Genomic DNA, 46,122 nt, shown 5'->3' with positions numbered 1-46,122 from the left:
CCCAAACTTACCCGAACTGCCAGCATCAAGCAAATCGGCGTTTCCGCGATTCACTGCTCAACAAGGGTCCCCACCCATCCACAGCACGCTAATCAGCACGCCATCTCCAGGCCGTTTATCAGAGGGGGTCGGTCGCTATCTTTCCGCATCAGCGGCGGCGACCCGATCTACTCTACACACCCCCAAGACCCCACGCAAATCACGCCTCAGGCGAGCAAGAACCGCGGTAATCCGGGACAAAACGGCGGTTTCCGCGCAAAAAGAAGCCGCCGGCGTCGTAATTCAACACTGTGTCCTGCACCACTTAATCGCGAAGCCACAAGACCGCCGCCTTAAACGCAAGAAGGGCCGGCAACCAAGCGGTTGCCGGCCCTTCTAGTGCTTCTGGATTACCAGGAAGACTTGGTGATGCCCGGGAGCTCACCGCGGTGAGCCATGTCGCGGAAGCGAACACGGGAGATACCGAACTTCTGGAAGGTACCGCGCGGGCGGCCGTCGATGATGTCGCGGTTACGCAGACGGATCGGGGAGGCGTTGCGGGGCAGCTTCTGCAGGCCGAGGCGAGCCTCTTCGCGTGCTTCGTCAGTCGCGTTGGCGTCAACCAGGGTCTTCTTCAGTTCGAGACGCTTGGCAGCGTAACGCTCAACGATGACCTTGCGCTGCTCGTTGCGAGCAATCTTGGACTTCTTAGCCATGTTTAGCGCTCCTCTCGGAATTCGACGTGCTGGCGGATCTTGGGGTCGTACTTCTTCAGGACCAGACGGTCCGGGTCGTTACGACGGTTCTTGCGGGTTACGTAGGTGTAACCGGTTCCCGCAGTGGACTTCAGCTTGATGATCGGACGTACGTCCTTGTCTTTTGCCACTAGAGCTTCACCCCACGAGCCAGAACTTCGGCGACGACTGCGTCGATGCCGCGAACGTCGATGGTCTTGATGCCCTTGGCCGACAGGGTCAGCGTGACATTACGGCGCAGGGACGGAACCCAGTAGCGCTTCTTCTGGATGTTGGGGTCGAACCGACGCTTGTTGCGGCGGTGCGAGTGCGAAATGCTGTGTCCAAAGCCCGGCTCGGCTCCGGTCACCTGGCAGTTTGCTGCCATGACGACTCTCCTAAAAAATAAAATGAAACGGCCAGCAGAGTTCCTGCTTCCCGTGCAATAGGCGACGTCCGCAGCCAGTCCACACCGTTTTCGGTAGTTCCCGCAGCTCGTATCGCTCGACTGAAACCAGCCAATGATCACCGCTGCGGCGAAGGTAGTGGGTCCGGACAACAGGCCGGAATACTGGGCGAATACTGGAATGCACGCAACTTGAGCCCCTAACTACCGGCCCGCGGATCTCCTGTTGTTGCCAACAGTCACCGCCAACCGGAGCAATTGCACACGCTCCGCGCCACCTAGCGCCTAATAAGTCTAGGGGCTGGGGGAAATTAAGACCAATCGGGTGTATAAGAACCAGGCCACAAGTCATAAGCGGGGGCTAGCCCCTTCACAGGAGAACGAAAGGTTGAGCATTCAATCTTGAGGCATGAACTCACAACTCCTCGCCTCCCCGGGCCAACGCGTGGATACACCGCCAGGCCGTCGTCCTCAAACGTCACCGCGTCGCAATCCCGCTAAGGGACGGTTCGCGGCGCAACATCGCCGGCGCATGCGCCGGGCGGACATGCTCACGGTCGCGCTTTGGGCATCCCTTGCGGCGGCGCTGGCGTTGTGGCTCGCCGACGGCGGAGTGTCGACCGTCGGCAACCTCACCCAGGCGGTCACCGCCGTCGGGATCGTGGCCGGACTCGCCGGCATGGACCTGGTCATTCTGATGCTTCTGCTCGCGGCACGCCTCCCTTTCGTGGACGGCGCAGTCGGGCATGACAGGGCACTGGAATTCCACCGAAAGCTAGGCAAGCCGGCGCTGTACTTGCTGTTGGCACATGGACTTCTCCTTGCCACCGGCTACGGCATGGCCGAGGGCCTGAATCCCGTCAGCGAGGCCGTTTCCCTGTGGGTCTTGGTACCCGATATGTGGCTGGCGTTCGTCTCCATGGCGTTGTTCATTGCCGTGGTGGTCACTTCGCTGGTGGCTGTGCGGCGCCGTTTTCCCTACGAATTCTGGTATTTCGTTCATCTGCTCACCTACCTTGCGGTAGCGACGGCAATCCCGCACCAATTCAGCGTGGGCGGCCTGTTCGCCGAAGGCACTTGGCAGCGCTGGTACTGGCTCCTGCTTTGCACAGGAACGGGCGCGGCGCTGGTTTGGTACCGCATTGCCCAACCGGTAATAGCCACCTACCGGCACCAACTGACGGTGCGCCGCGTAGTGCGGGTGTCCCCCGACGTCGTGAGCATCGAAATGACCGGGCTGCGATTGAACGAATTGTCGGGTAGCGGTGGCCGGTTCTTCGTATGGCGCTTCCTCGCTCCCGGCATGTGGTGGCAGGCGCATCCGTTCAGCTTGTCGGCAGAACCGCAAACCGGAAAGTCATCGAGGCAGCCGATGTTGCGGATCACTGTTCGGAACCTGGGGACCGGTTCGGCCCGCCTCGGCTCCCTCAAGCCGGGGACGAAAGTAGCGATCGAAGGACCATACGGGGTTTTCAGCACGGCAGCGCGAAGCAGGGACCGCGTCGTGATGATCGGTGCGGGAATCGGGATTACGCCCCTCCGGGCGCTCTTGGAATCAACTCCCTTCGCGCCAGGCCAGGCGACAGTCCTGCTGCGCGGCAGTAGCGCGGAGGAACTGTTCCTCGGAGACGAGATCATGGAACTGTGCCGGAAGCGTGGCGCGACCCTGTTCCACCTGACGGGTCCGCGGTCCGGCCATCCCCACAGCGCCTGGCTGCCTGCCTCTGCCGGCTCCTCGAGTCTGCGGGACTTTGTGCCGGACATAGCGGACGCTGATGTTTACGTTTGCGGCCCGACGGCATGGGCCGGCGAGGTACTAGCCGAAGCAAAAAGCTCCGGCGTCCGGGAGGAACAACTCCACTACGAAAGGTTTGACTGGTGAGACTCAGGGCAGGAATTTCAGCAGTGCTGGCATCGGCCGCAATCCTCGTGGTCGGCTGGCAGGCGGGCACACAGGTGACGGCATCCAACGCCTCCACCGTCACGACGTCCGCGGCGGGAACCACCGGTGGGACCGCTTCAGGTACGGGCTCGACGGCGAATGGAACCACCGGGAGCAGCACGCCCGGGTCCTCGGGAACCGGGGCCGGCACCGGTTCCACTACGGGCTCCAGTTCCACTTCCACCCTGGGAGCCTCGGCCAAAGCGGGCGGCACCTACGCAGGCACGGCGGTGGAGACCCGTTTCGGAACAGTCCAGGTCCAGGTAACCATCAAGGCCGGCGTGATCACCGATGTCACAGCCCTGCATCTGACCGACCAGGAGCAACGATCCGTCCAGATCAGCGCCAGGGCAGCACCCCTGCTCCGCTCCGAAGTCCTGAGCGCCCAGTCCGCGAACGTGCAGACCATCGGCGGGGCCACTTATACCAGCGAGGCATATTTGACATCCCTCCAGGCGGCCCTCGATGCAGCCCACTTCTAAGCCAAGCGAGCCCGGACTGGGCAGCGCGGAACCCCGCCTTCGTTCCCGTACGTTCACCAGCATGGGCACCGTGGTGAGCCTGGCCATCCCCGCCGCTCCAGGGACGGCTCCCCAAGCTTCGGTGGAAGAGCTCGAGGCGGCCACCGCCGTCGTCGAGCAGTTGTTCAAAAGGCTGGATCGGACATTTAGTCTCTACCGCCCCGACTCGGAGGCGAGCGCGTTGGCGCGGGGCGAGCTGGCCCTGAGGGACGCCGCCCCGGACATGCGCCGTCTGTACGTCGAGGCGAGCGAATGGCGCACCCTCACCGATGGCGCGTTCACGGCGGAACGGCCCGACGGCGTCGTGGACTTGTCCGGGATCGTCAAGGCACACGCCATACGGGAAGCTGGAACGTCGCTGCTCGCGCTCGGCTTGAAGGATTGGTGCCTCAACGCGGGCGGGGACGTCCTGGTGGACGGTTCGCCGACGCCGGGCAGTGCGCGGCCGTGGCTGGCGGGGATTATCGACCCGGAGAACCGGTCGACGCTCCTGACCGCGTTTCCGCTCGGCAACGCCGGCAAGCACGCGCTGGCGACCTCGGGAACGAGCGAACGCGGCCACCACATTTGGTCCGCGGGCCTCCAAGCGGCGCCGAACGAGGGGTTCCGCCAGGTTTCCGTGGCAGCCGCAGACATCATCACGGCCGACGTCCTGGCCACCGCCATCATGGCGGGCGGCGCCGCAACCCTGGCGCTGGCCACCTCACACTGGGACGTGGACGTGCTCGCGGTGAAGAACGACGGCGGGTTGCTCGCCACCCCGGGTTTCCGGAACCTCGCTACGGCCGGGTGAGCTGCGGGTACTTCGGGCTCAGGCCATCACCTGACGACTTGCCCGTAACGCGGCGGACGACCCACGGGGCGGCATGTTCACGGGCCCAACGCGCGTTGGCCCGCAACGCTTCCACCCGCGCGAGCTGGGGTTGCGGGACCGGCGGCGGGACCTCGAGGGAACCTTCGTGCTCCAAGACGGCCAGCACCCGGTTGGCCATGTTGATGTGACCGGCAGTGGACATGTGCATCCGGTCCTGCGCCCACATGTGCCAGTCGTGATACTCGCTGAAGCGCCAATAATCCACCACCAGCGCCCCGTGGTTTTCCGCGATTTCCCGCAGCAGTTCGTTGTAAATCGCGGTGCGTCCGCGCATGGTGCCGAAAACCTTGGAACTGCGGGCATCGAAGCCGGTGAAGAGAAGCAACGTAGCGCCGGTGGCACTGAGCTTCCCGATGCCGGCCTCGTAGTCCTCCATCAGCCTGTCGATATCGACTTTGGGGCGGAAGATGTCGTTCGCTCCCGCATACAGGGTCACCAGCGTCGGTTGAAGCGCGACGGCGGCATCCACCTGCTCTGTCATGACTTGCCGGAGCTTCTTGCCCCGGATGGCCAGGTTGGCGTAGCCGAAATCGTCGTTGCTTTGGGCCAATTGGTGGGCGACGAGGTCCGCCCATCCCCTGACTCCGTTGGGGCGCGAGGGGTCGGCGTCGCCAAGTCCTTCGGTGAACGAGTCACCCAATGCCACATACCGGGCAGAAAAATCCATGGCGCCAGTCTTTCATCAGTGCGGGGCGGCCGTCACGCTCAGCAGCCGCGGTCGCTGGTCCCGCCAGCCGCGGCTTAGCGTTCGCGCAGGATCCAGTGATCGTCGTCCAACCTGGCCACGATTTTCTCTGCGATCCGCGCGAGGTCCGCAACGTCGTCGTCGGTCATGGCGTCCAACATCAAGGCGCGGACCGCGTCCACATGACCCGGGGCGAGGGACACGATGGTGTCCATCCCGGACTCGGTCAGGTGCGCCACGGTGACACGGGCGTCGCCCGGATGGGCCTCGCGTTCCACCCAACCGCGTCTTTGGAGCTTGGTCACGACGTGCGACAACCTCGACAGGGAAGCGCTGGTGCGGGCGGCAAGCTCACTCATCGGCAGGAAACGCCCATCCGCTTCGGACAGCATCGCAAGCACGTTGTAGTCGAACAGCGACAATTTGCCGGCCGCTTGCAGTTGTGTATCCAAAGCTGCGGGCAGAAGGGTGTTGATGCTCAGGAGGGCCAGCCAGGCACGGCGTTCGTCGGCATTGAGCCAGCGCGGTTCGGTCATGGATTCATCTTAGAAGGAAATAAATACTTGACACTTCAACTCAAGCTCATTATTGTTTTAGTTGAAGCTTCAAGTAAATGAATCCGCAGGACTCACGCGAAGGAAAAGATAATGACTGACATCACCATCATCGGCACGGGCAACATGGCGTCCGGCATCGCGGCCCGCGCTGCCACAGCAGGCAAGAGCGTCCAGATCCTCAGCCGCAACGCCGGCTCCGCTGCCGCGCTTGCGGCGACGGTCAACGGAACCTCCGGCATCACGGGATCTCCGGTGGAAGGCAGCATCGTGGTGCTGGCTACGCCGTTCGGGGCCTCCAAAGAAGTCCTTTCTTCCTACGGCTCAGCGCTCAACGGCAAGACGATCGTGGACATCTCCAACCCCGTGAACTTCGAGACCTTCGATTCCCTCACCGTTCCCGCCGGAACTTCGGCCGCCGAAGAACTACAGGCCTTGGTGCCCGGCGCCTCGGTCGTCAAGGCATTCAACACCGTCTTCGCCGCCACGCTCGCGGAGGGCGAAGTGGACGGCCAGACCCTCGACGTACTCGTGGCGGGCGACGACGCCGAGGCGACGGGCGCCGTCGTCGACTTCGTCAAAGGCGCCGGGCTGCGTCCGGTGAACGTCGGACCGCTGCGCCGCTCGCGTGAGCTCGAAGCCTTCCAGCTGCTCGTCATGACCCTGCAGATCAGCGAAGCCCACCCCGACTACAACTGGAACTCCGCAGTCAAGCTCCTGCCGTAGTTCATTTTCGGAGGGCGGCCCCTTGTGGCCGTCCTCCGCGTTGTAGGCTGGGCGGCATGTTCGTCGTCTCTCTGACCTACAAAGTTCCCGACGAGATCGTCGATTTCCACCGCCCGGCACACATGGATTGGGTCAAAGAAGCGTTCGACGCCGGCACGTTCCTCGCGTCCGGTCGTCGTGTTCCAGCCATCGGGGGCGTGCTGCTGTCCAACGTCGATCGCACAACGCTGGACGCTTCGCTGGCGACGGATCCGTTCTACGTCAACGGGGTAGCGGACTTCGAAATCATCGAATTCACGGTGACCTCCGCATCCGCAGGGTTCGAAAACCTGCTGGACTAGATGCCCGTCCGCAGCCAAAGTTGTCAGGCGTGACGCTTGACCATTTCAAAGCCTGACTGATTGACGGGACGTCCCCAGTCGCTCCGGCAAGACAACGGGCATCAGGGCCGGCCAGCGGGCGCTCAGATGATCCCCGCTCGAAACTCCCCTGAAGCGACGCGAAAGCCAGGGTGCGACATCGCGCCTGAGCCACGCGGCGTCGTCGGCCATGATCCCGGCGCGGCTCCGCGGTTGCAGCGGCCCGAGTACCGGTGACTCGAGCGAGTGCGTGGCGCCCAGGACTTCCAGGACTTTCTTGGCCATGTAGCGGTGTCCTATACCGGACATATGCAGCCTGTCCGGAGCCCACATACGGCGGTCCTGATAGTTTTCGAAGCACCAATGGTCCACCAGAAGCGTTCCGTAGGCTGCCGAAATGCGCCGGATGTGCTTGTTGAAAACGGCCGTGCGCAGCTTAAGCGGCTCCAGAACGGGCGAGAGCGGCACGTTGTATTCGGTGAACAGCACGACCCGGGCACCACTTTGCGCGATCCTGGCAACGGCGGCCTCGAAACCACGGACCAGTAGGCGCATGTCCAGCCGTGCACCGAGGAGATCGTTGCCGCCGGCATGGAAGCTGACCAAAGTGGGAGCCATCGCGAGCGCCGGCTCAAGTTGTTCAACCACGATCGGCGTGAGCCGCCGGCCGCGGAGGGCAAGGTTGGCGTACTGTGCCTGCGGCTGGTGCCTGGCCAGTTCCTCTGCCACGCGATCGGCCCAGCCCCGGCAATCGTTGGGAAGGCGAAGGTCTACGTCGCCGACGCCTTCGGTGAAGGAATCTCCGACGGCGACGAATCGAAGCGGCGTATGCGTAGCCATGGTCATGTCCCCCCGTTGTGGGCTCTTCCTGTTGCCTGGCTTCCAGAGTCGGTGGCCGCCGCTGCGGCTTGGCGCTCCGCGACCTTCCGCAGCCCGGCCTTCCTCGGCACCTTCACGGGCTCCGGCCAGCGCGGGCCAAGGCTGTCCCCAAGCGTGACGCCGCGAAGCTTCCGGCCGAACAAGGGCAGGACCCAATCGTTCACCCAGCGACGTTGTCGGCGTTCCCAATCGCGCAGCTTGAGGCGCTGTGGTGGCTCCCAGTCCTTGGGAGAGAACTTGTGCGGGACGCCGAGGTGATCCAGGACCTGCGACGCCATGTATTTGTGTCCGGCTTTCGACATGTGGAGACGGTCCGAGGCCCACATCCGGCGGTCGTGGTAGGCGTCAAGGCACCAATAATCCACCAGCACGGCCCCGTACTTGGCGGCCAGTTCGCGGACGCGTTCGTTGTAGAGGGCGTTCCGCTTCTTGAACGGTTCCAGCACGGCCGAGACCTTGACGTCGTACCCCGTGAACAGGACCAACGTTGCTCCCGTGGCTGCAAGGCGCGCCACGAGCCTTTCGTACTCGGCCATGAGGATGTCCATGTCGGTGCCGAAATCCAGGATGTCGTTGCCGCCCGCGTAAAGCGTGATGAGCGTGGGTTCCATGGCCAAGGCGCGGTCCAGTTGCTCGTCGACAATATGGCGGAGGCGCTTGCTCCGCACGGCAAGATTCGCATACTCCCAGCCAGGTTCGGCCTTGGCCAGCTTCTCGGCAACGCGGTCGGCCCAGCCCCGGACGCCGTTCGGCAGGCCCTCGTTCCGGTCCCCCACGCCTTCGGTGAAGGAATCGCCCAAGGCAACAAACCGCCGTCGTCCGTTCTGGTCAGCATCAAGCACGTTCCCAGCCACCCCGCCAGCGTAGCCCCGCCTGGTTGCCCGCCGGCAAAGCCCAGGTTAATTCGACGCCCGCTCACCTATGGGGCATTTTGACCGAACGCCCGCTCACATGAGGTGAGCGGGCGTTCCGGCTTTTGGCCGTATACGTGAGCGAGCGTCAGGGAAAGTGACGATATATGTGAGCGGGCGTCGCCAGGGGCGGGCTAGAGTTCGGCTTTCCCCTTGCGCCAGTAGCCCATGAATGCCACCTGTTTCCGGTCGATCCCCACATCCCGGACGAGATACCGGCGGAGCTCCTTGATGACCCCTGCCTCGCCTGCGATCCAGGCATAGAACGGCGAGGCGCCGGCGGGAAGGCCCGGGTTGCGGCTCGCTTCGATCGCGGCCGTGTCCATGCGCAGCGGGGTCTCCCACAAGATGTCCTGGTCCACATTGACGTCTTCGGGCTCGGGCCCTGCGGCGCCATCGAGCGGGACGATGCCCACCCAACCGGGGACGGGTACGGCTCCGCGGACGGCGCTCTTCAGCAACTCGCCATGGGGGCGTGCACGGCCGAGCGCCGCGCCGCGCGCGAGCCATGTGATTTCGATGTCGGCGTCGGTGTCGAGGTCTTGGAAATCCCCTGCCTCTGGTACTTCGAGGAAGGCATGCCCTGTGATTCCCGCGGGCAAGGATTCCAGGATCGCGCTGATGGCAGGGACCGCCGTTTCGTCGCCGCCAAGGAGGACCCGCTGTGCCAAGCCGGGACGCCATTCAATGCCGGAGTAAGTTTCCGCCGTGATGCAGTGGGCTGCCCGATTGTTGGGGCCGATGATCGTGATCGCATCCCCCGGTTTCGCGGCGAGCGCCCAATTAGCCGCGGGCCCGCCCGTCGGGTGAGTCGAACCGCCGTCGACGTCGGACCCCGCCACGCCGCCGCGCGGCCAGCCGCGGGTGCCGCCGCAGTCATGGAAGTGCATCACGAAGTCGACGTCGATCTCCGGGTAGACGGCGTCAATCCTCTCGTTCCGCACAGTGTAGGTGCGCATCGAACCGCGCACGGTGGGGTCCATCGCCAACCATTCCCGGTACCAACCGGCGTCGCCCGTATTGAAGGCAGGCAGGGGCAGGGGGCGGCCGACGCCGTCGAGCGAGGGAATCATGAGCTTGATGCGCAGGTCCAGGGTGTCCCCCGAAACCCCGAAACGGCGCAGGCAATATCCCCCGAAGGTGATGCGGCGGAAATTGGGTCCCAGGTCCTCGACGGCGGTGACGGTGACGTCGAACGCGAGGGTCATCGGCTCCGTGATGGCGTTTCGCACTGCGGCGTCTGCGTTCATGAGGCGAACTCCAATTCGATGGGTGTTGAGGGCGTTGCGGTGTGGTGCCGGCCGATCGGGAGAATGAGAGGAGTGCCGGAAATTGGGTCTGGAACCACCCGGGACTCCAAGCCGAAAACGTCGCGGACCAAGTCTTCAGTGACCACATCCAGCGCCCGCCCCTCGGCGACGATCGCCCCGGCCTTCATCGCGATAACGTGGTCCGCGTATCGCGCTGCCAAGTTGAGGTCGTGCAGAACGATTGCCACGGTGGTTCCGCGGCTGCGGTTGAGGTCGGTCACCAGATCCAGCACCTCCACTTGGTGTGCCAGGTCAAGGTAGGTGGTGGGTTCGTCGAGGAGCAGGACATCCGTCTCCTGGGCAAGGGCCATCGCGATCCACACCCTCTGGCGTTGCCCGCCGGACAGTTCGTCGACGTTCCGTTCAGCAAGCTCAAGCGTTGAAGTGGTCTCGAGTGCGCGTTGGACGGCGAGATCATGCACCGACCGGTCGCCAGTCCTCCAGCTGCGGAAGAACCCTTGGTGCGGATAGCGTCCGCGGCCCACCAGTTCGCGGACGGTGATGCCATCCGGGGCCAGAGGGTGCTGCGGAAGAAGGCCGAGCGTGCGGGCGAGTTCGCGGGCCGGGCGGGAGTGGATGTCCTTGCCATCCAGAGTGACGACGCCGGCGCTCGGCTTCAGGAGCCTGGACAGCCCCCGGAGCAGCGTCGATTTTCCGCAGGCGTTGGCACCGACGATCATGGTCACTTTGCCTTCGGGAATCTGCGTCGAGAGTCCTTCGATCACCCGTCGCTGCTCGTATTGGAGCGTCAAGCCGCGTGCGCTCAGTCGTGCCATGTCAGGCTTCCTTTCGGTTGGACGTGACCAGGAGCCACAACAGGAATGGAGCGCCGAGGGCGCCGGTAATCACGCCGACCGGCAGGACCGTGCCGCTCAGAATCAGGGGCGCCACGTTGTACGCGACGTAGTCGGCGGCGAGGACAATGACGGCGCCCGTGAACGCGGACGCCGGAAGGCTGGGGCGCCCGACAATCCGCCGGGCGATCGGTCCGGCAAGGAACGCGACGAAGGCAACCGGCCCGGCTGCCGCCGTCGCCACTGCTGCGAGCGCGACGGCGGTGATCACCAGTCCGAAACGCACGGCCTGCACCCGGATCCCCAGTCCGGCCGCGGCGTCGTCCCCGAGTTCGAGCATGCGCAACGGACCAGCGAGGAAGGCCAGCGCGGGACCAAGCACCGCGAGCGAGGCGAAGAGGACACCCACGCGCTCCCAATCGGCTGAATTTAGGAACCGTTGAGCCAAATGAGGGCCTCGGAAGCAGTCCGGATGTCCGCCCGGGTCATGAGGAAGTTCACCACCGCCCCCAACGCGGCGGCGATCCCGACGCCGGCGAGGATAAGCCGGTTGCCTGCCGCGTTCCCGCCCCGGCCGCCCGATCCGCCACCTGAACCCCCGCCGCCTCGCGACATGGCATAGATGACGAGCGCGACGCCGATTGCACCAGCCAGCGCCGCACCGGACACGGCGGCACCGGACGCGCCGAACACGACAATGGCCAGGACAGCCGCGGCACTCGCACCGTAAGTGATGCCGATGACGTCGGGGCTTGCGAGCGGGTTGCGGAGCATGGTCTGGAACAGCCCGCCCGAAAGGCCGAATGCCACGCCGATCAGGATTCCCAGCACGGCCCGGGGCAGTTTGTTTTCCATGACGATGAAGCTTGCGCCCGGGATCTTCTCGCTGCCGGTCAAATGGGCCGCCAGGATCCTGAAGAAATCGGGGACGGTTACCGTGTAGCTGCCAAGGAGTACGGTCACCGCGAAGAGGACAACGACGCCGGTGCCCAGGAGTGCGGTCCTGTTGCGGGGGCTCACAGCGACACTCCCTTGCCTCGGCGGACGAGCCAGACGAAGACGGGAGCACCGACGATGGCCGTCATGATGCCCGCGGGAACTTCGCCGGGCAGGAGCACCACCCGGCCGATCACGTCCGAAACCAGAAGGAGGGCCGGGGCGAGAACCATCGAGAACGGCAGGATCCAGCGGTAGTCCGGGCCCGTGAAGAAGCGCATTGCGTGCGGAACCACGAGTCCGACGAATCCGATGGGACCGGCCATCGCCGTGGCTGATCCGCAGAGCAGAACGATGCCGAGCGCGGCCACGCCCCTGGCCAGGGCCACGTTCTGGCCGAGGCCCCGCGCAACATCGTCACCAAGGGCAAGACTGTTGAGTGTCCGGCCACTGCCCAGCACGATCACGGCCCCAAGCAGCAGGAACGGCAACCCGGTCAACACGATGGACCAGTCGGTGCCGGCAATTCCACCGACCTGCCAGAAACGGAAGCGGTCCAGCGTGTCCTGGCTCGAAACCAGGATCACGTTCGTCAACGAGTAAAGCCCCGCGCTCAGCGCCGCCCCCGCCAAAGCGAGCTTCACCGGCGTCGCACCGTCACGACCCAGGGACGCAATCAGATAGACGACGACGGCGGCCGCGGCGGCGCCGACGAAAGCGAACCAGATGTAGCCGCTCGCCCCCGAAATACCGAAGAGGTAGATCCCGGCGACCACGGCCAGTGCCGCCCCGGCATTGACGCCCATGATTCCCGGGTCAGCCAGGGGGTTGCGGGAAACTCCCTGCATCGCGGCGCCGGCAAGGCCAAGGGCAGCCCCTGCCAGCAAACCGAGCACAGTGCGTGGAATGCGGGTGTGGACCACGGCATGGTTGCCGTCCGCGGGGTTGAACTGGGTGAGTGCTTGCCACACGGTTTCAAGGGACATGCCCCGCGCGCCGGTCGCGAGCGAGGCCGCACACACAAGTCCAAGCACGACGACGGCGGCCACCAGCCAGGCGGCTTTCGCGCGAACTGGCTGGTCGTGCCCTTTGGAGTCGCTGTGAGGGGCAGGAGCTGCCAACTCGCGCGCGGGGCCGTCCGCGGAAGGCGGGCCCGCCGTCGTCGTACTCTGTGTCATGTCGGGTGATCCGCTTACTTGGCTGCCGCGTCGGCGCCTTTGGCCAGCTGCGGCAGGAACATGTCCAGTGCCCACGGCAGGCTCAGGGGCGAGGATGCGGAGATTGCCAGAGTGAGGGTGTTGTCGGAGCCGGCAACCAAGGCGCCTTTCTTGATCGCCGGAATCTGGCCGAGCAGGGGGTCCTGCTTGATCTGGTCCGTGGTCTTGGAATCCGGCACCCAGGTCACGAAAACGTCCGAGGAAAGCTCGTTGGCCTTTTCCGCGGACCACGGAACGAAGAACTCCTCGGAACCCTTGCTGGCGTTCTCCACCACGGGGGCGAGCTTCATGCCGATTTCGGACAGGAAACGCGGACGGTTGTCGTTGGCTGTGTAGACGTTGACGCCGTCGCCCTTCGCAGGCTCAAGGTTGCCGTAGATGAAGGATTTGCCGGCGAGCTGCGGGAACGCGGAGACCTTGGCCTTGATGGTGGCCTCGGTGTCCGAGACGAGCTTGGCGTCCTCCGGGCTCTTACCCAAGGCCTTGCCGATGATCGTGGTGGCTTCCTGCCACGGCGTGCCGTACGCGAGTTCGGGCTGCGCCACGACGGGGGCAATTTCCGAGAGCTTCTTGTACTCGGCTTCGGTCAAGCCCGAGTAGGCGGCAAGGATGACGTCCGGGGCCAGCTTGGCGACCTCAGTGAAGTTGATGCCGTCTGCCTCGGAGAACTGGACCGGGGCCTTCGCGGTGCCGAAGCCGGCGCCCAACTTCTCCAGCGCTGCGTCCTTCCAGGGAGTGGAGCCCTTGTCATTGTTCCCCCAGGCGACCTTGGGCACCCCGACCGGTACGACGCCGAGAGCCAAGGCGACATCGTCATTGACCCACGAGACGGTCACCACGCGCTGCGGTTGCGACTTGATGGTGGTGTCGCCGAAGACGTTCTTGATGGTGACCGGGAACTGGCCGCTTGAGGCCGGCATGGTGGCTGAACCGGCGGTGGTTGAGCCCGTTGAGCAAGCGGTGAGGGACAGTGCGACGGCGGCAAAGGCTGCCGTCGCTGAACCTGCGGTCTTCAGCAGGGCACGGCGTGAGGGGCGGGAAGCCACGGGACTCCTTAGGTAAGTGATGCAAACCTAAGTAAGGCTAGCCTACCCTTTCGATAATTACGAAACGTTTGAATCACGTAATTACTTTTGTACTGCCCAGGCCTCCCAACGCCCGCTCACCTATAGCCCCCCGGGGGTTGTTGGACACCAAGGACGACCTTTGCAAAGATGACAGAGCCGGTTGATTCAATGAACTGCGCCGGGGCCGTAAACGCGGTAAAGATCGAGAGGATGAGCATGCGCACTGCACACGTTGGCGCTGCCATGGTTTGCGAGGTGGCCGTGTCGGCCTACTTGGCGTCTCCCCCTGCGTCGGCCATCCCGCTCGGCGGCAAGGGAAACTAAACCCACCGCCCCCGCACTAGATTCACGCGAAGGCTTTCTTCGCCGCGCCCTCGGATCGCCAGACGCCAGCGTCCTTCCTCTTCGGAGCCCAAAACGATCTGAAAGAACTTCGCCGTGCAGAAAATCACCGCCCAGCAAATCCGTTCCTCATTCATCAATGCGAGCCGCTCGGAGGCCGCCAAACTCAACCTCCCGAAGGACTTCAATTCCCTAGACTGGGACAACCTCGAATTCCTTGGCTGGCGCGACGAGAAGATGCCGATGCGCGGCTATCTCGTCCTTCCGAATGAGGGTTCCCTCACTGGCATCATGCTCCGCGCGCCCGAGGGAGGCTCCGGCAAGAAGCGTTCGGTCCTTTGCGAACTGTGCCGCGACGTGTTTTCCAAAGACGATGTTTACCTTTGGGTTGCCAAACGCGCAGGCCAATCGGGTCGCGACGGCAACACGGTGGGGACATTGATCTGCGCGGAATTCGGTTGCTGCACCAACGTCCGCAAGGAGCCCCCGGCGAATGAGATCAATCCGGACCCGGCCGCCGTCGTCGTTCGCCAAATCGCCGGACTGCAGTCCCGGACCGCCCAGTTCCTGGGGCGGGTCCAAGGAAAATAGGCGCCCCGCGGACGCTCGCTCACCTCAAGTGAGCGGGCGTCCGTCCAAACCCCACATAGGTGAGCGGGCGTCGGCCGGAAGCGCGACATACGTGAGCTAGCGTCGGGGCTAGCGGAGCACGATGTCCACGGGGTTGGCCTCGGAACGCCATTCGCCGGGCACGCCGGGGCCGCCGATGACGGGAGCAGTGAGCACGCCGGAGCGGTTGGTCCGTTTGTCGCGCAGGATTTCGGTGACCGAACCAAGATGCCGGGAAAGGTCGATGACGTTTTCGGGCGCGGCCAACAACAATTGGAAACCGAACTCGTGCAGGGCCTTGATGCCCGCACCGGCGAACTCCTCCGAGGCCAGGACGAACGCCTCATCCATCATCACCGTGCCGTAGGTCGTGAAACCCTGCTCGGCGATGCCCAACTGGTAGCTCAGGGCCGCGGCCATGATGAACGCCGTGAATCTCTGCCGCTCGCCACCGGACATCGAGCCGGTGTCCGCGTGCATGTACACCTCGGTCTTCTTGCCACCCCGCGGGCCTTGGACGGAGCGGTGTTCCTTGCACTGGATGAAGAGATGCCCGCGGACATCCAGCACTTCGGCTCGCCAACGCCGGTCCTCGGGGGTCTGCGAACCGAGCCGTTTGACCAGCGTCTCGAGCGACTTGTAGCGGTTGGTGAGTTCGACGTCGTCGTCCGCTTCTGGCGGAACGCCGGCACCCGAAGCTGCGCCCGCCGCGCGGGACGGCCGCGAGTGACGCGTCTTCAACGCGTTGTGGATCGCGTCCTTGAACTGCTTTGCGGTGGCGGGCAGCGTCTGCTTGATGTCGAGTTCCAGGAAGCTCCCCTCGTGGAAATTGACCTCCGATAGGATGCCGTTGAGGGGCAGGATGCGGCTGGTGATGGCGCGGCGTTCCTCGTCGAGCAGGTGGAGCAGCGTGCTGAAGGATTCGTGCGTGCGCTGGTTGAAGAACTGCCGGAATTCGGCTTCCTGGGCGGGCAATCCTTCGCTGACGATCTGGTGGTAACGGGACTCGAACTCCCCCGCGGCGCCAATCGAAGTGCCATGGTCCGCGGAAATCGCGGTGCCCCATTCGCGCACGAATCCTTCGAACATGCGCGTCAGCCGCTCGGCCAGCGCCTGCCCGCGCGACTCGGTGGCGTGCAGTTCGGCCAGGAGCTTGCTCCGGACTTCGGCAGCCAGGGTGTCCAGTTCGTGGAGCTCACCTACCGCGCCGAATGCGCTGAAGTACGGCTCGAGGGCAGCGGCGGTAGCGTCCGACGGCGGCGCCTGGTCCAGGCGGTTGCGTGCAGCGTCCAGGAGGGCGTCAGCCGTGGTCATCTGCTGGTCGAGCGTCTTGTATTCGCTCTGCAACACCGCCGCCGACCCTGTGGAGGACTGGTGCTTTTCGCGCACGGCCTCGATGTTTGCCCGCAGGGGTTCCAAGTCGGCCTGCGCGGCCAAGGCGTCCTTGAGCCGCTGTTCGATCCTCGCGAGCTCCTCCGCGGCCACCGCTGCGGAGACCTGTTCCCAGCCACGCTCATCGTCGGCGATGCGGCGCAAGGCTTCGAGCTGGCGCGTCATGCCCTGGTGGGAATCTTCGCGGCTTTGGGCAAGTTCCGCGGCCTTCAGAAGCTCGTTTTCGAGCTCGCCGACCTTCGCGGCCACGAGCTCCAGCTTGGAAGCGTTGTCGAAGCCGAGAACGTAGTCCTGCCGGCTTGTGAAGCGGTCGTCCTTCTCGACGGTGTGCCTGTTGCGCTTGACCACTCCGCCCAGGCTCAAGCCTTTGTCCAGCTTCGCGAGCTCGTCCGGGTCTTCGACGCAGGGGTAGGCGAAGTCGACGGCGATCCGCTCACGGATCCATTCACCGGCGTCGGCGTTCGCCCCCAAGGTGAGGATGTTCAGCTTCGTCAGCAGCTCGCCGTCGGACACGTCCTCCACAGCCAAAGCGCCGCCCGCGAGCGGTTTGGAGACGTCCACTGCCCGCAGCGCGCCGCGGACGGAGTTGTCGTTGAGATAGCGCGTGACGGCTGCAAAGTGCTCGCCCGGAACCAGCAACGTCGTGGCGAGGTTCCGCAGGGCGCGCTCGGCCGCGGGCCGCCACTGTTCCTCGCCCTCGGCGAGGTCGATCAGCTCGCCTCCAAACGGCATGCGGTCCTCGGGAACGCCGGTGGCTGCCGCGATTGCGGCGCGGTTTTCGATGCTCGACGGCGGCAGCAGGGACTTGCGCGTCTTCAGCGAGACGAGTTCCTGCTGGGCTGCGGCGAGCTCGCGTTTCTTGGTGGCGTGGCCGTCGAAGGCTTCGAAACGGAGTTCCCGCAGCGCCTCCGAATCGTCCTTGAGTTCGGCGGAGCGGCTCGCGGCCTGCTCGTGGGCCTTCTCCCAACCCTCAGCCGTCCACTCGAGGTTGAGTCCGGCGTCGGCCAGTGCTTGGCGGGCCGCTTCCTCCACCTGCTGGCGGAGCTTGAGGCCGACCCGGGCATTTTCGAGCGACTGCTCGATCGCCGAAATCGCGTTACCGCCCTGGTTGTTGTAATCCGATTCGAGCTGGCGAAGGTCCCTGGCGAGCGCGTCCCGGACGCCTCGTTCAGTGCTGAGCTCCTTGGCTTTCGCCTGGGCAAGCTCCTTGAAACGGGCCAAAGTCCTGGCATGGACCGTGACCGAGAGCTGCTGCTTGTACGCGTCGAATTCTTCGCCGCTGAGCTCCCGGAGCCGGTTGGCCTCCAGCAATGACTGGGCATACTCCTTGTTCATCCCGGGCACGGGGGCGAGCTGGTCGCGCTGCTGGCGAACGTCCTCCAGCCGCTGCCTGATGGACATGAGGTTGCTGAATTCCTCGACGACGTCGTCCGCAGCCGTAAGCGTCGCCGGCGCGTCGAGCACCTGGTCGCGGAAGAACGTGTTGACGCTGCCTCCCAGCCCCTTGCCGGCCTGGATCACCCGCAAAAGCGGGAGCGCCTGGTCCGAGTTGATCCCGAGAAGCCGGCGGAAACGCTCCGCGAAGGCCTTGTGCACATCGAAGATCTGGGCGTCCGGGAAGATGGTCTCCAACGCGCCCTTCGTGAAGCGCTTCTCCGCGATTCCCTCAATCGCGCCGAGATCCAGGGGCTTGTTGTCGATCAAATAGAACCGGCCGACGCTGGACTCCGTGCCGTTCTTGGGCAGGTCAAAGAGGGCCGAGATGGTGGTCTTGGTTCCGGCCGCGTTGTCGAACGTCAGCGCGACTGCGGACCACGTGGCACCCGGTCGCTGGAAGGCACTCGCCGAACCCTCGCCCACGGCTTTGTCGCCCACTTTTCCACGCATGTACGTGAACGTGGTCCTCTTGTCCTCCACAGCCCCGCCGGCCCGCTGTGCAGCAGCCTCGTTGGAGCGCGGACGGGCATCGAAGACACGCAGCATGGCATCGAACAACGTCGACTTGCCGACGCCCGAATTGCCCGTGAGTAGGGTGCCGTTGCGGTCCACGTGCATCGTGTGGGCGCCATGGAACGTGCCCCAGTTGACCACCTGGACCAAGGCGAGGCGCATCTGGCCCGGGTTCGTGAGTTCGCCGATCGGAAGCATCGTCGCTATGGTCACTTGGCTGCCTCACTGGTGGTCTTCGCTGTTGTGGTCGCGTAAGCCTCCGCGGTGGATGCCGGCCCCGCCCCTGCGCCGCGCGGCTGATCTTCGATCAGCTCAGCGCGCGGCTCCGACAGGCCCGATGCCACTCCCGGGCCGGCATCCACCGCTGCGGCGAGTTCGTCACCGTTTGTGTCGTCCAGGTCGGGGTCAGGGTCGGACTCTGCGTCGCCGTTCGAGTTTGTGTCGCCGTCGTCGTCCGCGTCTGGTAGTTCGATCAGGGGTTCCGTACCTGATTCGTCGGCGGCTACTGCGATCAGCGCTTCGATTTGGGCCGGGATGTCGCCGATGTTTTCGAAGGGGAGGGCTAGCGGGAGGGCCCTGGAGATCGCGAAGGTGTCTTCGATGCCCGTGGGCAGGAGGAGTTGGCGGGCCAGGAGCTTCGTGACCGTGCGGTTCACGACGTCGGTGTCGCGGAGGGCGTCTTGTTGGCCGGATGGCTGGTAGTGCGCCACGAGTTCGGCGATTTCTTCGCGGGTGATCACAGGGTCCGTCTGGGCCGTGACGTGGCGGTCGAGGAGGAGCCTCAAGCGCAGAAGCACGATGGTTTCCACCCGGCTCAACGCGCGCTGTTGGCGCAGGATGCTCGAACGGGTGCTTCCTCCGATGGCTTCGGGATCGACGGGTCGGAGCACCGCGATCTTGCGCTCGTGGTCCAGTTGCAGGTTCAGGAAAAGCTCGGAAAGCCTGCTGCGGAGGATCACTTGGTTGTCCAGCAGGGTGGTCCAGAGCTTTTCGTCGCGACCGCCGTCGACGTAGGGGCCCTTGAGTAGCCGCACGAGGGCCTGCCGGACCTTCATGGGCAGCACGCCGGTGTCGCCCGGGAACAGCGCAGCGCCGTCGACGAACGTGTCGCGGGGCGTGACCCGGAACGGGTCCGGGTGGACATGTCCATCGGTGGGCACATCCCGACGAGCATGTCCGTCTTCCGCCCCAGTGAAGGAATGCGCATGTCCATCCTGGGAAGTCTCGGAGCGGACATGCTGCGTTATGTCCACCCCTTGCTCCGAAGAGGGGGCATGCTCGGTGGGGTGGGCGTCAGTCATCGGAATCCTTAGTCAGCGTCACGAGCGGCAGGTACGCGGTGCGCGTGCTGCCATCGATTTGTTCGAAGTCGATGTTTTCCCAGGCGCCCCGGTCGAACGCCGCGCCACCGTGCAACGCTTCGGACAGGAGTGCCCGGACGGTGTTGATGTGCCGTTCTTCCTCCGGGAGGTTCGCCCAGGCCCCGGCCAGTGTGGAGGCGCCCGCCATGGCAGAGCGGACGACGGCGGGCCTTGCCTTAGCGGAACGCAGCGAACGGACCCGGTCCGAATCGCTGAAGGCGATCGGGTCGGCGAGCTTCGGCGGCGCAGCGAACTCGTCCGGATCGAAGAGCTTGACCATGGCGAGCGATTCGAATCCCGCATTGAACAACACCGGGCCGCGGACCAGGCCGGGACGGTCGCGCTCGTAGGGCATGGACCGGATAGCCTGTTCGGCTTCGCGCAGGACCTGCCGGAGCCGGACGGACTGGCGGATGTCGTCGCTCTGGATGTAGTTGTTGAGGCTTTCGGACAGCCGGCCGTAGATGCGCTGGATCTGGCTGTGCTGGGTACGCAGTTCCGCCACGAGGTTCTTGAGGGTTTCGCGGTCCTCATGGCTGAGGTCATCCGCGAATTGTCGGCTCAACACGTCGCCGATCGCCGACCGGAAGCGCAACTGTTGCTGCGGGTCCTCAAGGAATGCCGTGAAGGAGCGGAACGTGCGGCCTTCGGGACTCTGCCGCAGGCGCTTATCCGCCTCCAGCACCTGCGCCATCGTGGCACCCTTGCTGAGCGACTCCTCGATGATCTGGTTGCGGAGCTCGCCCACCAGTTCTTCGATGCGGTCACGCATCTTCTTGTAGTCGGCAGGCAGGCTCGCCGCAAGGTCCAGGATGTTCCCGGCGGCCTCCACGGCTTCCTCATCGTCCAAAAGACCGTCGAAGTCGCCGGAACTGATGTCTTCGATCAGTTGCTGGCGCTCCTGGATCTCCTCTTCGAGGGATTCCAAGCGGGCGCTTTGGTCCGGGTTCGTCTCGTTGGCGAGCTTTTCGACGTCGCCCAAGAGCGTCCCGAGGCGGGAACCGTTGAGGGTGGACCGTTCGCTGGACAGGCTGTCCAGGAATGCCAGGACGCGCGCGGCGGCCTCGGTGACTTCGTAGACGATCTGGCCGGACTGGCTGCGACGGGTCAGGAACTGCTTGCGGGTCCATTCGTCGGCAAAAGCCTTGCCACTCCCCTGCCCGCCCAGCCCGGGATCCTGCCTGCGGAGCTGATCCAGGAAAGCATCGACGTCGGCGTGGAACTCCTCGAGCGGAAGCTGCGGCCTCGTTCGGGTGAAGGATGCCTGGAGCACCGCGATGACCCAGGGCGCCGAGCGGGTGAGGGCCCACGCGGGGCCTTTGGTCAGGAGTTCGAGGTCTCTGAGCCGTGCGCTGATGGCATCGGCGGAGGACATTGCTGAGCGGGACACTTACTCTCCTTCAGCTGCCGCGGAACCTTCTGGCAGCGGAAATCCCGAAAACTGCCCCGTACAAGGTTAACGCAGGGTGCGTCGCAACCCTTCCGTGATCTACCTCCCAGTAGGGTTTCGATCGCGTATCAACCGGCGCGACGCCGGTGTCGTTGCTGGCTGAACCGCCGATGCCGACCCTAGTGTCTACACCAACGACGCCGACACACCGACGTCGACTTTGGCAGCGTTGCGGAGGGGACCCAATGCAGTTCGACTTGACGACCTTAGACACCAGCACTTACGTCTTCGTGGGAACACTAATCCTTGGCCTGGTTCTGGCAGCCTTCATCGCGGTAGCCGCCATGGCCACGCTCGCGTTGGTCGGAGCCGGAAGCCTCGCCTGGTACACCGTGAAGAACGTGCTCGGCGGGCTGGTCCACGGCATCAATTTTGCGTGGGACCAGCTTGTCCACCAGGCCGGAAAGGTTGAACTTCCGGTCGATTTCCCAACCCAAACCGCCCCTAGCACAGGTACCTACCCGCGAGTAGCATTGAGGGACAGCTGAAGGGTCCACCACCCGAGGCGGATCCTGGGCTCGAAACCGGCACAACCGGCAAGAGGAGTCCTCCCATGACCTCCGCCACCGACAACAAGAGCAACGGCGTCACGGCCGCAGAAGCCCGCGCAGTCGCCGAGGCCGCCCGCGACACCGAATGGAACCGTCCGAGTTTCGCCAAGGGGCTGTATCTGGGCGACTTCGACCTGGGACTAATCCATCCATGGCCCCAGGCAAAAGCCGAGGACGTCGAGCGCGGCGAAGAGTTCATGGCGAAGCTGACGGAGTTCTGCGGCACGATGTCCGGCCGCGTGATCGAACGCGATGCCAGGATCCCGGACGATTACCTTGCAGGCCTCACCGCGTTAGGCGTTTTCGGCATGAAAATTCCGCGCGAGTACGGTGGCCTGGGCCTGTCGCTTGTCTATTACGGCCGGGCGTTGGCGCTGTTGGGATCAGTCCATCCCAGCCTTGGCGCCCTGCTGTCGGCCCACCAGTCCATCGGCGTCCCGGAGCCGGTCAAAGTCTTCGGCACGCCCGAACAAAAGCAGGAATACTTGCCGCGGTGCGCCGCCGGCGCCGTCACGGCCTTCCTGCTGACAGAGCCCGACGTCGGCAGCGACCCCGCCCGGATGGGCTGCACCGCAGTGCCAAGCGACGACGGCGAGTCTTACGTTTTGGACGGCGTCAAACTTTGGACCACCAACGGCGTGATCGCCGAACTGGTAGTGGTCATGGCGGTTGTTCCTTCCCGCACTGCTCCCGATGGAACGGTGCTCAAGGGCGGCATCACGGCGTTCGTCGTGGAAATGGACTCCCCCGGCATCACGGTGGAGAACCGCAACGCCTTCATGGGCCTGCGCGGCATCGAGAACGGCGTGACCCGCTTCCACCAAGTCCGCGTGCCGGCAGCCAACCGTCTCGGCCGCGAAGGCCAGGGACTCAAGATCGCGCTCACTACCCTCAACACTGGCCGTCTCTCCATCCCCGGCCTCTGCGTGGCGGCGGGCAAGTGGTCGTTGAAGATCGCCCGCGAATGGTCCAACGCCCGCACGCAATGGGGCCGTCCGGTCGGAAAGCACGAAGCCGTCGGCAAGAAGATCGCGTTCATCGCCGCCACCACCTTTGCCCTGGAAGCCGTTTTTGAACTTTCCGCCGAGATGGCCGATGCCGGCCAGAAGGATGTGCGGATCGAGGCCGCGCTGGCCAAGCTTTGGTCCACTGAGCTGAGCTACACGGTGGCCGATGAGTTGGTGCAGATCCGTGGTGGCCGCGGCTTTGAGACGGCGGACTCCTTGGAGGCCCGCGGGGAGCGTGCCGTGGCCGCCGAGCAATTGCTGAGGGACATGCGCATCAACCGGATCTTCGAAGGCTCGTCCGAGATCATGCGGCTCCTCATTGCCCGCGAAGCCGTCGACGCCCACCTTTCGGCCGCGGGCGAGCTCGCTTCCGCGGACGCGACGCTTCAGGAAAAGGCGCGTGCCGCCGTCGGCGCCTCGGGTTTCTATGCCAAATGGCTCCCCAAGCTGGTGGCCGGGGCGGGCCTGGATCCCCGGTCCTACGGTGAGTTCGGGCGTCTCGCGAAGCAACTGAGGTATGTGGAGCGGGCTTCGCGGAGGCTCGCCAGGCAGACGTTCTACGGGATGGGCCGCTGGCAGGCGAGGCTCGAATACAAACAAGCGTTCCTCGGCAGGATCGTGGATATCGGAGCTGAGTTGTTTGCCATGGCAGCGTGCTGCTCAAGGGCCGAGATGCTGCTTCAGACCGCACCGGAGCGAGGCGCGGCGGCGTACGAACTTGCAGAGGCCTACTGCGAGCAGGCCCGGATTCGCGTGGATGGATACTTCGATCAGTTGTGGCGGAACACCGACGACGTCGATCACGAGTTGTCCTCGAACGTGCTCGCGGGCGACTACGCCTGGCTTGAGGCCGGAATCCTTGACCAATCAGAAGGAACGGGCCCATGGATCGCCGACGCCACCCCGGGCGCGTCGCCGAAGGAGAGCCTGCACCGGAAGTACCGCTAGCCGACGTCGCCGTCGAGATAGTACCAACGGCGCCCGATCCGCTTAAAGCGGCTGTTTTCGCGCTGGACTCCGCGTTCGCCGTCGGACCTGTAGTGCGCCGCGAACTCGACGGTCCCGTCGGCGTCCAGGGGACCGCCCCGGCGCGTCGCCAAGATGTCCAGCCGGCGCCATTCAATATCCGGGTCCAGGTCCAGGGCGACGGGCCTCGTGTCAGGGTGCCAAGTGCGCAGAAGGTAATCGCCATCGAGGACCACAAAGGCCGAGTAGCGCGAACGCATGAGCTGTTCCGCCGTTGGCGCATCGGCGTCTCCGCGGTGGAAGCGTCCACAGCATTCGGTGTACTGCTCCCCCGACAAACAAGGGCAAGCGCCTAGGCGGAGGCGGGCCGGATCGACTGGCATTGAAGCCCTATCTGGAAGAGAACATGAGAGCTAGGTAACAAATTTTGTCACAGCAGATAACAGCTTCGAAACAACCTCGGCGAGCCGGAGTTTGGCGGATGATTCCTTACGATTTCGCCCTTAGGCTAGAAGACATGCCCGCAGACCTTCGGTCGCGGCGTCCACCCCACAACTCTGGCTTGAGGAGGCTACGTGGAGGATCCAACAACACTTGGCCTCAATCTGACTTTTTTCGGAACTCTCGGGGTGGCTTTGCTGATGTCCCTTGGTTTGGGCCTGCTGATCGTGGTCACCTTGGTGCTGGCCGGCGTCGCGAAGCTGGTTTGGATCATCCTGCTCGCCATGGTGGGGATCTTCCCGAAACGCCATGCCGAACCGGTGGTACACCTGCCCCCGAGGCCCCGGCGCACCCCCTCCCCGCTGGCGGATTCCGAGGAATCGGCGACGGCGGAAGACTTACTGGACGCGGGGCTTTTAGTCCCCCGGAAATCGCGTCCTGGAATCATTGCGACCGTCAGGTTGCTGTGGTCTTCTGTCCGGAACGTCCCCTGGAAGTCGCTCGTCAACCCCCGGACGTGGCCTAAGCCCGCCCAGGTCAAGGCCGGAATCACGGCCGCAGCCACAACCCAGGCCAAAGAACATCCCTTTGTGGTTGCGGTGAAGCAGGATCCTCTGGCCATGAACAGCGAATGGGCCGCCGCCGTCGCCGAGGCTGACGCCAGGGCCGCGGCCCGCGAAGCTGAACGGGCGCAGGAAGCGGGAGCTTCTGACAACGAACCGCCAGCTTCCGGCGAACCCGCCGGAAGGAACGCCGCGGAGTCGTCCGAGACGTCCGCGCCGGTGCGCGAACACCGGGAAGACCCCCATGGCGGCAAGCCTGTCTCGTCCGGCCGCGTGACGGCCTCTGCTGGGGCGCGCCCCAGGGCCTAGCGTCCGCAGCGCCCAACTGACTCGCACTAGGTGTCGTTTTGACGCGCGAAAACGACAACAAATGCGAGCTAGTTGGGGCCGGACCCAAGCTCAGGCGGCCAATTGCCTGAACCCTGCCCCGTGGTAGATGAGGGGCTCGGCGTCATGATTGATCTCCACGGACTTCACTTCGAGGACGACGATCGCGTGGTCGCCCGCAGGGGTTTCCGAGACCACTTCGCATTCAAGCACCAGCGCCGCGCCGTCGATCGACACCGCACCGGCGTCGCTCGTTGACGTCGTGAGGCCCGAGAACCGGTCCTGGGTCCGCGAAGAGAGCTGCAGGCACACGGCTTCCTGGCCCTGGGCAAGGATGGAAACACCCAGTCGAGGGGCGCGCCGGAGCTTGGGCCACGTCGTGGAGGAGTTCTGCACCGCAAACATGACCAGGGGTGGTTCGAGCGAGACTCCCACGGTGAAGCTCGATGCCACCAAGACCTCGGGCGCAAAGCCGACCAGGGCACTGAAGGCCGCCACGCCTGAGGGAAATTGCGCGAATGCCTGCTTGATCGAAGCGGCTCCATCCACCGTCGCCTGGGTCATGGCGGGTTCCTTCCTCTGTAGTTTCGTGCCTGCCTTTCTACTAATTCACTCGATGCCGATAACGGCAATATTTGTGTATTCACGTGTCGATTGAAGTCAATTCTTAATTCGTCATGCGCTGTTTTCATTACCCCGCAATACGAAAAGCGAAGAATTTGTACGTTTTCCGAGTGCGCCGGCCACGACATGTGTAGCGTCGTGTCAATCCATTGCACAGCCTTGATTTTTCACGGAGGAAGCCGGAGATGAGCCTCAACGAGCTTCGAACCCTGGGACGCACAGGCGCCCTGATCAGCCCCCTTACCCTGGGAACCCTCAACCTCGGGACGGGTTCGGCGCCCACGGGCGCCGAAGAAAGCATCCGCATCATCCATGCGGCGCTCGACGGCGGCATCACCAGCGTCGACACCGCCGACATCTATTCCCAAGGCGGGGCAGAGGCTATTGTTGGCCGGGCCCTTCATGGCAGGCGTGATGACGTTTTCCTTTCCACGAAGTTCCACGGGCAAATGGGGCCGAATCCCGCGCATGCGGGGAATTCCCGGCGCTGGATCATGAAAGCAGTAGAGGGCAGCCTGAACCGTTTGCAGACAGACCGGATCGACCTTTACCAGGCGCACCGTCCGGACTACAACACCGACGTCCTGGAAACCATCACGGCCCTCAACGACCTCATCCGGCAGGGCAAGATCCTCTACTACGGAACGTCGGTGTTCACGCCGTCGCAGCTTGTGGAGGCCCAGTGGATCGCCACAACGAACCACCTCATACCGCCCGTGGTGGACCAGGTGCCCTATTCCTTGCTGGTCCGCGCGAATGAGCGCGACGTCTTCGCGATCACGCAGCAGTACAACCTTGGCGTGCTCAGCTATGGACCGCTCGACGGCGGCTGGCTCTCCGGGAACTACCGCGTGGGAGTTCCCCAGCCCGAAAGCTCCCGCGCGTCCGCCGTTCCCGGGCGCTTCAACGTCTCGGCGCCGTTCAACAGGAACAAACTCCTCGCAGCCGATGCCTTGGGGCGCGTCGCCGAACGGCATGGACTGACCCTCATCCAGCTTGCTGTCGGTTTCGCATTGAATCATCCGGCCGTCAGCAGCGTGGTCATCGGTCCGCGCACGGAGGACCATCTGGTCGATTACCTCAAGGCCGCGGATATCGTCCTGAACGAAGCGGTCCTGGATGCCATTGACGATATCGTCGCGCCCGGTACCAACTTCCTGGAACGCGACGCGGGTACGGTCGTCCCGCACCTTGAATACGCGGAACTTCGACGCCGGTAATCGGCCGCGCGGACAATAGTCCAGGCTGTGCGCCGACTATACTCGTTCGCAATCATGACTAGCCTTCCGACCTCCGCCCAAACATCAAAAAGCGGCAATGTGCGCATTGACGCCTGGCTTTGGGCCATCCGTGCTTACAAGACACGCTCCGCAGCCACAACCGCGTGCAGGGCGGGGCACGTGCGAATCAACGGGAACCCGGTCAAAGCGTCCCAGTCTGTGATTATCGGCGACACCATCCGTGTACGGCAGCCCGGCTTCGAGCGCATCCTTGAGGTCCGCGGGCTCATTGCGAAAAGGGTTGGCGCCGAAGCAGCGTCCCATTGCTTCACCGACCACACCCCCGAGCGCCCCGCCGCGCCGGCACTCGGGCTGCCTCAACGCGACCGCGGCGCAGGACGGCCCACGAAGAAGGACCGGCGCGACATGCAAAAGCTCAAGGGACAGTAGTAACCCGCACTAATGGCCGGGCGGGAAGCTCGCCGCGCCGACCGGCGTCGGGCAGTTTTGTCCCTCGGCTCAGCAGGAGCGTGAGCGACGCGCAAAGCGACGGCGTAAAGTGGCAAGGGACGCCGATTCTGGACGCCGCGCTGCCGAAGGAGAGAACGTGACCATTGACTGGGACGAAAAAAGGGCCTTGCTACAGGAGCCCAACATTGCTGCCGTAACGCAGCTGTGCGACGAACTGATGGCCAAAAGGCCTGGTTCTTCCGTGCCTTACATCGATCCGGTGCATGACGAAGATGAGTGCCGGATCGTCACCCTCCAGACCAGCCCGGGGCGGGCCCCCACCTCGGGTTTCGTATCGCACCTCAATGACGACGACGCCGCCCGACGTGCGCAGCTGATCTATGACTCAGCCGACTTGGACGTCCGTTATGTCATGCCGTGGAACTGCTACCCATGGGTCCGCGACCCCGAACTGCCCCCGGCACTGAGCGCACAAGAGAAGACCGACGGTCTCCGCCCGTTCCGCCAGTTCCTCAAGATCAACAAGAGGGTTTCCGCTGTCGTCGCGCACGGCGCGGAGGCCGCCGCTTTCCTGGCACTCTTCGAGAAGACCTACCACTCGCCGCTCCGGCAGCACGGGATCAAGGTCTACAAGGCCAGCGCACTCGGTGGCCGGGCTTTTGCCCTGTCCGAGGCGAAGCAGCAGGAACTCCTGGCCAAGAACATCGAAACCTACAGGGACGCGATGCAGAGGGCGGGCATTCAGCACCTGTAGGGCGGGGAAGCCTTTAGGACGCCACGACGGCGCGGAGGACTTCCCGTGCCGTGTCTTCCCATCGCGGCAACACACTGCTCGCTGCCTCGGCTGCTGACTGCCAGCCCTCGCGTAGGGCAGCGTCGCTGAGCCATCTCCGCAGGAACTTCTCCAACGATCCGATTCCTGCGCTGAGATCGATCGCTTCACCGGCACCGTGGGCACCGAGCGCTTCGACGGCGCCGGTTCCTTTTCGGACCACTACCGGTATGCCGTGGGCCAGGGACTCTTGGACCACCATGCCGAAGGACTCCGAGTGTGAGATCAACAGACTAAGGTCAGCCCAGTTCCACTGGTCTTCCAGGGCCGGGCCGGAGAGCTCGCCTGTTGTTTTCACCCGTTTTTCCAGTCCATTCCGAAGGATGCGCTCCTGCACTGCCGCGGCGTACGAGGGGTCTGCTTTGGTGGAGCCAACAAGCGCCGCTGTCCACGCCAGGTCCTTGATCCGGGCCAGAGCGTCGACGAAGAAAATCTGGTCCTTATTGGGGAGCAGTGCGCCCACCATGATGAAGTGCGCTGCCGCCGCAGCGCCTCGCGGACCTGGGCGTGTTGGGCGATCTACCCCCGGGGTCGCCAGGTGCACGTCGCCCAACCCAAGGCTTCTGGCCGCTTCGGCGGTACGCGAGCCAGTGCAGAGAAGACCTGTCGCGGCGCGTAGCGCCCTCGTCCCAAGTGGGTCATCCGCGGACGGGGGCACGTGGAGCAACACCCAGACACGACGCCCGGCAGTGATTGCGGTCTCGATTTCCGTGGGAGCTCCCGAGGCAATCAGTCCGTCGACAATGTAGATAGCCTGTCCCTCTCCGGCAAGGGCGGCGGCAAAGCGGCTTCGGTCTCCGGCAGTTCCCGAAGGCCAGCCGCCGTCGAGCGTGCAGATCGAGACCTCTGCGCCCTGGGCGCGGAGGGCTTCAGCCAGCCTCGCGTTGTAGATGTTTCCCCCGGAACGATGTCGGACATTCGCGGGCAAAATCATGCGGATCTTGACCAAGGGCTGCTCCCCTCCATCGCTCACGTCGTTTGGCCTTTCTGTGCTCGGACCATGGTGCTGACCATATAGGCCGGGCGGCTGACGTGGAAGGCGAACCACATGTCCGGCACCGAGCATCGGCGGTAGATTGTGGGCATGGGACAGACTTCTTCAGACCGCCGGGATGTGCTCGCTGATTGGCTCTTGGGTGTCGCGGAATTCACGCACGCACACTGGTTCTTCGGCAACCTCTATGAGGCCGTCGTCAAAATCCCGGACCGGGTCGCGGCCTCGGCACCGAGCAGCGATCTCCCTCGAACCCCGTTTGGCTCTGGAAGCCCCGGGCGCTACTACGCGCCGATCGCGCCCCTCAGTGCCCCTGCCGCCGTCGCTGCCCTCGTCGCCGGCTGGAAGCATTCCGACAACAAGGCTTGGCTGATGGTGGGTGCGGCCAGCTCCGCAACGGGAGCCGCAGCTACGGCGTACCTGCTTCGGTCCGTCAACCCCAAGCTTTTCTTCAGCCCCTATCCGCTCGAAGAGACGCGCCGCAGGCCCCTGTTGAAGCGCTGGTACAGGGTCCACGCCCTCAGGCTCACGGCCAGCGCGGTTGCCTTGGCCGCCATCCACCATGCCCGGACGATCCGGCTCAGAAGCAACGGATAGGAATTCCGGATACACGTCCGTCGAAACTGGCGATGGCGTCGAAGTTCTTATCGCCGCTGGCAGGTACCACTATGGCCATTGAGGGAAGGTTTGGCGGTTCCTGATCCGGGATTCGCCGAACTCAACTCCCACCCGGCCAATCTCCCAAGGCCCGCGGCCCCTGTGCAATGGCTTGCCCACTGCCACATGGGGTACCCAGCGAGGCGAACGGAACCCAAGGGCAGGGGAGCTGAGGATGAAGTCGTCGATATTGTCGACAAGCAGTTCATCCAGTAGCCCGTGAAGGGCGTGCACGAGGGAGACCTGAAAGTCACGCACCGAGGCGGGCACCTCTATTTCCAGCCCGCACACTCCGCCGCTGCCGAGGACAATGAGCCTGCCGGCGGTCCCGGAGAAGCCGTCCAGCACCGGCAGAGCCTCAAGCCAAGCAACAGTCTTGAGCAAGGCTGACTCCGTGCTGGTGTTGCCTTTGGTCCAACCGGCCACGTCCCGGCAGAAGTCATCCAGGGCACCCAAGTGCAACAGCGTCATGTGCAATCCCCGCGGCCTGCGCAGGGCAAACACGTAGCGCGCCAACTCTTCATAGTCCGAAGGCCCCGCCCCGATACCGACCACCGGCACCTCCACCGTGATGGGCGGTGTTACCTGCGTCGTTGAATCCCCTCCCCCGCGCCGATGGTTGGCCATGGGAGTAATTATGCTCCCAACATTGACACCGCCCTGTGACCCGTGCCATATTCGTAGGGTGAACCTGTCAGACAGCCGGACAGCCGGACAGGCCGCCACTGGACAGCCAGCCGTCAGCCAGAAAGCTGCGGCTGGCCAGCGCACCGCCACAAGCGGCGCCGTCCCCCGGCCGGCCCAAGCGGCCAGGCTATCAAGCCCCCGGCCCCTCGCCCGCTTCAGTGCTGCGGAAGCCGTGTTCAGCGCCATCCGCCACGACATTGAAGACGGAACCGTGGAAGTGGGGGCCAAACTCAGCTCCGAAGCCACTCTGGCAGCGCACTATGGGGTAAGCCGCTCGGTGATCCGTGAGGCACTCCGCTCCTGCACTGCGCTCGGACTGACGGTCACCAAGACCGGCAAGGGTACGTTCGTCGTCGCGGACCGGGTAGCCAATGACCTCACGCTCGGTCAATACTCGGCACGCGACCTCAACGAGGCACGCCCGCATATCGAAGTCCCGGCAGCCGGCCTGGCGGCGAAACGCCGCAGCCAGGAAAAACTCGAACACCTCAAGGAAATCGTCGGTTCAATGGCCGCCGAGACCGACCCTGAGACCTGGGTCAGCCTCGACGCCAGTTTCCATTCTGCCATCGCCCGCGCAAGCGGCAACAAGGTTTTCGAAAGCGTTGTCGCAGACATCCGCGAAGCCCTGGCCCATCAATCCGAAACCTTGAACATGGTGGCCGACCGCCAGCATGCTTCAGACGATGAACACCTCCGCATCGTCGAGGCCATCGAATCCGGCGACGCTCCCGCCGCCGAAGCCGCCATGGCCGACCATCTCAGCGCCGTCAGCGTTGCGTTGGACACCATCCTCAGCAAATGATCCACCAACTGAAGGAAGTCATGCCCACCCCGCATGCAACGCACACCGCCATGCCCGCACCCACCCCTGCGGCAACCACCCCACGCCACGTTCCCTTGGCGGAGCAGACCCGAGACGGCCTGGTGGAGAGCATCCACTACGGCTCCCTGATCGCCGTCGGGCCGGACGGCGAAACGCTCCTCGAAGCGGGCGAGCCCGACGCCGCGTTCTACCCGCGGTCCTCCCTCAAGCCGCTGCAAGCGGTCGCCATGGTCCGCGCTGGACTCAAGCTTCCCGGGAACCTCCTCGCCCTCACCGCGGCAAGCCACTCCGGCGCCGCGATGCACCTCGACGGTGCCGCACGCATCCTCGAAATGCACGGCCTGGACAAAAGTGCCCTGGAAAACAGCACCGACCTCCCTTACGGCACCGCCGAGCGCGAGGAATGGCTCCGCGCGGGCGGCAAGCCCACCCAGCTCGCACAGAACTGTTCCGGGAAGCACGCTTCCATGGCCGCAACGTGCGTCATCAACGGTTGGCCTGTCCAGGGCTACCTTCATCCCGGGCATCCCCTCCAGGTGCTCGTCAAGGACACCATCACCGAACTCACCGGCGAAGACGCAGCGGCCATCAGCACAGACGGTTGCGGCACCCCGCTCTTTGCCCACAGCCTGCGCGGGATGGCCAGGGCCTACGGCCGTATGGCGGCTGCGGACAGCGCGGAGGCAGAAGGCCAGGTAGCCCATGCCATGCGCACCTTCCCCGAGATGGTGGCCGGCGAGGGTCGCGACGTCACAGCGATCATGCGTACGGTTCCCGGGTTGCTCGCCAAGGACGGCTTCGAAGGACTCCAGCTCATCGGCCTGCGGAACGGCACCGGGGTCGCAATCAAGATTTCCGACGGCGGCGACCGCGCACGAATGCCCGTCACCGTCCGGGTCCTTGAGGAACTAGGGCTCGACGGCGGCCAGCTCGCCGCCCTTGCCAGCCCACCAGTGTTGGGCGGCGGCCACCCTGTCGGCGTACTCCGTGCCGCAAACTTCCTCGCATCCAACTGACGCAGCCAAACAAGCGCAAAGACCAAAGGACAGCAATGACATCTGCCGTGCACTCCACGACAATTCCAGGGTTCCGCTCGGAACACGATCTGCTCGGTGACCGCGACGTCCCTGCCGATGCCTATTGGGGCGTGCACACGCTGCGCGCCATCGAGAACTTCCCCATCACCGGCCACCCTTTGGCCAGCAACGCCAACCTCGTCAAGGGCCTCGCCGCTGTCAAGCTCGCCGCGGCCCGCACCAACCGCGAGCTCGGCCTCCTGGATGACGAGCGGGCGGACGCCATCGAGCAGGCGTGCCAGGACATCCTGGACGGCAAGCTCCACGAGCAGTTCATGGTGGACGTGATCCAAGGCGGTGCCGGCACCAGCTCCAACATGAACGCCAACGAGGTCATTGCCAACCGCGCCCTTGAAATCCTCGGCCACCCCAAGGGCGATTACGCCAGGCTGCACCCGAACGACCACGTCAACTTGAGCCAGTCCACCAACGACGTCTACCCGACCGCCGTTAACCTGGCCACCATTTTCTCGGTCCAGGGACTTCTTGCGGCTCTTCAGGAACTCCAGGTCGCCTTCGCGGAGAAAGGCCAGGAATTCCGCGCCGTGGTCAAGATGGGCCGCACGCAGTTGCAGGACGCCGTCCCTATGACCCTCGGCCAGGAATTCGGCGGCTACGCCGTGACCGTGGGCGAGGACCGCGCTCGACTGGCCGAGTCCCAGCTGCTCATCCACGAGATCAACCTCGGCGCCACCGCCATCGGAACCGGCCTGAATGCCCCCGTCGGGTACGCCGCCGCAGCCTGCCGGCACCTGGCCGAGATCACGGGCCTGCCGCTCGTCACATCGGTCGACCTCATCGAGGCCACCCAGGACGTGGGAGCATTCGTTCACCTCTCCGGCGTGCTCAAGCGCGTCGCCGTCAAGCTTTCCAAGATTTGCAACGACCTCCGCTTGCTGTCCTCCGGACCGCGTGCGGGACTGGGCGAGATCAACCTCCCGGCTGTGCAGTCGGGATCGTCCATCATGCCAGGCAAGATCAATCCGGTGATCCCGGAAGTGGTCAGCCAAGTGGCCTATGAAGTCATCGGCAACGATGTCACGGTCACCATGGCAGCCGAGGCGGGACAGCTCCAGCTGAACGCCTTCGAGCCGATTATCGTCCACAGCCTCCACAAGAGCATCTCCCACCTGGAAGCCGCGTGCCGCACACTCACGTCGCGCTGCATCCGGGGCATCACCGCGAATACCGAACGCCTGCGCCTCACGGTAGAGCAGTCGATCGGACTCGTCACGGCACTCAATCCGCACATCGGCTACGCCTCCGCCACCGCCATCGCCCAAGAAGCGCTGGCAAGCGGCAAGGGCGTCGCCGAGCTCGTTCTCGAACACGGCTTGCTGACCTCGGAGCAGCTCGATGAGCTCCTCCGCCCCGAACGCCTGGCCAACCTCAGCAACTAGGCTGAGCAGGGCAGAACGTTCGACGACGGCGGCAGCCACGTGCCGCCGTCGGGCCTGAACGCACGGACAGACCGGCCGGACGGCGAGATCCGGACCCCCAACAGGACACCCCCTAAGGATTCCCATGACCAACGCACCCATCACGGACCACACGGTCCCATCACAGGCGCACTCCACTGAAAAGCTCCTCCACGCCGAGGACTCGGGCTATCACAAGAGCCTGAAGCCGCGTCAGATCCAGATGATCGCCATCGGCGGTGCCATCGGCACCGGCCTGTTCCTGGGTGCCGGAGGCCGCCTCAATGCGGCGGGCCCTTCCCTCGTCATCGCTTACGCAGTCTGCGGCTTCTTTGCCTTCCTGATCCTGCGCGCGCTCGGCGAACTCGTGCTGCACCGACCGTCGTCGGGCTCCTTCGTCTCCTACGCCCGCGAGTTCTACGGCGAGAAGGCCGCGTTTGTCTCCGGCTGGTTCTACTGGATCAACTGGGCAACCACCACCATCGTGGACACCACCGCGGCGGCCCTCTACATGAACTTCTTCGGCAAATATGTCCCTTGGATCGGCGTCGTTCCGCAGTGGGCCTGGGCACTGATCGCGCTTCTGGTGGTGCTTTGCCTGAATCTGGTCTCGGTCAAGGTCTTCGGCGAAATGGAGTTCTACTTCGCGCTCATCAAGGTGGCCGCGCTGGTTGCTTTCCTGTTGGTCGGCACCTTCTTCGTCATCTTCGGCACGCCGGTACCGGGCCAGGAAGTCGGCTTCAGCCTCCTCACAGACCATGGCGGGATCTTCCCCAACGGGATCCTGCCCATGATCATCCTCATGCAGGGTGTGCTGTTCGCCTACGCCTCGATTGAACTCGTGGGTACCGCAGCTGGTGAGACGGAGAACCCCGAGAAGATCATGCCCAAGGCCATCAACTCCGTGGTCTTCCGCATCGCCGTCTTCTACGTCGGTTCCGTTATCCTCTTGGCGCTGCTGCTGCCGTACACCTCGTACGTCAAGGGTGTCAGCCCGTTCGTGACCTTCTTCGGCCACATCGGCGTGCAGGGCGTGGACGTGATCATGAACCTTGTGGTCCTCACCGCTGCCCTGTCTTCCCTGAATGCCGGCCTGTACTCGACGGGCCGCATCCTGCGCTCCATGTCCGTTGCGGGTTCCGCTCCAAAGTTCGCCCAGCGCATGAACAAAGCCGGCGTCCCCTACGGCGGGATCGCGATCACGGCCGGCGTCTCCCTGCTCGGTGTCCCGCTGAACTACCTCGTACCGTCCGACGCGTTCGAGATCGTCCTCAACGTCGCCTCCGTGGGCATCATCGTCACGTGGGCCACGATCGTCCTGTGCCAGATTCAGCTCAAGCGCTGGGCGGACAAAGGCTGGCTGAAGCGTCCGTCCTTCCGGATGTTCGGCGCCCCTTACACCGGCTATCTTTCGTTGCTGTTCCTCGTGGGTGTGCTGGTGATGGTGTTCATCGACTCTCCGCTCACCATGCTGGTCACGGCCATCGCCTGTGCGCTCATTGTGGTTGGTTGGTACCTGTGCCGCAAGCAAATCCACGAGATTGCCGCAGCCCGGGACGGCTTCACCGGCAGCTCCCCCGTGATCGCCAACCTGCCGGTTGCCGGCTCAGAGGACAAGATCTAGTCCCCTTGGCGTTATTGCCCAACTGACTCGCATTTGTTGTCGTTTTGGGGCCTGATAACGACAACAAATGCGAGTTGGTTGGGTGCCTGAAGCTGTGCGGCGCTTCGTCACCTGATTCCCGCGAAATGTGACCAGGCCGATTTGAAGGCCGGTGGCACTATGGATGAAGGACACCCCGCAGCTCAAAGGAGAGAATGCACGTGAAATTTGCCCGTTTAGGACCGGCCGGCCACGAGCAGCCGGTGGTCATCGCCACAGATTCCGAAGGCCTGGAAAAGTTCTTCGACCTGCGCCCGCTGACTGCCGACATCGACGGCGCGTTCCTCGCCGGCGGCGGTATCGCCGCCACGCAGGATGCGCTCGACGCCGGAAGATTGCCCGCCGTTCACACCGAAGGCCTCCGAGTCGGCGCCCCGATTGCCCGGCCAGGCACCGTCGTCGGGATCGGGCTGAACTATGCCGCGCACGCGGCGGAGTCTGGAGCCACAACGCCGGAAGTGCCCGTCGTCTTCCTCAAACCTTCCAACACCGTCGCGGGACCATTCGACGCCGCCCCCATTCCGCCTTCGTCGGAAAAATACGACTGGGAAGTGGAACTCGGAATTGTCGTCGGACGGGAAGCCACCTATTTGGCAGACCTAGACGAGGCTGCAGCGTGCATCGCAGGCTACGTTCTGGCCAACGACCTGTCCGAGCGTGATCTGCAGCTCCCCGGCGCTGCCGGGCAATGGACCAAAGGCAAGACCCTCCCGCAATCCACTCCACTAGGGCCGTGGCTGGTTCCCGCCGACGAGATAGATGCAAGCGCACTACGGCTACGCACCTGGGTGAATGGCGAGGCTCGCCAAGACTCCTCCACCGCGGACCTGATTTTCGATCCCGCCACGCTTGTCCACCACTTGAGCCAGCACATGGTGCTGGAGCCCGGAGACGTCATTATTACGGGTACGCCCGAAGGTGTCGCTTTGTCCGGCCGCTTCCCGTATATCCAGACGGGGGACGTTGTAGAGATTGAAATAGAAGGACTCGGCCGCCAGCGCAAAGAGTTCCATCCAGCCACGTAACGCAACGCCCGCGCAACCCCTCTCCACCACCGGTTCGCCTATGCTCAACACCAGGCAATCGATGGCGATCCACCAAGGAGCAGGGCATGAGCAATTGGCGCATCAGGGACTTCCACTCGTCTGACATGGACGGCATCCTGCACCTGTGGGAGTCGCTCAAAGCGGACAACGTGGACCCTGTCTATGCACTCTCCGAGGTCCTCGCGTCGTGCGAGAAGGACCACGCCGTGGTGGCGGTGCAGGGCGAGCAGGTGGTGGGTGCCGCCGTCGGACGTGCGGCCCACGACCAGGGCTGGATCGTTTTCCTGGCCACGCTGCCCGAGTTCCGCGGCCGCGGGATCGGCACCTCGCTGCTGGCCGCCGTCGAGAACCGGATGACCCCGCACGGGCTCAACAAGCTCTCGGCGCTCATGCCCGAGTCCGAAACCCGTGTCGAGGCGTTCCTGGGCCGCGGCTTCCTGCTCAAGCAAAACCTGCACTATTTTGAACGGACCATCCCGGTCCAGCGCCAGGAACTCGAACCGTTGAGCCAACTCGGCGGCCGCATCCTGGCCCGGGACCTGTGGGAAAACGTCGCCGGCATGCGCCGCGAAAAGGAACTCCTTGAACGCCGCCTGGTCCTGCCCCTGGCCGAAGCCGACCTCGCCGATCAATACGGTGTGGTGCCGCCGCGCGCCGTCGTGCTCTTCGGCCCGCCGGGAACGGGCAAGACGACGTTCGCGAAGGCCATCGCGTCCCGGCTCGAGTGGCCCTTCGTGGAGGTCTTCCCCTCCCGTCTGGCCTCCGATCCCAAGGGACTGGCCGGTGCGCTGCGCGAGACGTTCCTGGAAATCGCCGAACTGGAGCACGCGGTCGTCTTCATCGACGAGGTCGAGGAGATCGCGTCCCAGCGCTCCGGCGAGCCGCCGTCCCCGCTGCAGGGCGTCACCAACGAACTCCTCAAGATCATCCCCGCCTTCCGCGAACAGCCCGGCCGGCTGCTGGTGTGCGCGACGAACTTCATTCGCGCCCTGGACACCGCCTTCCTGCGCCACGGCCGCTTCGACTACGTCATCCCCATCGGCCTGCCCGACGTCCACGCCCGCGAGGCCATGTGGCAGCGCTTCATCCCCGCCAGCGTGGTGGACTCCGTGGACGTGGCGCTGCTGGTGTCACGGACGGAGGGTTTCTCCCCCGCGGACATTGAGTACGCGGCACGCAGCGCCTCCCAGCGCGCGTTGGAAAAGGCCGTCTACACAGCCGGCGCTCCCGGCGCGTCACCTACCGAAGGCGCCGCACCGGCGTCGAACGCCCGCAAGGGGCCGGTCACCCAGGACTACCTCGACGCCATCGCCGACACCCGCACCACCGTCAGCGACGAAGTCCACCAAGACTTCCTCGAGGACATCGACGCACTGGGCCGGGTTTAAAACAACGCGGGGTCACTTACGGCCCATGTCGGGGCCCCGGATGGGCGCTAAGTGACCCCGCGTTGGAAGAAGGAGGAACCGTGAACCTGTTTCTGACCATCCTGAGCGGCGTCGCCTGGACGACGGTCTACATTTGCGCGATCCGGATCGGGTTCCGCGACAGGACGTACGCCATCCCGGCAGCGGCACTGGGCCTGAACTTCGCGTGGGAGGTCATCTACTCCGTGCATTCACTCAGCACGAGACTCTCCGTGCAGGGCGTCATCAACATTGCCTGGGCATTGGCCGACATCGCGATTGTGTACACATTCTTCGCGTTTGGCCGGCGGGAGCTTCCCGGATTTGTCACACGGCCTCTGTTCATCGGATGGGCGGTTCTGCTGGGCCTGGCGTCGTTCACCGTGCAGTGGCTTTTCATCGCCGAGTTCGATTGGGATCCGGCCTCCCGGTACGCGGCTTTCCTGCAGAACCTCCTGATGTCCGGGCTTTTCATCGCCATGTTCGCGGCCCGGCGCGGCGTGCGGGGCCAATCCATGGTGATCGCAGTGGCGAAATGGATCGGGACCCTGGCGCCCACCATCACCTTCGGGGTGCTTGAGAATTCACTGTTCATCCTGGGCGTTGGCGGCCTGTGCAGCATTTTCGACCTGACCTACATCGGGCTGCTGTTGTGGGCCAAAAGGAACCCGGGAGCCCTCACCAGGACCCGGGACCCAGGGGGCCTCCCGGCGGTACCCTGAACCATGTCCATGTATCCATTGCGCCATGCATTGTCGCGCATGGGCGGGCGCGATCCCCTGGAGCTGAATCGCACCGCCACGCGCCGCACGTCGGGAAGCGGCGCTCGAAAAGCTGAGGGCACACCCGGCCGCTTGGAAAGAGACCGGCACGAACGTGCCGATTCCCGGCGGCGAACCCTTGATTCACCTCCCAGGTAGGCGGAAAATGGTGAAACCGGCACGAACGTGCCGGAGACGCACAACGCGCATGCCCGCAAAAGACCCTGAAGGATGGACATGTCCCCCAAGGAATTCACCGAGTCCCTGGGCACCACGGTCCGTGCCCGCCGCGGTTCCCTCAGCCTGAGCCAGTCCGACCTCGCGGACCTCGCAGGAGTCTCGGAACGATTCATCCGCTTTGTGGAGCAGGGGAAGACCACCGTCCAATTGGAACCACTCCTCGCGGTCCTCGGCACGCTAGGCCTTGAGCTCACGGTGCAAGCCGCGGGCAAGCAATCCAAGCTGTCATGACCTTCCACCGCATCGCCGACGTCTACAAGCAGGGCGTCCTGGCCGCGCGCATCGAGCGGCATGAAGGCGGCACCAAGTTCAGCTACTTGCCGCGGTACCTCGACTCGGGCGGGCCGGCTGTCGCCACGACGCTCCCGCTGACGAAAGAAGCAGTGTTCACACCGAGCGGCGCGGTTCCGCCCTACTTCACGGGCCTCCTCCCGGAAGGCCGCCGCCTGAATTCCCTGCGCCGCGCGGTCAAGGCCAGCGCCGACGACGAGCTCGCGCTCCTCATGGGCGCGGGCGGCGATGCGGTGGGAGATGTCCAGACCGTCCCCCACGGTGAGCCGCCCACGGAGGGAGGCTCCGCCGTCGTCCTCGATTCGAAGCTGCCGCTCGACTTCGATGCGCTGCTGGGCGATTCGGGACTGATCGATCCCGTGGCTCTGGCGGGTGTGCAGGACAAGTTGTCGGCCGGGATGATCTCACTCCCGGTGGCGCAAGCGGGCAAGCGCTTCATCCTCAAACTCAATGCGCCGGAGTTCCCGTTTGTCGTGGAAAACGAGTTCCTCATGTTCCGTTATGCGCGCAAGCTGCGGATCCCGGTGAGCAGCGTGCAATTGGTGCACGACGTCGGTGGGCGGGCCGGGCTTCTCGTGGAGCGTTTCGATCGCCTCACCGGAGCCGACGGCGCCGCGGTACGTCTCGCCGTCGAGGACGGGGCCCAAGTGCTGGGACTCTATCCCGCGGACAAGTACAGCGTTCCGTTCGGCGAGGTTTGCGCGGCGTTGGCGGCCCACTGTTCCGCGCCCCTTCCGGCCTTGCGGAACCTGGCTATCCAGCTCGCGTTCGCCTGGCTCAGCGGCAACGGCGACCTCCACGCGAAGAACGTGTCGATGGTGCAGTCGCAGGCAGGGGTGCAGTCGCCGCAGGGCGAGTACACCATCGCGCCGGTTTACGACATCCCCTCCACAGTGGTCTACGGGGACAAGACCCTCGCGCTGGGAATCGGCGGCAAGAAGAGCGGAATCTCCCGGAAGCACTTCCTTGCCTGGGCCGGGAAGCTCGGGCTGACCGAGCGCGCGGCGGAGGGGGTTCTGGAACTCGCACTCAAGGCTTCGGGGCCGCTCATCGCAGAGCTCGATGCCGGCACCTTGCCATTCGGGCCGGTGCAGACGAGGGACTGGGTCAAGGAGCTCAAGCATCGGCGAAGGTTGATGAGCGGGTAGTTTTCCCTGCTTCGGGCTCCCAAACCGGAACCCTGCTATCGCTTATTGCTTACCCGTTAACAGGGACCCGATCCTGACATAAGGTGAGGGCACCACGCGGTATCTGCGCAGGTCGCAGAGCTGTGGGGCGCAGAATCAGCAGTTCCATTTGTACACAAAAGGGAGACTCTTATGTTGCTTTGGATAGCCATCATTATCGCGGTCCTCTGGCTTCTCGGCTTTATCGGCAACATCGGCGGCGGGTTCATTCACCTGCTCTTGGTTATTGCCGTGATCGTCCTGATCTTCCACTTCCTTCGTGGAAGATCATCCCGCGTATAAGCACGAACCGCCTTCCACCACGCGGGCGCCGGGACAGGGCACCCCTTGCCCCGGCACTACCCTGCCCTGCCCCGACTCGGCTCATCTTGCACGAGCGTTGGATCCTAGGTTCGCGCGCATGGCAACGCTAGGCTCGCTCTCAGAGGCGAGATGGGCTCGCCGCGACCCAAGGGATTGAACGTATGGCACAGCAGGCCGGACAGCAATCGACACCCACCAAAGGCGCTCTTCCGCATCCGCGCTCCTATCTGAGACCCACACGATTGCTCTCTCAAAGCGAGCGGGAAAAGCTTCACCCATCGGTCCTGGCAGAGGCCGAGCGCCGGGCGGCAAGCATTCAGCTTCGAGTAGCGGATGCAATCACGGCCTTCGCCGGATCGATGAACTTCGTCTACCTGCATATATTGCTCTTCGCTGTGTGGATGCTCGTGTTCGAGCAGAGTCCGTGGCCGACGTTGACGCTGATCGTCTCGCTCGAAGCGATCTTCCTCTCGACCTTCGTCATGATCGGACAGAACCGCCAAGCGGCCTTCCAGCAGGTGAAGGCGGACCATGACTACAACGCCCAGGAGCACCTGCTCGAGGAGAACACCGACCTGACCCGTGCGATCCACGAGCTCACCGCCGAGATCCACCAGCGGGTCCTGGCGGAAGTCACGGCATCCATTACCCGGAAGGCTGCTGCCGCCACCAACCCGGGTCTGGATGACCCGGCCAAACCGTAGGCCGGCGGGACCTGCCGGGCCGAACTGCTAGTCCGCCAGCCGGTCCATCTCGGAGAGCAGATCCGGGTTGATGCGCTGCAGGACCAAGTGGATTTCGCCCCGTGGGACCGCCTTGTAGAGCACTTGCCGGGCGTCTGCGTAGCGCGTGGTGGGCGCCTTGTCCGGCCATTTCTCGGCGAGCGCCCGCACCCGCTCCGGCACGGAGTTGTGGGCGTTGCATGCGATCTTGACGAGGGTGGCGTCATGGTCCTGCGCGATGTGCAGCATGACGGCTTCGTCGTTGTCAGAGTCGTCCTGGAAACGGCGCGTTACGCGTTCGATGATGGCCACGGCACGCTCTGAAACACCCATGTCGAGCAACGCCTGCTTGGTAATGGGCGTGTCCTTGGCGATGTCGTGCAGGTAGCCTGCGATCCGGATGTCGTCATCGAAATCGGCGAGCGCATCCCCTACTGCGAGCACGTGCTCGCGATAGGGCCGCTTCAGCTTGTCCTTCTGGCGATTGTGCGCCACTTCGGCAAGGACCATGGCTGTTTCAACGGTGAATCTCGGTTCGGTCATGCTTCATCCTACTGAGCCAGTTCGGTGACCGCTTTCCGCACGGCGGCGCTCAGTTCGAGGTTGCGGCATCCGGCTCCCCCTGGCTCGGCCTGCTGCGGCACGTATCCGAAGGCGAGTTCGTACACAGGGTCGGCGAACCCCAAAGAGGCGCTGGCGCCGTCGTGCCCGAACGCCCGGTAGCTGCCGTACGGCGAGCGGGCATGCGATTTCATGAACACGGTGCCAAAGCAGCTGGTCTCGCCGAAAACGCGGTCGACGCCGAAGACCTGCTCGGCCGAGACGGCCTGGATGGTCCCCTCGCTGAGGAGGGGCGCGACGGCGGGTCGGTCGCCGTCGGCGGCCAGTCCCGTGAGTGCCGCAGCGTAAACGCGGGCCATGCCTTCGGCGCTGGCGACCCCGGCGGCGGAACTCAGGCCGGCTGCGCGGACCTCGCGGATGTTGGGCAGGTCGAGGATCTCCCCGACCGATGAGTTTACCGAAAGGCCAAGGTGGCTGGCGGGATCAATCCACGGCTGGGAGGGGTCTGTGGCCCAACGAAGGGTGGCGTAGCGGCGCTCCTCGGACTCCGGAAGTCCCAGGAAGAAATGGGCGCCGGTGACTGAGCGGATCCGCTGTTCGTAGATTTCCTGGAGGGTGGACCCTGTGATCCTGCGGCAGAGCTCCTCCATGAAGACACCGATGGTCAGGGCGTGGTACCCGAAGGCTGTCCCGGGCTTCCACAGCGGCCGCATTTGAGCGAGTTTGGCGGCGGCCAGCTCCGAGTTGTTGTATTCCGCGAGGGCGAGTCCGCCTTCGACTCCCAGAAGTCCGGCCTGGTGGGAGAGCAGCTGGGCCACGGTAATCGCGGCCTTTCCTTCGGCGCCGAATTCCGGCCAGTACTTGACCACCTCGGCGTCGAGGTCCAGGAAGCCGTCCTGGACCAGCAGCGCGATGACCAGCCCGGCTACTCCCTTCGAGCATGAGAAGACACCGGTGACGGAATCCGGTCGGCGGTGCGGGCCGCCGCTGATGTCCAACACCTTGACGCCGCGGTGGTAGGCCGCGAGCTGGGCTGAATATTCCGGGTCCTCGTTGAGGAAACGGCCAAAGAGTTCGGCTACCGGTTCGAATCCAGGGGCAATCGTCTGTGCATCCACCCGGACAGCCTAATCCCTTCTGCCCCCTAACCTCGCTACGTTCGGCCAGGGAACCCGGCAGAGTGGGCCTAGCCGCGAGTGTCCATGGTCACCACGATCTTGCCCTTGGCGCGTCCCTGCTCCAGGGTGGCGAAAGCATCGGCGATCTTTTCGAGCGGATAGCTGCTGTCCACCACTGGTTGCAGTTTCCCCTCGGAAACAAGGCGTGCCAAGAACTTCAGGTCCTCGCCGCTGGGGTGCATGAAAAGGTAGCGGTACCGGACGTTGGCCTCACGGGCACGCCTCCGGATTCCGAGGCTGACCGCCCAGAACAACACGGTCATCCAGGCCGGGGCCGCAAGGTCCTTCAATGCCGTCTGCGGTTCGGGCATCCCGGCGATGCTGACCACTTTCGCGCCCGGCTTGAGGATCTTGAACGTCTGGTCCAGCGTCTCGCCACCCACGAGGTCCAGCGCAGCGTCGAAGCCACTGAGCACTTCGCCCAGGTTTTCCTTCGTGTAGTCGACGACGGCGTCCGCCCCGAGCCGCCGTACCAACGCTTCTCCACGCGGGGACGCAGTGGTGGTCACCTCGGCACCAAAGTATTTGGCCAGCTGGATGGCAAGGGTTCCGACTCCGCCCGCGCCTCCGGAGATGAACAGCTTGGTCCCGGGCTTGACCTTGAGCTCGTCGCGCAATGCCTGCAACGCGGTGAGGCCGGCCAAGGGAAGGCTCGCGGCCTCCGTGTAGCTGAGCGACCGGGGCATGAGCGCCACAAGATCCTCGTGGACTGCAGCGTGCTCGGCAAAGGCTCCCAGCAGGGTCTTGTCCACGCGCGCAAACACCCGGTCTCCCGTGGAAAAGCGGGTGACGCCCGGTCCCACGGCTTCCACGATCCCGGCCAGTTCGCTTCCGGCCACCAAAGGCAGCCTGGGCCTGGTGATCACCCGGACTGCACCTTCGCGCTGTTTGTAGTCCACGGGGTTGAGCCCGGCGGCAAATACCCTGACCAGGACCTCTCCCGGACCGGCAATCGGCCTGGGGACGTCCTGCAGCTCCATTGCGTCGGCACCGCCGTAGCGGGTCAGCACATAGGCGAGCACTTAGGCCCCTTTCCGGAGGGTTGATTGCTGAATGCCATTCCATATCCATGGCCCGCCTGGCAATCGGGCCGGATCAAATCTACCCAAGGCCTCACCAAGGGGCCCTCCCGGCAAGCCGAGCGATTCCAGGATCATGTCCCGCACCTCCCCGGCAGGCAGCCCGACGGCGGCGAGCTCGCCGAGCGTCACCGCACCGTCGCGCTTGGCCAGCCGGGCGCCGTCGCGATTCAGTACCAGGGGGACATGGGCATATTCCGGAACGGGTACGCCCAACAAGGAGGCCAAATAGGCCTGGCGGGGTGTGGAGGACAGGAGGTCATCCCCGCGGACCACTTGGTCCACGCCTTGCTCCGCGTCATCCACCACCACGGCCAGATTGTAGGCAGTGACGCCGTCATTCCGCCGGAGCACAAAGTCGTCCACGACGCCTGTGTAGGATCCGTGCAGCTTGTCTTCCACAGTCCATTCATGCGTTTCGGAGCGGAGCCGGATGGCGGCCGGGCGGGAGGCCCGCCGGATCTCGAGCTCCGCCGTCGAAAGGTTCCTACACGTGCCAGGGTAGGCGCCTTGCGGTGCGTGCGGGGCGGACGGCGCATCCTGGATTTCGCGCCGCGTGCAGAAGCACTCATACGTTAGTCCGGCGTCAGCGAGCTGCTCGATCGCGTCGTTGTAAAGCCCGGCCCGGTCCGTCTGGCGAACGACGGCACCGTCCCACGTCACGCCGATTGCTTCAAGATCCCGGAGCTGGACTTCCTCGGCACCTGCCCGTGCGCGGTCGAGGTCTTCGACGCGCAGCAGGAAGCTCCGGCCCGTGGAACGCGCGAAGAGCCACGCGAGCATGGCGGTGCGCAGATTGCCCACGTGGAGCTCGCCGGAGGGGCTCGGAGCGAAGCGGCCAGTGGAAGTCATGGCACAAGACTATGCGTCGCCGGGCATGCCTGCAGGATTCCGGCGAGGGTGCGGGAGACTGGGAGAATTGCGTACCGTTAGTTGCCCAAGAGAGGACCCCCGTTCAACCCGGTCAGCACAAGAGCCCCTCAGCTACCGCAACGCGTTCGGTGGCTCAGGGGCTCTTATGGTGGTGCCGGCGCTCGGCCGACGGGGTGCGGAAAGACGATGTGTGAACAAGAGTCAATCAGCGGCTGCGTCTTTGCGGGACGGTGTTTCGGGTGGCCGGTTGGTGTACCGGAGGATCCGTAGCCTGTGGGGGTCCGGCGGTAGCCTTTCCCTTCGTTGCCACTATTTCAACAGCAACGCTACAGCTGGCGCAACGGACTCAATCACCACTGGTCAATCTGACCATTTTCTTGACAATAGATGGACAGGAGATGATCACTTTGCCGGAGTTGGTTCGGCGGGTGCGGGAGAATAGCTTCGGCTGGACATTCTGACCAACCGAACTCCCGGCAACCAGGCAGAAAGCGGCAGCGATGCAGGAACTGGATTCAACGGACAAGCGGATCCTTGCCGCGCTCGACGACGACCCCCGGGTGCCGATCATGGTCCTCGCCCAGCGCTTGGGCTTGGCGCGCGGGACCGTCCAGTCGCGCCTGGAGCGCATGTCGGCGTCGGGCGCTTTACGTCCGAACAGCAGCCGGGTGCTGCCCTCGGCGCTGGGCCGCGGCGTTGCGGCGGCGGTGAGTGCAGAGTTGGATCAGAGCCGGCTGAACGAGGCGATCGCTGCCCTCCGCGACATCCCCGAGGTGCTTGAATGCCATGCGCCAGCAGGGGACACCGACCTCATCATCCGCGTGGTCGCCACGAGCCCCGACGATCTATACCGGGTCTCCGAAGAGATCAGGCTGTGCCCCGGAATCGTGCGCACGTCCACCAGCATGTTCCTGCGCGAGGTGATTCCATACCGCACGACGGGACTGCTGGGTGCGTGAGCTCATATTTGGAAGTAGTGGTTTCTTCGGGGTTTCCGCTGCGGGTCGGTGTGGGGTGGCGGGATGAACCAGGGGATGCCGTTGCGGACCTGGATGTGCCAGTCTTCCTTGTGGATCAGATGGTGGTGATGGCCGCAGAGCAAGGTCCCGTCCGCGGTGCTCGTGACTCCGCCGCGGGACCAGTACTCGATGTGG

At 64.5% G+C, this 46,122-nt stretch carries 46 protein-coding genes and 3 pseudogenes; 25 read left to right on the top strand and 24 right to left on the bottom strand.

The genetic code is table 11. The features are described from left to right. Positions 1 to 389: 389 nt before the first annotated feature. The 3 genes from rpsN to rpmB are packed head-to-tail and all read right to left on the bottom strand — an operon-like array spanning position 390 to position 1,101. A complete protein-coding gene (gene rpsN, locus KNN17_RS18395) occupies positions 390 to 695 on the bottom strand; it encodes a 30S ribosomal protein S14 (RefSeq protein ID WP_028267656.1) in 306 nt (101 codons plus the stop codon). A 2-nt stretch (positions 696 to 697) separates the two neighbouring features. Continuing rightward, entirely contained in the window at positions 698 to 865 is a 168-nt protein-coding gene (gene rpmG, locus KNN17_RS18390; RefSeq protein WP_003798558.1) for a 50S ribosomal protein L33, read from the bottom strand. Continuing rightward, the gene (gene rpmB / locus KNN17_RS18385) at positions 865 to 1,101 is read right to left on the bottom strand and encodes a 50S ribosomal protein L28 (protein ID WP_078107326.1); all 237 of its coding nucleotides are present in this window, start codon (positions 1,099 to 1,101) and stop codon (positions 865 to 867) included. The genes rpmG and rpmB overlap by 1 nt, the downstream gene beginning before the upstream one ends. A gap of 427 nt (positions 1,102 to 1,528) precedes the next feature. Between rpmB and KNN17_RS18380 the strand changes: the two genes are divergently transcribed. The 3 genes from KNN17_RS18380 to KNN17_RS18370 are packed head-to-tail and all read left to right on the top strand — an operon-like array spanning position 1,529 to position 4,375. Continuing rightward, positions 1,529 to 3,001, top strand: coding sequence for a ferredoxin reductase family protein (locus KNN17_RS18380; protein ID WP_241710343.1), 1,473 nt, complete (start codon positions 1,529 to 1,531; stop codon positions 2,999 to 3,001). Continuing rightward, positions 2,998 to 3,543 carry an FMN-binding protein gene (locus tag KNN17_RS18375; RefSeq protein ID WP_241710342.1) on the top strand — a complete coding sequence of 182 codons (546 nt, stop codon included), beginning with the start codon at positions 2,998 to 3,000 and terminating at the stop codon, positions 3,541 to 3,543. The genes KNN17_RS18380 and KNN17_RS18375 overlap by 4 nt, the downstream gene beginning before the upstream one ends. Next, positions 3,527 to 4,375 (top strand): FAD:protein FMN transferase, encoded by an 849-nt coding sequence (locus KNN17_RS18370; protein ID WP_308196844.1) that lies wholly within the window; start codon positions 3,527 to 3,529, stop codon positions 4,373 to 4,375. Before KNN17_RS18375 ends, KNN17_RS18370 begins: the two co-directional genes overlap by 17 nt. On the opposite strand, the gene KNN17_RS18365 is transcribed toward KNN17_RS18370, so the two are convergent. Together KNN17_RS18365 and KNN17_RS18360 are read right to left on the bottom strand one after the other, a co-directional pair. Then, positions 4,362 to 5,123, bottom strand: a complete 762-nt coding sequence (locus KNN17_RS18365; RefSeq protein WP_241710341.1) for an SGNH/GDSL hydrolase family protein — start codon at positions 5,121 to 5,123, stop codon at positions 4,362 to 4,364. The two genes, KNN17_RS18370 and KNN17_RS18365, sit on opposite strands and share 14 nt — an antisense overlap. A 74-nt stretch (positions 5,124 to 5,197) precedes the next feature. Next, positions 5,198 to 5,677, bottom strand: a complete 480-nt coding sequence (locus KNN17_RS18360; protein WP_078107321.1) for a MarR family winged helix-turn-helix transcriptional regulator — start codon at positions 5,675 to 5,677, stop codon at positions 5,198 to 5,200. 111 nt (positions 5,678 to 5,788) lie between these two features. Between KNN17_RS18360 and KNN17_RS18355 the strand changes: the two genes are divergently transcribed. Both KNN17_RS18355 and KNN17_RS18350 read left to right on the top strand, forming a co-directional pair. After that, positions 5,789 to 6,421, top strand: coding sequence for an NADPH-dependent F420 reductase (locus tag KNN17_RS18355; RefSeq protein ID WP_241710340.1), 633 nt, complete (start codon positions 5,789 to 5,791; stop codon positions 6,419 to 6,421). A 56-nt stretch (positions 6,422 to 6,477) separates the two neighbouring features. Next, complete coding sequence (locus tag KNN17_RS18350) at positions 6,478 to 6,762, top strand: YciI family protein (protein WP_241710339.1); 285 nt, start codon at positions 6,478 to 6,480, stop codon at positions 6,760 to 6,762. A 45-nt stretch (positions 6,763 to 6,807) separates the two neighbouring features. Here the strand turns inward: KNN17_RS18350 and KNN17_RS18345 are convergent, their stop codons facing one another. The 7 genes and pseudogenes from KNN17_RS18345 to KNN17_RS18315 form a co-directional block, all read right to left on the bottom strand. Further along, entirely contained in the window at positions 6,808 to 7,620 is an 813-nt protein-coding gene (locus KNN17_RS18345) for an SGNH/GDSL hydrolase family protein (protein WP_241710338.1), read from the bottom strand. Between the two features lie 2 nt (positions 7,621 to 7,622). Continuing rightward, positions 7,623 to 8,513: an SGNH/GDSL hydrolase family protein gene (locus tag KNN17_RS18340; protein ID WP_241710337.1), complete on the bottom strand. Its 891-nt coding sequence runs from the start codon at positions 8,511 to 8,513 to the stop codon at positions 7,623 to 7,625. A gap of 191 nt (positions 8,514 to 8,704) precedes the next feature. After that, the gene (locus KNN17_RS18335; RefSeq protein WP_241710336.1) at positions 8,705 to 9,820 is read right to left on the bottom strand and encodes a siderophore-interacting protein; all 1,116 of its coding nucleotides are present in this window, start codon (positions 9,818 to 9,820) and stop codon (positions 8,705 to 8,707) included. Beyond that, on the bottom strand, positions 9,817 to 10,656 hold the full coding sequence (locus KNN17_RS18330; RefSeq protein WP_241710335.1) for an ABC transporter ATP-binding protein: 840 nt from the start codon (positions 10,654 to 10,656) through the stop codon (positions 9,817 to 9,819). The genes KNN17_RS18335 and KNN17_RS18330 overlap by 4 nt, the downstream gene beginning before the upstream one ends. Before the next feature lies 1 nt (position 10,657). After that, a pseudogene (locus KNN17_RS18325) lies at positions 10,658 to 11,694 on the bottom strand (FecCD family ABC transporter permease). After that, positions 11,691 to 12,788 (bottom strand): FecCD family ABC transporter permease, encoded by a 1,098-nt coding sequence (locus tag KNN17_RS18320; RefSeq protein ID WP_241710334.1) that lies wholly within the window; start codon positions 12,786 to 12,788, stop codon positions 11,691 to 11,693. Before KNN17_RS18320 ends, KNN17_RS18325 begins: the two are co-directional and overlap by 4 nt. 14 nt (positions 12,789 to 12,802) lie before the next feature. Beyond that, positions 12,803 to 13,873: an ABC transporter substrate-binding protein gene (locus KNN17_RS18315; RefSeq protein ID WP_241710333.1), complete on the bottom strand. Its 1,071-nt coding sequence runs from the start codon at positions 13,871 to 13,873 to the stop codon at positions 12,803 to 12,805. Between the two features lie 459 nt (positions 13,874 to 14,332). On the opposite strand from KNN17_RS18315, the gene KNN17_RS18310 reads away from it, so the two are divergent. After that, positions 14,333 to 14,827, top strand: a complete 495-nt coding sequence (locus tag KNN17_RS18310; protein ID WP_241710332.1) for an FBP domain-containing protein — start codon at positions 14,333 to 14,335, stop codon at positions 14,825 to 14,827. A 108-nt stretch (positions 14,828 to 14,935) separates the two neighbouring features. Here the strand turns inward: KNN17_RS18310 and KNN17_RS18305 are convergent, their stop codons facing one another. The 3 genes and pseudogenes from KNN17_RS18305 to KNN17_RS18295 form a co-directional block, all read right to left on the bottom strand. After that, positions 14,936 to 18,400 (bottom strand): ATP-binding protein, encoded by a 3,465-nt coding sequence (locus KNN17_RS18305; protein ID WP_241710331.1) that lies wholly within the window; start codon positions 18,398 to 18,400, stop codon positions 14,936 to 14,938. Between the two features lie 206 nt (positions 18,401 to 18,606). Continuing rightward, positions 18,607 to 19,488 (bottom strand): annotated as a pseudogene (locus KNN17_RS18300) (DUF4194 domain-containing protein); the annotation flags it as partial. Continuing rightward, positions 19,481 to 20,938, bottom strand: coding sequence for a DUF3375 family protein (locus KNN17_RS18295; RefSeq protein WP_241710330.1), 1,458 nt, complete (start codon positions 20,936 to 20,938; stop codon positions 19,481 to 19,483). The gene KNN17_RS18295 and the pseudogene KNN17_RS18300, both read right to left, overlap by 8 nt. A 245-nt stretch (positions 20,939 to 21,183) precedes the next feature. Here KNN17_RS18295 and KNN17_RS18290 point away from each other — a divergent pair, with 245 nt between their 5' ends. Together KNN17_RS18290 and KNN17_RS18285 are read left to right on the top strand one after the other, a co-directional pair. Next, positions 21,184 to 21,486 carry a hypothetical protein gene (locus KNN17_RS18290; protein WP_078107308.1) on the top strand — a complete coding sequence of 101 codons (303 nt, stop codon included), beginning with the start codon at positions 21,184 to 21,186 and terminating at the stop codon, positions 21,484 to 21,486. 65 nt (positions 21,487 to 21,551) lie between these two features. Next, positions 21,552 to 23,504 carry an acyl-CoA dehydrogenase family protein gene (locus tag KNN17_RS18285; protein WP_241710329.1) on the top strand — a complete coding sequence of 651 codons (1,953 nt, stop codon included), beginning with the start codon at positions 21,552 to 21,554 and terminating at the stop codon, positions 23,502 to 23,504. Here KNN17_RS18285 and KNN17_RS18280 read toward each other — a convergent pair. Next, the gene (locus tag KNN17_RS18280; protein ID WP_241710328.1) at positions 23,501 to 23,905 is read right to left on the bottom strand and encodes a YchJ family protein; all 405 of its coding nucleotides are present in this window, start codon (positions 23,903 to 23,905) and stop codon (positions 23,501 to 23,503) included. The two genes, KNN17_RS18285 and KNN17_RS18280, sit on opposite strands and share 4 nt — an antisense overlap. Positions 23,906 to 24,097: 192 nt before the next feature. Between KNN17_RS18280 and KNN17_RS18275 the strand changes: the two genes are divergently transcribed. Then, on the top strand, positions 24,098 to 24,835 hold the full coding sequence (locus KNN17_RS18275; protein WP_241710327.1) for a hypothetical protein: 738 nt from the start codon (positions 24,098 to 24,100) through the stop codon (positions 24,833 to 24,835). Between the two features lie 90 nt (positions 24,836 to 24,925). Here KNN17_RS18275 and KNN17_RS18270 read toward each other — a convergent pair whose 3' ends face one another. After that, entirely contained in the window at positions 24,926 to 25,417 is a 492-nt protein-coding gene (locus tag KNN17_RS18270) for a flavin reductase family protein (protein ID WP_078107304.1), read from the bottom strand. A gap of 245 nt (positions 25,418 to 25,662) precedes the next feature. Between KNN17_RS18270 and KNN17_RS18265 the strand changes: the two genes are divergently transcribed. From KNN17_RS18265 to KNN17_RS18255, 3 genes are all read left to right on the top strand, one after another. Then, on the top strand, positions 25,663 to 26,697 hold the full coding sequence (locus tag KNN17_RS18265; protein ID WP_241710326.1) for an aldo/keto reductase: 1,035 nt from the start codon (positions 25,663 to 25,665) through the stop codon (positions 26,695 to 26,697). 54 nt (positions 26,698 to 26,751) lie between these two features. Continuing rightward, positions 26,752 to 27,147 (top strand): RNA-binding S4 domain-containing protein, encoded by a 396-nt coding sequence (locus KNN17_RS18260; protein WP_078107302.1) that lies wholly within the window; start codon positions 26,752 to 26,754, stop codon positions 27,145 to 27,147. Positions 27,148 to 27,304: 157 nt separating this feature from the next. Next, entirely contained in the window at positions 27,305 to 27,922 is a 618-nt protein-coding gene (locus KNN17_RS18255) for a uracil-DNA glycosylase (protein ID WP_078107301.1), read from the top strand. Between the two features lie 13 nt (positions 27,923 to 27,935). Here KNN17_RS18255 and KNN17_RS18250 read toward each other — a convergent pair whose 3' ends face one another. Then, complete coding sequence (locus KNN17_RS18250) at positions 27,936 to 28,973, bottom strand: glycosyltransferase family 4 protein (protein WP_241710325.1); 1,038 nt, start codon at positions 28,971 to 28,973, stop codon at positions 27,936 to 27,938. A gap of 111 nt (positions 28,974 to 29,084) precedes the next feature. Here KNN17_RS18250 and KNN17_RS18245 point away from each other — a divergent pair, with 111 nt between their 5' ends. Next, positions 29,085 to 29,591: a hypothetical protein gene (locus tag KNN17_RS18245; protein ID WP_241710324.1), complete on the top strand. Its 507-nt coding sequence runs from the start codon at positions 29,085 to 29,087 to the stop codon at positions 29,589 to 29,591. Positions 29,592 to 29,660: 69 nt separating this feature from the next. Here KNN17_RS18245 and KNN17_RS18240 read toward each other — a convergent pair whose 3' ends face one another. Further along, positions 29,661 to 30,278, bottom strand: a complete 618-nt coding sequence (locus KNN17_RS18240; protein ID WP_241710323.1) for a hypothetical protein — start codon at positions 30,276 to 30,278, stop codon at positions 29,661 to 29,663. A 58-nt stretch (positions 30,279 to 30,336) separates the two neighbouring features. On the opposite strand from KNN17_RS18240, the gene KNN17_RS18235 reads away from it, so the two are divergent. The 11 genes from KNN17_RS18235 (at position 30,337) to KNN17_RS18185 (ending at position 41,259) form a co-directional block, all read left to right on the top strand. Then, complete coding sequence (locus KNN17_RS18235; protein WP_241710322.1) at positions 30,337 to 31,143, top strand: FadR/GntR family transcriptional regulator; 807 nt, start codon at positions 30,337 to 30,339, stop codon at positions 31,141 to 31,143. Positions 31,144 to 31,163: 20 nt separating this feature from the next. Further along, positions 31,164 to 32,180: an asparaginase gene (locus KNN17_RS18230; RefSeq protein ID WP_241710344.1), complete on the top strand. Its 1,017-nt coding sequence runs from the start codon at positions 31,164 to 31,166 to the stop codon at positions 32,178 to 32,180. Positions 32,181 to 32,215: 35 nt separating this feature from the next. Continuing rightward, complete coding sequence (aspA, locus tag KNN17_RS18225) at positions 32,216 to 33,640, top strand: aspartate ammonia-lyase (RefSeq protein WP_241710321.1); 1,425 nt, start codon at positions 32,216 to 32,218, stop codon at positions 33,638 to 33,640. 124 nt (positions 33,641 to 33,764) lie between these two features. Then, on the top strand, positions 33,765 to 35,282 hold the full coding sequence (locus KNN17_RS18220; protein ID WP_241710320.1) for an amino acid permease: 1,518 nt from the start codon (positions 33,765 to 33,767) through the stop codon (positions 35,280 to 35,282). Between the two features lie 194 nt (positions 35,283 to 35,476). Continuing rightward, entirely contained in the window at positions 35,477 to 36,346 is an 870-nt protein-coding gene (locus tag KNN17_RS18215; RefSeq protein WP_241710319.1) for a fumarylacetoacetate hydrolase family protein, read from the top strand. A gap of 86 nt (positions 36,347 to 36,432) precedes the next feature. Beyond that, positions 36,433 to 37,755 carry an ATP-binding protein gene (locus KNN17_RS18210; RefSeq protein WP_078107294.1) on the top strand — a complete coding sequence of 441 codons (1,323 nt, stop codon included), beginning with the start codon at positions 36,433 to 36,435 and terminating at the stop codon, positions 37,753 to 37,755. 80 nt (positions 37,756 to 37,835) lie between these two features. Then, positions 37,836 to 38,495: a transmembrane-type terpene cyclase gene (locus KNN17_RS18205; protein WP_241710318.1), complete on the top strand. Its 660-nt coding sequence runs from the start codon at positions 37,836 to 37,838 to the stop codon at positions 38,493 to 38,495. Positions 38,496 to 38,771: 276 nt separating this feature from the next. Further along, positions 38,772 to 39,005: a helix-turn-helix transcriptional regulator gene (locus tag KNN17_RS18200; RefSeq protein WP_241710317.1), complete on the top strand. Its 234-nt coding sequence runs from the start codon at positions 38,772 to 38,774 to the stop codon at positions 39,003 to 39,005. Beyond that, positions 39,002 to 40,213 (top strand): type II toxin-antitoxin system HipA family toxin, encoded by a 1,212-nt coding sequence (locus KNN17_RS18195; RefSeq protein ID WP_241710316.1) that lies wholly within the window; start codon positions 39,002 to 39,004, stop codon positions 40,211 to 40,213. The genes KNN17_RS18200 and KNN17_RS18195 overlap by 4 nt, the downstream gene beginning before the upstream one ends. A gap of 171 nt (positions 40,214 to 40,384) precedes the next feature. Then, positions 40,385 to 40,534, top strand: coding sequence for a lmo0937 family membrane protein (locus KNN17_RS18190; RefSeq protein ID WP_139359636.1), 150 nt, complete (start codon positions 40,385 to 40,387; stop codon positions 40,532 to 40,534). A gap of 182 nt (positions 40,535 to 40,716) precedes the next feature. Next, positions 40,717 to 41,259, top strand: coding sequence for a DUF1003 domain-containing protein (locus tag KNN17_RS18185; protein WP_241710315.1), 543 nt, complete (start codon positions 40,717 to 40,719; stop codon positions 41,257 to 41,259). 27 nt (positions 41,260 to 41,286) lie between these two features. Here KNN17_RS18185 and KNN17_RS18180 read toward each other — a convergent pair whose 3' ends face one another. The 4 genes from KNN17_RS18180 to gluQRS all read right to left on the bottom strand — a co-directional run bounded on the left by KNN17_RS18180 (position 41,287) and on the right by gluQRS (position 44,947). Continuing rightward, positions 41,287 to 41,820: a phosphohydrolase gene (locus KNN17_RS18180; RefSeq protein WP_241710314.1), complete on the bottom strand. Its 534-nt coding sequence runs from the start codon at positions 41,818 to 41,820 to the stop codon at positions 41,287 to 41,289. Positions 41,821 to 41,828: 8 nt separating this feature from the next. After that, positions 41,829 to 42,956, bottom strand: a complete 1,128-nt coding sequence (locus KNN17_RS18175) for a serine hydrolase domain-containing protein (RefSeq protein WP_241710313.1) — start codon at positions 42,954 to 42,956, stop codon at positions 41,829 to 41,831. Positions 42,957 to 43,024: 68 nt separating this feature from the next. Beyond that, on the bottom strand, positions 43,025 to 44,038 hold the full coding sequence (locus KNN17_RS18170; protein ID WP_241710312.1) for an NADP-dependent oxidoreductase: 1,014 nt from the start codon (positions 44,036 to 44,038) through the stop codon (positions 43,025 to 43,027). Beyond that, positions 44,039 to 44,947, bottom strand: a complete 909-nt coding sequence (gluQRS, locus tag KNN17_RS18165; RefSeq protein WP_241710311.1) for a tRNA glutamyl-Q(34) synthetase GluQRS — start codon at positions 44,945 to 44,947, stop codon at positions 44,039 to 44,041. It abuts the gene before it with no gap. 521 nt (positions 44,948 to 45,468) lie between these two features. Between gluQRS and KNN17_RS18160 the strand changes: the two genes are divergently transcribed. Next, positions 45,469 to 45,927: an Lrp/AsnC family transcriptional regulator gene (locus tag KNN17_RS18160; protein ID WP_078107285.1), complete on the top strand. Its 459-nt coding sequence runs from the start codon at positions 45,469 to 45,471 to the stop codon at positions 45,925 to 45,927. 2 nt (positions 45,928 to 45,929) lie between these two features. Here KNN17_RS18160 and KNN17_RS18155 read toward each other — a convergent pair. Further along, positions 45,930 to 46,122, bottom strand: a pseudogene (locus tag KNN17_RS18155) (HNH endonuclease signature motif containing protein); the annotation flags it as partial.

The sequence above is a fragment of the Arthrobacter bambusae genome (assembly GCF_022606295.1).
In the GTDB taxonomy this organism is placed as follows: domain Bacteria; phylum Actinomycetota; class Actinomycetes; order Actinomycetales; family Micrococcaceae; genus Arthrobacter; species Arthrobacter bambusae_A.
The sequence above is the reverse complement of the archived record's forward strand: the minus strand, read 5'-3'. Positions and strand labels throughout refer to the sequence as shown.

What these genes read in the sequence shown, in the direction of transcription:
- rpsN (WP_028267656.1), bottom strand. Translation starts at nt 695, where the DNA reads ATGGCTAAGAAGTCCAAGATTGCTCGCAACGAGCAGCGCAAGGTCATC.
- rpmB (WP_078107326.1), bottom strand. Translation starts at nt 1,101, where the DNA reads ATGGCAGCAAACTGCCAGGTGACCGGAGCCGAGCCGGGCTTTGGACAC.
- KNN17_RS18380 (WP_241710343.1), top strand. Translation starts at nt 1,529, where the DNA reads ATGAACTCACAACTCCTCGCCTCCCCGGGCCAACGCGTGGATACACCG.
- KNN17_RS18370 (WP_308196844.1), top strand. Translation starts at nt 3,527, where the DNA reads ATGCAGCCCACTTCTAAGCCAAGCGAGCCCGGACTGGGCAGCGCGGAA.
- KNN17_RS18365 (WP_241710341.1), bottom strand. Translation starts at nt 5,123, where the DNA reads ATGGATTTTTCTGCCCGGTATGTGGCATTGGGTGACTCGTTCACCGAA.
- KNN17_RS18360 (WP_078107321.1), bottom strand. Translation starts at nt 5,677, where the DNA reads ATGACCGAACCGCGCTGGCTCAATGCCGACGAACGCCGTGCCTGGCTG.
- KNN17_RS18355 (WP_241710340.1), top strand. Translation starts at nt 5,789, where the DNA reads ATGACTGACATCACCATCATCGGCACGGGCAACATGGCGTCCGGCATC.
- KNN17_RS18350 (WP_241710339.1), top strand. Translation starts at nt 6,478, where the DNA reads ATGTTCGTCGTCTCTCTGACCTACAAAGTTCCCGACGAGATCGTCGAT.
- KNN17_RS18345 (WP_241710338.1), bottom strand. Translation starts at nt 7,620, where the DNA reads ATGGCTACGCATACGCCGCTTCGATTCGTCGCCGTCGGAGATTCCTTC.
- KNN17_RS18335 (WP_241710336.1), bottom strand. Translation starts at nt 9,820, where the DNA reads ATGAACGCAGACGCCGCAGTGCGAAACGCCATCACGGAGCCGATGACC.
- KNN17_RS18330 (WP_241710335.1), bottom strand. Translation starts at nt 10,656, where the DNA reads ATGGCACGACTGAGCGCACGCGGCTTGACGCTCCAATACGAGCAGCGA.
- KNN17_RS18320 (WP_241710334.1), bottom strand. Translation starts at nt 12,788, where the DNA reads ATGACACAGAGTACGACGACGGCGGGCCCGCCTTCCGCGGACGGCCCC.
- KNN17_RS18290 (WP_078107308.1), top strand. Translation starts at nt 21,184, where the DNA reads ATGCAGTTCGACTTGACGACCTTAGACACCAGCACTTACGTCTTCGTG.
- KNN17_RS18285 (WP_241710329.1), top strand. Translation starts at nt 21,552, where the DNA reads ATGACCTCCGCCACCGACAACAAGAGCAACGGCGTCACGGCCGCAGAA.
- KNN17_RS18280 (WP_241710328.1), bottom strand. Translation starts at nt 23,905, where the DNA reads ATGCCAGTCGATCCGGCCCGCCTCCGCCTAGGCGCTTGCCCTTGTTTG.
- KNN17_RS18270 (WP_078107304.1), bottom strand. Translation starts at nt 25,417, where the DNA reads ATGACCCAGGCGACGGTGGATGGAGCCGCTTCGATCAAGCAGGCATTC.
- KNN17_RS18265 (WP_241710326.1), top strand. Translation starts at nt 25,663, where the DNA reads ATGAGCCTCAACGAGCTTCGAACCCTGGGACGCACAGGCGCCCTGATC.
- KNN17_RS18260 (WP_078107302.1), top strand. Translation starts at nt 26,752, where the DNA reads ATGACTAGCCTTCCGACCTCCGCCCAAACATCAAAAAGCGGCAATGTG.
- KNN17_RS18245 (WP_241710324.1), top strand. Translation starts at nt 29,085, where the DNA reads ATGGGACAGACTTCTTCAGACCGCCGGGATGTGCTCGCTGATTGGCTC.
- KNN17_RS18240 (WP_241710323.1), bottom strand. Translation starts at nt 30,278, where the DNA reads ATGGCCAACCATCGGCGCGGGGGAGGGGATTCAACGACGCAGGTAACA.
- KNN17_RS18230 (WP_241710344.1), top strand. Translation starts at nt 31,164, where the DNA reads ATGCCCACCCCGCATGCAACGCACACCGCCATGCCCGCACCCACCCCT.
- aspA (WP_241710321.1), top strand. Translation starts at nt 32,216, where the DNA reads ATGACATCTGCCGTGCACTCCACGACAATTCCAGGGTTCCGCTCGGAA.
- KNN17_RS18220 (WP_241710320.1), top strand. Translation starts at nt 33,765, where the DNA reads ATGACCAACGCACCCATCACGGACCACACGGTCCCATCACAGGCGCAC.
- KNN17_RS18215 (WP_241710319.1), top strand. Translation starts at nt 35,477, where the DNA reads ATGCACGTGAAATTTGCCCGTTTAGGACCGGCCGGCCACGAGCAGCCG.
- KNN17_RS18210 (WP_078107294.1), top strand. Translation starts at nt 36,433, where the DNA reads ATGAGCAATTGGCGCATCAGGGACTTCCACTCGTCTGACATGGACGGC.
- KNN17_RS18200 (WP_241710317.1), top strand. Translation starts at nt 38,772, where the DNA reads ATGTCCCCCAAGGAATTCACCGAGTCCCTGGGCACCACGGTCCGTGCC.
- KNN17_RS18195 (WP_241710316.1), top strand. Translation starts at nt 39,002, where the DNA reads ATGACCTTCCACCGCATCGCCGACGTCTACAAGCAGGGCGTCCTGGCC.
- KNN17_RS18190 (WP_139359636.1), top strand. Translation starts at nt 40,385, where the DNA reads ATGTTGCTTTGGATAGCCATCATTATCGCGGTCCTCTGGCTTCTCGGC.
- KNN17_RS18185 (WP_241710315.1), top strand. Translation starts at nt 40,717, where the DNA reads ATGGCACAGCAGGCCGGACAGCAATCGACACCCACCAAAGGCGCTCTT.
- KNN17_RS18180 (WP_241710314.1), bottom strand. Translation starts at nt 41,820, where the DNA reads ATGACCGAACCGAGATTCACCGTTGAAACAGCCATGGTCCTTGCCGAA.
- gluQRS (WP_241710311.1), bottom strand. Translation starts at nt 44,947, where the DNA reads ATGACTTCCACTGGCCGCTTCGCTCCGAGCCCCTCCGGCGAGCTCCAC.
- KNN17_RS18160 (WP_078107285.1), top strand. Translation starts at nt 45,469, where the DNA reads ATGCAGGAACTGGATTCAACGGACAAGCGGATCCTTGCCGCGCTCGAC.